Annotated in this window: 46 protein-coding genes (1 of these 46 running past the window's edge); 15 read left to right on the forward strand and 31 right to left on the reverse strand. The window is 62.2% G+C overall.

Going from position 1 to position 57,671, the window contains the following annotated elements; genetic code table 11:
• The 4 genes from GTP27_RS19600 to rpsL form a co-directional block, all read right to left on the reverse strand.
• A partial coding sequence (locus tag GTP27_RS19600) for a GTP-binding protein (protein ID WP_229634247.1) occupies nucleotides 1–229 on the reverse strand: 229 nt, incomplete at its 3' end.
• Nucleotides 230–300: 71 nt separating this feature from the next.
• Nucleotides 301–2,406 (reverse strand): elongation factor G, encoded by a 2,106-nt coding sequence (gene fusA, locus GTP27_RS19605; RefSeq protein ID WP_161040829.1) that lies wholly within the window; start codon nucleotides 2,404–2,406, stop codon nucleotides 301–303.
• A 111-nt stretch (nucleotides 2,407–2,517) separates the two neighbouring features.
• Nucleotides 2,518–2,988: a 30S ribosomal protein S7 gene (gene rpsG / locus GTP27_RS19610; RefSeq protein ID WP_155436655.1), complete on the reverse strand. Its 471-nt coding sequence runs from the start codon at nucleotides 2,986–2,988 to the stop codon at nucleotides 2,518–2,520.
• Nucleotides 2,989–3,142: 154 nt separating this feature from the next.
• The gene (rpsL, locus tag GTP27_RS19615) at nucleotides 3,143–3,526 is read right to left on the reverse strand and encodes a 30S ribosomal protein S12 (RefSeq protein WP_008444270.1); all 384 of its coding nucleotides are present in this window, start codon (nucleotides 3,524–3,526) and stop codon (nucleotides 3,143–3,145) included.
• A 270-nt stretch (nucleotides 3,527–3,796) separates the two neighbouring features.
• Here rpsL and GTP27_RS19620 point away from each other — a divergent pair, with 270 nt between their 5' ends.
• Nucleotides 3,797–5,755: a phosphoethanolamine transferase gene (locus tag GTP27_RS19620; RefSeq protein WP_161040830.1), complete on the forward strand. Its 1,959-nt coding sequence runs from the start codon at nucleotides 3,797–3,799 to the stop codon at nucleotides 5,753–5,755.
• Here the strand turns inward: GTP27_RS19620 and GTP27_RS19625 are convergent.
• Nucleotides 5,738–7,288: a MutS-related protein gene (locus GTP27_RS19625; protein WP_161040831.1), complete on the reverse strand. Its 1,551-nt coding sequence runs from the start codon at nucleotides 7,286–7,288 to the stop codon at nucleotides 5,738–5,740. The genes GTP27_RS19620 and GTP27_RS19625 overlap by 18 nt on opposite strands.
• A gap of 224 nt (nucleotides 7,289–7,512) precedes the next feature.
• Between GTP27_RS19625 and GTP27_RS19630 the strand changes: the two genes are divergently transcribed.
• The 9 genes from GTP27_RS19630 (at nucleotide 7,513) to GTP27_RS19670 (ending at nucleotide 19,121) form a co-directional block, all read left to right on the forward strand.
• On the forward strand, nucleotides 7,513–8,781 hold the full coding sequence (locus GTP27_RS19630; RefSeq protein ID WP_161040832.1) for an efflux RND transporter periplasmic adaptor subunit: 1,269 nt from the start codon (nucleotides 7,513–7,515) through the stop codon (nucleotides 8,779–8,781).
• A 16-nt stretch (nucleotides 8,782–8,797) separates the two neighbouring features.
• Nucleotides 8,798–9,508 carry an ABC transporter ATP-binding protein gene (locus GTP27_RS19635; RefSeq protein WP_161040833.1) on the forward strand — a complete coding sequence of 237 codons (711 nt, stop codon included), beginning with the start codon at nucleotides 8,798–8,800 and terminating at the stop codon, nucleotides 9,506–9,508.
• A gap of 10 nt (nucleotides 9,509–9,518) precedes the next feature.
• Nucleotides 9,519–10,835 carry an ABC transporter permease gene (locus GTP27_RS19640; RefSeq protein ID WP_161040834.1) on the forward strand — a complete coding sequence of 439 codons (1,317 nt, stop codon included), beginning with the start codon at nucleotides 9,519–9,521 and terminating at the stop codon, nucleotides 10,833–10,835.
• A gap of 45 nt (nucleotides 10,836–10,880) precedes the next feature.
• Nucleotides 10,881–12,116: an ABC transporter permease gene (locus GTP27_RS19645; protein ID WP_161040835.1), complete on the forward strand. Its 1,236-nt coding sequence runs from the start codon at nucleotides 10,881–10,883 to the stop codon at nucleotides 12,114–12,116.
• 87 nt (nucleotides 12,117–12,203) lie between these two features.
• Entirely contained in the window at nucleotides 12,204–13,538 is a 1,335-nt protein-coding gene (locus tag GTP27_RS19650; RefSeq protein WP_161040836.1) for a sigma-54-dependent transcriptional regulator, read from the forward strand.
• Nucleotides 13,538–14,905: a sensor histidine kinase gene (locus GTP27_RS19655; RefSeq protein ID WP_161040837.1), complete on the forward strand. Its 1,368-nt coding sequence runs from the start codon at nucleotides 13,538–13,540 to the stop codon at nucleotides 14,903–14,905. Before GTP27_RS19650 ends, GTP27_RS19655 begins: the two co-directional genes overlap by 1 nt.
• A gap of 218 nt (nucleotides 14,906–15,123) precedes the next feature.
• Entirely contained in the window at nucleotides 15,124–15,618 is a 495-nt protein-coding gene (locus GTP27_RS19660; protein WP_161040838.1) for an FxDxF family PEP-CTERM protein, read from the forward strand.
• A gap of 65 nt (nucleotides 15,619–15,683) precedes the next feature.
• Nucleotides 15,684–16,451, forward strand: coding sequence for a spermine/spermidine synthase domain-containing protein (locus tag GTP27_RS19665; RefSeq protein WP_161040839.1), 768 nt, complete (start codon nucleotides 15,684–15,686; stop codon nucleotides 16,449–16,451).
• Between the two features lie 249 nt (nucleotides 16,452–16,700).
• Nucleotides 16,701–19,121 carry a TonB-dependent receptor plug domain-containing protein gene (locus GTP27_RS19670; protein ID WP_161040840.1) on the forward strand — a complete coding sequence of 807 codons (2,421 nt, stop codon included), beginning with the start codon at nucleotides 16,701–16,703 and terminating at the stop codon, nucleotides 19,119–19,121.
• On the opposite strand, the gene pdxR is transcribed toward GTP27_RS19670, so the two are convergent.
• A complete protein-coding gene (gene pdxR, locus GTP27_RS19675) occupies nucleotides 19,118–20,590 on the reverse strand; it encodes a MocR-like pyridoxine biosynthesis transcription factor PdxR (RefSeq protein ID WP_161040841.1) in 1,473 nt (490 codons plus the stop codon). The two genes, GTP27_RS19670 and pdxR, sit on opposite strands and share 4 nt — an antisense overlap.
• 89 nt (nucleotides 20,591–20,679) lie before the next feature.
• On the opposite strand from pdxR, the gene GTP27_RS19680 reads away from it, so the two are divergent.
• The gene (locus GTP27_RS19680) at nucleotides 20,680–21,336 is read left to right on the forward strand and encodes a pyridoxamine 5'-phosphate oxidase family protein (RefSeq protein WP_161040842.1); all 657 of its coding nucleotides are present in this window, start codon (nucleotides 20,680–20,682) and stop codon (nucleotides 21,334–21,336) included.
• On the opposite strand, the gene GTP27_RS19685 is transcribed toward GTP27_RS19680, so the two are convergent.
• The 10 genes from GTP27_RS19685 to GTP27_RS19730 all read right to left on the reverse strand — a co-directional run bounded on the left by GTP27_RS19685 (nucleotide 21,293) and on the right by GTP27_RS19730 (nucleotide 34,769).
• Entirely contained in the window at nucleotides 21,293–23,029 is a 1,737-nt protein-coding gene (locus GTP27_RS19685) for a hypothetical protein (protein ID WP_371865955.1), read from the reverse strand. The genes GTP27_RS19680 and GTP27_RS19685 overlap by 44 nt on opposite strands.
• A gap of 8 nt (nucleotides 23,030–23,037) precedes the next feature.
• Nucleotides 23,038–25,080 (reverse strand): DUF4175 family protein, encoded by a 2,043-nt coding sequence (locus tag GTP27_RS19690; protein WP_161040844.1) that lies wholly within the window; start codon nucleotides 25,078–25,080, stop codon nucleotides 23,038–23,040.
• Complete coding sequence (locus GTP27_RS19695) at nucleotides 25,064–26,128, reverse strand: BatA domain-containing protein (protein ID WP_202416954.1); 1,065 nt, start codon at nucleotides 26,126–26,128, stop codon at nucleotides 25,064–25,066. The genes GTP27_RS19690 and GTP27_RS19695 overlap by 17 nt, the downstream gene beginning before the upstream one ends.
• The gene (locus tag GTP27_RS19700; RefSeq protein WP_229634248.1) at nucleotides 26,125–27,027 is read right to left on the reverse strand and encodes a DUF58 domain-containing protein; all 903 of its coding nucleotides are present in this window, start codon (nucleotides 27,025–27,027) and stop codon (nucleotides 26,125–26,127) included. The genes GTP27_RS19695 and GTP27_RS19700 overlap by 4 nt, the downstream gene beginning before the upstream one ends.
• 51 nt (nucleotides 27,028–27,078) lie before the next feature.
• Nucleotides 27,079–28,095 (reverse strand): AAA family ATPase, encoded by a 1,017-nt coding sequence (locus tag GTP27_RS19705; protein WP_443093193.1) that lies wholly within the window; start codon nucleotides 28,093–28,095, stop codon nucleotides 27,079–27,081.
• A gap of 2 nt (nucleotides 28,096–28,097) precedes the next feature.
• Entirely contained in the window at nucleotides 28,098–28,718 is a 621-nt protein-coding gene (locus tag GTP27_RS19710) for a DUF4159 domain-containing protein (RefSeq protein WP_161040845.1), read from the reverse strand.
• Nucleotides 28,719–28,736: 18 nt separating this feature from the next.
• Nucleotides 28,737–30,074, reverse strand: coding sequence for a TldD/PmbA family protein (locus tag GTP27_RS19715; protein WP_161040846.1), 1,338 nt, complete (start codon nucleotides 30,072–30,074; stop codon nucleotides 28,737–28,739).
• A gap of 3 nt (nucleotides 30,075–30,077) precedes the next feature.
• On the reverse strand, nucleotides 30,078–31,715 hold the full coding sequence (locus GTP27_RS19720) for a TldD/PmbA family protein (RefSeq protein ID WP_161040847.1): 1,638 nt from the start codon (nucleotides 31,713–31,715) through the stop codon (nucleotides 30,078–30,080).
• A 61-nt stretch (nucleotides 31,716–31,776) separates the two neighbouring features.
• Nucleotides 31,777–33,114, reverse strand: coding sequence for a TldD/PmbA family protein (locus GTP27_RS19725; RefSeq protein WP_161040848.1), 1,338 nt, complete (start codon nucleotides 33,112–33,114; stop codon nucleotides 31,777–31,779).
• A gap of 17 nt (nucleotides 33,115–33,131) precedes the next feature.
• The gene (locus GTP27_RS19730) at nucleotides 33,132–34,769 is read right to left on the reverse strand and encodes a TldD/PmbA family protein (protein WP_161040849.1); all 1,638 of its coding nucleotides are present in this window, start codon (nucleotides 34,767–34,769) and stop codon (nucleotides 33,132–33,134) included.
• A 379-nt stretch (nucleotides 34,770–35,148) separates the two neighbouring features.
• Here GTP27_RS19730 and GTP27_RS19735 point away from each other — a divergent pair, with 379 nt between their 5' ends.
• A complete protein-coding gene (locus tag GTP27_RS19735; RefSeq protein ID WP_161040850.1) occupies nucleotides 35,149–35,970 on the forward strand; it encodes a class I SAM-dependent methyltransferase in 822 nt (273 codons plus the stop codon).
• Nucleotides 35,971–35,978: 8 nt separating this feature from the next.
• On the opposite strand, the gene GTP27_RS19740 is transcribed toward GTP27_RS19735, so the two are convergent.
• From GTP27_RS19740 to GTP27_RS19790, 11 genes are read right to left on the reverse strand one after another with little or no spacing between them, the layout of a single operon-like run.
• Nucleotides 35,979–36,497, reverse strand: coding sequence for a chemotaxis protein CheW (locus GTP27_RS19740; protein ID WP_161040851.1), 519 nt, complete (start codon nucleotides 36,495–36,497; stop codon nucleotides 35,979–35,981).
• Nucleotides 36,498–36,508: 11 nt separating this feature from the next.
• Nucleotides 36,509–38,191, reverse strand: coding sequence for a methyl-accepting chemotaxis protein (locus tag GTP27_RS19745; RefSeq protein ID WP_161040852.1), 1,683 nt, complete (start codon nucleotides 38,189–38,191; stop codon nucleotides 36,509–36,511).
• Nucleotides 38,192–38,226: 35 nt separating this feature from the next.
• Entirely contained in the window at nucleotides 38,227–39,501 is a 1,275-nt protein-coding gene (locus tag GTP27_RS19750) for an EAL domain-containing response regulator (RefSeq protein ID WP_229634249.1), read from the reverse strand.
• A gap of 11 nt (nucleotides 39,502–39,512) precedes the next feature.
• A complete protein-coding gene (locus tag GTP27_RS19755; protein WP_161040853.1) occupies nucleotides 39,513–40,586 on the reverse strand; it encodes a protein-glutamate methylesterase/protein-glutamine glutaminase in 1,074 nt (357 codons plus the stop codon).
• Nucleotides 40,583–41,110, reverse strand: coding sequence for a chemotaxis protein CheD (locus GTP27_RS19760; protein WP_202416957.1), 528 nt, complete (start codon nucleotides 41,108–41,110; stop codon nucleotides 40,583–40,585). Before GTP27_RS19760 ends, GTP27_RS19755 begins: the two co-directional genes overlap by 4 nt.
• Nucleotides 41,107–41,913: a CheR family methyltransferase gene (locus tag GTP27_RS19765; protein WP_161040854.1), complete on the reverse strand. Its 807-nt coding sequence runs from the start codon at nucleotides 41,911–41,913 to the stop codon at nucleotides 41,107–41,109. The genes GTP27_RS19760 and GTP27_RS19765 overlap by 4 nt, the downstream gene beginning before the upstream one ends.
• Nucleotides 41,914–41,925: 12 nt before the next feature.
• The gene (locus GTP27_RS19770; protein ID WP_161040855.1) at nucleotides 41,926–42,507 is read right to left on the reverse strand and encodes a chemotaxis protein CheW; all 582 of its coding nucleotides are present in this window, start codon (nucleotides 42,505–42,507) and stop codon (nucleotides 41,926–41,928) included.
• Nucleotides 42,508–42,516: 9 nt separating this feature from the next.
• Complete coding sequence (locus GTP27_RS19775) at nucleotides 42,517–44,676, reverse strand: chemotaxis protein CheA (protein WP_161040856.1); 2,160 nt, start codon at nucleotides 44,674–44,676, stop codon at nucleotides 42,517–42,519.
• Nucleotides 44,677–44,721: 45 nt separating this feature from the next.
• Nucleotides 44,722–45,036 carry an STAS domain-containing protein gene (locus tag GTP27_RS19780; protein WP_161040857.1) on the reverse strand — a complete coding sequence of 105 codons (315 nt, stop codon included), beginning with the start codon at nucleotides 45,034–45,036 and terminating at the stop codon, nucleotides 44,722–44,724.
• A 15-nt stretch (nucleotides 45,037–45,051) separates the two neighbouring features.
• The gene (locus GTP27_RS19785; RefSeq protein WP_161040858.1) at nucleotides 45,052–45,420 is read right to left on the reverse strand and encodes a response regulator; all 369 of its coding nucleotides are present in this window, start codon (nucleotides 45,418–45,420) and stop codon (nucleotides 45,052–45,054) included.
• Nucleotides 45,421–45,443: 23 nt separating this feature from the next.
• Complete coding sequence (locus GTP27_RS19790; protein WP_161040859.1) at nucleotides 45,444–46,610, reverse strand: methyl-accepting chemotaxis protein; 1,167 nt, start codon at nucleotides 46,608–46,610, stop codon at nucleotides 45,444–45,446.
• A 442-nt stretch (nucleotides 46,611–47,052) separates the two neighbouring features.
• Here GTP27_RS19790 and GTP27_RS19795 point away from each other — a divergent pair, with 442 nt between their 5' ends.
• Nucleotides 47,053–47,673: a Crp/Fnr family transcriptional regulator gene (locus tag GTP27_RS19795; protein WP_229634250.1), complete on the forward strand. Its 621-nt coding sequence runs from the start codon at nucleotides 47,053–47,055 to the stop codon at nucleotides 47,671–47,673.
• An 88-nt stretch (nucleotides 47,674–47,761) separates the two neighbouring features.
• Here GTP27_RS19795 and panD read toward each other — a convergent pair whose 3' ends face one another.
• Entirely contained in the window at nucleotides 47,762–48,121 is a 360-nt protein-coding gene (gene panD, locus GTP27_RS19800) for an aspartate 1-decarboxylase (protein WP_161040860.1), read from the reverse strand.
• A 264-nt stretch (nucleotides 48,122–48,385) separates the two neighbouring features.
• Between panD and GTP27_RS19805 the strand changes: the two genes are divergently transcribed.
• Nucleotides 48,386–50,104 (forward strand): GGDEF domain-containing protein, encoded by a 1,719-nt coding sequence (locus GTP27_RS19805; protein WP_161040861.1) that lies wholly within the window; start codon nucleotides 48,386–48,388, stop codon nucleotides 50,102–50,104.
• Between the two features lie 71 nt (nucleotides 50,105–50,175).
• Here GTP27_RS19805 and GTP27_RS19810 read toward each other — a convergent pair whose 3' ends face one another.
• A complete protein-coding gene (locus GTP27_RS19810) occupies nucleotides 50,176–51,813 on the reverse strand; it encodes a serine hydrolase (protein ID WP_161040862.1) in 1,638 nt (545 codons plus the stop codon).
• Complete coding sequence (locus GTP27_RS19815) at nucleotides 51,813–53,660, reverse strand: M1 family metallopeptidase (protein ID WP_161040863.1); 1,848 nt, start codon at nucleotides 53,658–53,660, stop codon at nucleotides 51,813–51,815. The genes GTP27_RS19810 and GTP27_RS19815 overlap by 1 nt, the downstream gene beginning before the upstream one ends.
• Before the next feature lie 172 nt (nucleotides 53,661–53,832).
• On the opposite strand from GTP27_RS19815, the gene GTP27_RS19820 reads away from it, so the two are divergent.
• Nucleotides 53,833–54,408 (forward strand): TMEM165/GDT1 family protein, encoded by a 576-nt coding sequence (locus GTP27_RS19820; RefSeq protein WP_161040864.1) that lies wholly within the window; start codon nucleotides 53,833–53,835, stop codon nucleotides 54,406–54,408.
• Here the strand turns inward: GTP27_RS19820 and GTP27_RS19825 are convergent.
• Nucleotides 54,397–57,671 carry the final stretch of a glycoside hydrolase family 94 protein gene (locus GTP27_RS19825; protein ID WP_161040865.1) on the reverse strand. It continues 5,386 nt past the right edge of the window, so only the last 3,275 of its 8,661 coding nucleotides appear in the window; the start codon falls outside the window, past its right edge; its stop codon occupies nucleotides 54,397–54,399. The genes GTP27_RS19820 and GTP27_RS19825 overlap by 12 nt on opposite strands.

Genomic DNA, 57,671 nt, shown 5'->3' on the forward strand with positions numbered 1-57,671 from the left:
AGTGACGGCCAGCGGTTTCGTATTCAACGTGTGCGGTGTTGATGGTAATACCACGTGCTTTCTCTTCTGGAGCAGCATCGATCTGGTCGTATGCTTTAGCTTCGCCGCCGAATTTTTTCGACAGAACGGTAGCGATAGCAGCGGTCAGGGTGGTTTTGCCGTGGTCAACGTGACCGATGGTACCGACGTTGACGTGCGGCTTGGTCCGTTCGAATTTCTCTTTTGCCATTTCAATCTTCCTTAGATCAAAGTTTTAAAGTTGCAGGCGGGGATCATCCCGCCCGCAAAAAATATAAAAAATTACTTGGCTTTCGCGGTAACGATAGCGTCGATAACGTGCTTAGGCGCTTCCGAATAGTGCTTGAATTCCATCGTGTAGGTTGCACGGCCTTGCGTTGCGGAACGCAGGGTGGTCGAGTAACCGAACATTTCCGACAGAGGCACTTCCGCTTTGATGATCTTGCCACCGCCGCCTGGGATCTCGTCCATACCTTGCACCATACCACGGCGGGACGACAGGTCGCCCATCACGGTACCGGCGTAATCTTCCGGCGTTTCCACTTCCACAGCCATCATCGGCTCCAGAATAACCGGGTTGGCTTTGCGGCAGCCGTCTTTGAAGGCCATCGAAGCAGCCATCTGGAACGCGTTTTCGTTCGAGTCCACATCGTGGTACGAACCGAAGAACAGCGTTACTTTAACGTCAACCACTGGGTAGCCAGCCAGAACACCGGTGTTCAGCGTGCCACGTACACCCTTCTCAACTGCAGGGATGTATTCACGTGGAACGGTACCACCTTTGATCGCGTCGACGAATTCGAAGCCCTTACCTGGTTCTTGCGGTTCGATCTTCAGAACCACGTGACCGTACTGACCACGACCACCGGACTGCTTGACGAACTTACCTTCGGACTCTTCGCAAGTCTTACGGATGGTTTCGCGGTAAGCAACCTGTGGCTTGCCGACGGTCGCTTCCACGCCGAATTCGCGCTTCATACGGTCAACGATAATTTCCAGGTGCAGCTCGCCCATACCACCGATAATGGTCTGGCCCGATTCTTCATCGGTCTTCACGCGGAACGAAGGATCTTCCTGAGCCAGACGGTTCAGTGCCAGACCCATTTTTTCCTGGTCAGCCTTGGTTTTTGGTTCCACAGCCTGTTGAATCACTGGCTCTGGGAAGACCATTTTTTCCAGGGTGATGATCGATTGCGGATCGCACAGGGTTTCACCGGTGGTCACGTCTTTCAGACCCACTGCAGCAGCGATGTCGCCGGCGCGCACTTCTTTGATCTCTTCGCGCTGGTTAGCGTGCATCTGCAGAATACGGCCCAGACGTTCTTTACGGCCTTTCACCGAGTTGTACACGGTATCGCCAGCATTGATCACGCCCGAGTACACGCGGAAGAAGGCCAGCTGGCCCACGAACGGGTCGGTCATGATCTTGAAGGCCAGTGCCGAGAATTTCTCGTCGTCAGCTGCTTTACGGCTGGCTGGCTCTTCGTGCTCGTCGGTACCGGTCACAGCAGCGATGTCCACTGGCGATGGCAGGTATTCGATCACAGCGTCCAGCATAGCCTGTACGCCCTTGTTTTTGAACGCGGTACCGCACATCATCGGCACGATTTCCGACGCGATAGTACGATCGCGCAGTGCTTTCTTGATTTCGGCTTCGGACAGGTCGCCCTCTTCCAGGTACTTGTTCATCAGGTCTTCGTTGGCTTCAGCAGCCGCTTCAACCATCTTCTCGCGCCATTCAGCGGCCGAATCAGCCAACTCGGCAGGAATATCGACGTAGTCGAACTTCATACCCTGGCTTGCGTCGTCCCAGATGATGGCTTTCATCTTGACCAGGTCGATCACGCCTTTGAAGTTTTCTTCAGCGCCGATAGGGATCTGGATCAGAACCGGGTTAGCTTTCAGACGCGCGCGCATCTGATCGTACACTTTGAAGAAGTTGGCGCCGGTACGGTCCATCTTGTTCACGAAGGCCAGACGTGGCACTTTGTACTTGTTAGCCTGACGCCATACGGTTTCCGACTGAGGCTGTACGCCACCGACTGCGCAGTAAACCATGCATGCGCCGTCCAGAACACGCATCGAACGTTCCACCTCGATGGTGAAGTCCACGTGGCCTGGGGTGTCGATGATGTTGATGTGGTGCTCAGGGAAGTTGTTAGCCATACCTTTCCAGAAGCAGGTGGTTGCTGCCGAGGTAATGGTAATGCCGCGCTCTTGCTCCTGCTCCATCCAGTCCATGGTGGCGGCGCCATCGTGAACTTCACCGATCTTGTGGTTCACGCCCGTGTAGAACAGAACGCGCTCGGTGGTGGTGGTCTTACCTGCATCGATGTGAGCGGAGATACCGATGTTGCGGTAGCGCTCGATGGGGGTCTTGCGGGCCATAATTATTCCTAAATCTTTGAATGGACAAAACCGAGCCACTTCAAACGACAAAGTGTGCCCGGCCTCGAACAACAGATAACAGCCAGTTTCCGAAAAAACTGGCCGATTTGATTAGAAGCGGAAGTGCGAGAACGCCTTGTTCGCTTCTGCCATACGGTGCACTTCATCACGCTTTTTCATCGCACCGCCGCGGCCTTCAGCCGCTTCCATCAGCTCACCGCCGAGGCGTTGTGGCATGGATTTTTCGCTACGCTTGTTAGCGGCTTCACGCAGCCAGCGCATGGACAGAGCCATACGACGTACTGGGCGCACTTCGACCGGCACTTGGTAGTTAGCACCACCAACGCGACGGGATTTAACTTCAACCAGTGGCTTGGCGTTGTTCAGCGCGGTAGCGAACACTTCCAGTGGATCTTTACCGGTTTTTGCTGCGATGTGCTCGAAGGCACCGTAGATGATGTTTTCTGCGACCGATTTTTTACCGGACAGCATCAGAACGTTCACGAATTTCGCGACATCCGTGTTGCCGAATTTTGGATCCGGCAGAATTTCGCGCTTGGGTACTTCACGACGACGTGGCATATCAATTCCTTTCAATCTTCAGTTGAGGTGCGCAGATATGGGATTCGCACTCTCGCGGAGAGCCATCATAGCTTTCCACTTACTCGACCAATTGCGGTCGATTACATTCACTAAGTGAGCTGCCACTAAGCGAAAACTTTCTACTACTGAGCGATTACTTCTTCGCTTGTTTAGCGCGCTTGGTTCCGTATTTCGAGCGAGCTTGTTTACGGTCTTTAACGCCCTGGGTATCCAGTGCACCGCGAACCATGTGGTAACGCACACCTGGCAAGTCTTTTACACGACCGCCGCGCAGCAGAACAACACTGTGCTCTTGCAGGTTGTGGCCTTCACCGCCGATGTACGAAATCACTTCGAAACCGTTGGTCAGACGCACTTTAGCGACTTTACGCAAAGCCGAGTTAGGCTTCTTAGGAGTGGTGGTGTACACACGGGTGCAAACACCACGTTTTTGCGGGCTGTTTTCCAGCGCCGGCGATTTGCTTTTCACGGTCAGAGCGACGCGTGGATTGCGAATCAGTTGATTGATGGTTGGCATCGTTTAAACCCAACAAAATTACAACAGTTGAAAACCCGGACCGGAGTCCGGCGACTAAAACTTCGTCCCGATCTACTGCCACAGCGGAGGCGCCAAAAGCCACTCACGGAGAGCAGCCAAAAATAGCGTATACGATGCGCAGACTAAATTGAGAACTCGCGAGTATAGACCTGACCGGTGGCGCAGTCAATCAATTTCGCGGCAGAATGCGGGCTGGCGGGCCATGGCCAGACTAGCAAGAAGGGGCTTAAACACCGGATAATACCGGCCATGATACCGCTTTCCGCCCCACGCTCGCTGCTGCGCCCCGCCCCTCTGTTCGTCCTGACCAGCTATGCCCTGCTGACGCTGGTGCCCTTGCTGCCACTGGTACTGGGAGGCACGACCACCGAACTGCCCCAGACCATGGCCGTGGCCGGCCTGCTCTGGCTTGCCGTCTGGGCAATATTGCAACGTCCCGCATGGTTCCACTGGCTACTGCTGCCCGCGTTTCTGGCCCTGCCCACGGAAATTTACTTGTTCAAATACTATGGTCAGGGCATTTCTACGCACCACCTAGGCATCATTGCCGAAACCAGCCCCAAGGAAGCCATGGAGTTCCTGGGCAATAAAGTCTGGCTGATGGGCGGACTGATGCTAGCCGTGCTGGGCTGGTGGCTGGCCGTACAGCTGGCGGCACGGCGCTGCCCGCAGCTGGCATGGCGCGGCCTGAGCCGCTGGATCGTACTGGCGCTGCTGGCATTGCTGGCCGGCTGGCAGTGGTATGGCTGGGAGTTCGGCATCAGGGGCAAGCCGGTGCAGCGCAGTGTGCCTCCGGCGGGCGCCTACCGGCCGCTGGCCGGTAGCACTTCCGGCTCCGGTTCTGCTTCCGCGGCCAGTTCGGCTTCGGCTTCGCTGTCGGCCTCGGCCTTGGCCTCCTCCAGCGATAGCGAGGAAGACGATGACGACGACGACGCCAGCGCCGCCCAGACTGGCGCCCATCAGACCCGCCTGCGTCTGGCGGTCCTGCCATGGTGGCTGGGCTCGCCCTTCAATCTGAGCCATGTCGCTGCTTCGTGGCCGTTCGGCCTCAGCGTACGCGGCGTCGATTTCTACAAGGAGCGCAGCTATCTGGCCGATCTGGGCCAGCGCAGCCGCAATTTCCGCTTCGGTGCGCACCAGCGCCTGGCCGATGGCGCGCCAGAAGTCGTCATCATGGTCATCGGCGAATCGTCACGCTACGACCGCTGGGGCATCAACGGCTACCAGCGCGACACCACGCCACTGCTGAACAAGGAAACCAATCTGGTCACGCTGGCTGACGTGATCACCGCCGTCTCGGCCACCCGTCTGTCCGTGCCCATCATGATTTCGCGTAAGCCGGCCACCCAGAGTCTGCGCGAAGGCTTCTCGGAGAAATCCTTTATCACGGCCTACCGCGAAGCAGGGTTCAAGACCTGGTGGCTGTCCAACCAGATCGCTTTCGGCAAATTCGATACGCCCGTCTCGGTGTTTGCCAAAGAAGCGGACGTGGTGCAGTTCATGAATCTGGGCGGCTACACCAAGCACTCGAATTTCGATCAGGTGCTGCTGGAACCGTTGCAGCACGCCATGGCCGACCCATCGCCGAAAAAACTGATCGTACTGCACACGCTGGGCAACCACTGGAACTACAGCCAGCGCTACCCGCAGCAATACGACCGCTGGCAGCCCTCGCTGTTCGGCGTGGACAATCCGGTGTACACCGATCTGAAAATCAAGACGCGCCTGAATAACAGCTACGACAACTCCATCCTCTACACCGACTGGTTCCTGGCGCAGGTGATAGGCCAGCTGAAAGGCAGCCCGCAACGCAGCGCCATGCTGTACGTAGCCGATCACGGCCAGACTCTGTACGACGACCGCTGCAATCTGGCCTTCCACGGCCATAACACCCAGTACGAATTCCATGTACCGGCCATGCTGTGGTACTCGGACCAGTACCGCGCCCACTATCCGGACAAGGTGGCGCAGCTGCTGGCGCACCGCAAGGACAGGCTGGCCACGGAAAACGTGTTCCATACCCTGCTCGATCTGGCCGACATCGGCTATCCCGACGAAAAACTGGAATGGAGCTTCCTCAGCCCGCAGCTGAAAGCGCACAAGCGCTATGTCGACAGCTACGGCTGGAGCAATTACGACAATGCCAGCTTGCGCGGCGACTGCCGCGAAGTGATCGACAAGGGCAAGCCGCTAAAGCAGGAGAAGTAGTTCCTGCTCGTCGGGATGGGCCATATACCGACTGAGCCAGTCATAGACCTTGCGCGCACGCGCGCCTATCGCGTCATCGAAGCCCTCCGAGTCGAGTAGCGCGATGCCGTTGGTCTGCACCAGCACACCCGGTGTGAGCTGCAACTGCTGCTGGTGGCGCCGCACGCACCACGGCGCCAGCTCGCGCTGCAGCAGGGGCGCCAGCACCAGATTGTGCGAAGAGACGATCACCAGCGCCTGCGCGGACAGGCGCTGCAGCACGGCCGCCGCAGCCGATATCGATTCCAGATGATTGGTGCCGCGGAAAATCTCGTCGATGATGAACACCGCCCGCCCCTGCCCGGCTAGCGCCAGCAATTCGCCTGCGCGGCGCAGTTCGGCCAGATACAGGCTTACACCCTGATCGAGCGCATCCTCGCTCTGCATGCTGGCATAGACGGGCAGCCGGGGCACGCCGGCCTGCGCCGCATAGCAGAAGCCGAAGGCACGCGCCGTCAGCAGATTCAGCCCCACCGTGCGCAGCAGAGTGCTTTTGCCGATGCCGTTCTGGCCCGAGATGAAAGCGCCCCGCCCCGCCAGTTGCAGATCGAGCGACAGCGGCTGTTCCAGCAGCGGGTGCACCACCTGCCCGAACGCCAGCCCGTCGCCCGGCTCTGCCCAGCAGTAGCGCGGCTGCTGGGATAGATGGCGCGCCAGTGCCAGATCCGCCTCCAGCGCCGCCATGCGGGCAAAACTATCGCGCAGCCAGAGCCGGTGCGCTCTGACTACGGCGCGGCTCTTGAAATAATGCCGCACATTCGCCAGCCACAACCAGTCCTGATACTCGGCCACGCCGGGCAGACTGCCCAGCGGCGAGGTCGCCAGCAGGCGGTTGAGGCGAGCCGCTTCGGCCGCGTCGGCCTGCCACTCCTGTGCCAGCGGCTGCGCCAGTGCGCCTAGCAGCGCATGGCTGCGCAGCAGCTGCTGCAACGCTGAACGCTGGCGGGCCCACACCTGCATGGCCTCGTGATGGCGCATCTGCACGCCGAGTAAAACCGCCCAGCAGCCTAGCACCAGCAACCACACGGCAGGCCATGCGCTGGCCAGCGCCAGCACGACGGAAGCCAGCAGAGCTATCGGCAGCCATGGCAGCCAGCGGGTCCAGCGCGGCGGCGCGGTTATTTCGTGCTGCCACAGGGTGGCGCTGACCTCGCAATCAGCATGGCGCAACCCGCTACAGGCCTGCTGCAAGGCTTGTGCCTGAGCCGGATCGGCCAGCAGGGCACGCACGCGCGCCATGCTGGCGGCATCGGCCCCGGCGCGGCTATGCAGACGCCGCTGCAGCTCCTGCTGGCCGAAGATACTGGTCTCCTGCGCCAGCACGCCGCTGTACTGCGCCAGCAGCAGATCATTCCAGGTCTGACTATCGAGCACACTATCGTCCGCATGGGCAAGCAGCCGGTATTGCGCGACATCGCTGGCGGCAAAAGGATAGTCGTATGGCGCTTGCGGCGCTGGCAATAACAGACGGGAGAGTTTTTCAAACAGGCTCATGTAGCGTTCCTCGGCTAGGACTAGCCCGACAATTTGTGATGCTTGCCAATATATCAAGCACCGTTGCGCAAATATTCCTCACCCACGCACTAAGGGCCGGCGCCTGCGGACAGGCCGGACGCGCGCGGACAGCGGACAAGTGCAGCAATAGCCAAACAAATCAAACACTTAGTACGTGGCACGGTTTCTGCATAAGGAGTAGCAACTCTTACTCAGACGCCGCCATGATCCGCGATACCTCACAACAGGACACCGTACTCACCGCACCGGCCGGCCAGCGCCGGCGCCGTCTTCTGCTGCTCGCTGCCGCTACCGTGCTGCTGGCAGGCGCCGCCTATGGCGTGCTGCATAGCTGGCGCAACAGCAGCCATTCCGTCAGCATGGCGCGCCTGCGCATCGCCGAGGTGGGACGCGGTACGCTGGTGCGCGACGCGGCCGTGAATGGCCGCATCGTCGCCGCCGTCAGCCCTACCCTGTATGCGGCGGCACCCGCCACCGTCACGCTCAAAGTGGCCGCTGGCGACACGGTGAAAAAAGGCGATGTGCTGGCCCTGCTGGAATCGCCCGACCTGAGCGATGCGCTCAAGCGCGAACAATCGAGCTATCTGCAGCTGGAAGCGGAGGTGGCGCGCCAGCAAATCCTGGCCCGCCAGCAGAAACTGCTGGCGCGACGCGATGCCGATACGGCTGAAATCGAGCGGCTGTCGGCCCAGCGCACGCTGGAGCGCTACAACGCCGTCTCCAACGAAGGCATCATCGCCAAGATCGAATACCAGAAAGCCAAGGATGCGCTGAACTCGGCCGAAATCCGCGCCCGCCATGCCGCCCAGGCAGCCGAACTGGAAAGCGATAACGTGGCGCTGTCGCTGCAGACCAAACGCAATGAGCTGGACCGCCAGCGCCTGTCGCTGGCCAATGCCCAGCGCCGCGTCGACGAGCTGACCGTGCGCGCTCCCGTCGACGGTTTCATCGGCACCCTGTCGGTAGCCAACCGCAGCGTGGTGCCGGCCAACGCGCCTTTGATGACGCTGGTCGATCTGTCGCGCCTCGAAGTAGAACTGGAAATACCGGAAACCTATGTCGCCGATCTGGGGCTGGGCATGCATGCCGAAGTCGATTTCGGCGCGGGCCGCGCCACCGGCAAGCTGTCGGCGCTGTCGCCCGAAGTGGTGAAGAATCAGGTGCTGGCGCGGGTGCGCTTCGAGAAAGAGCAACCGGCCGGCCTGCGCCAGAACCAGCGCGTCAGCGCCCGTCTGCTGATCGACGAACGCGCTAACACGCTGATGCTGGCACGCGGACCTTTCGTCGAATCGGAAGGCGGCCGCTATGCCTACGTGGTGCGCGACGGCGTCGCCGTGCGTACCGCCATCAAGCTAGGTGCCACCAGCATCAGCAACGTCGAAATCCAGAGCGGCCTGCAAGCAGGCGACAAAGTCGTCATTGCCGGTACCGAATCCTTCGAGAACGCCGCCCGCGTCTCGATCAATCCATAACCTCACGAGGCCTGCCATGCTGCGCATGAAAAACCTGAGCAAAGTCCACCGCACCCACATGATAGAAACCCACGCCCTGCGCGGCTTCGAAATCAACGTCCAGCAGGGCGAGTTCGTCACCGTGACCGGGCCCTCCGGCTCCGGCAAGACCAGCTTCCTCAACATCGCCGGCCTGCTGGAAGAATTCACCGATGGCGAATACATCCTCGATGGCATCAACGTCAAAGGCATGAACGACAACGCCCGCTCGCGCCTGCGCAACGAAAAACTGGGTTTCATCTTCCAGGGCTTCAACCTGATTCCCGACCTGTCGCTGTTCGATAACGTCGATGTGCCGCTGCGCTACCGCGGCTTCAATGCAGCCGAACGTAAGGAACGCATCGAGGACGCACTGGCCAAAGTAGGCCTGGGCTCGCGCATGAAGCACTATCCGGCCGAACTGTCCGGCGGCCAGCAACAGCGCGTGGCCATTGCCCGCGCGCTGGCCGGCTCGCCCAAGCTGCTGCTGGCCGACGAACCGACCGGCAATCTCGATACCCAGATGGCGCGCGGGGTGATGGAACTGCTGGAAGAAATCAATGCGCAGGGCACCACCATCCTGATGGTGACGCACGATCCGGAACTGGCCGTGCGCTCGCAGCGCAATGTGCACATCATCGACGGACAGGTGGCCGATCTGGTGCGCAAAGCGCCTACGCTGGTCCAGCCTCACAGCCACACGGCGTAAGGAGCGCAGCATGTTCCAGTACTACTTCATGCTCGGCCTGCGCAGCCTGCGCCGCAATCCGGCCCTGACAGCGCTGATGGTGCTGACGCTGGCCGTGGGCGTAGCGGCCAGCATCGCTACGCTGACCATACTGCACGTGATGTCGGGCGACCCGATACCGCACAAGAGCGACCGCCTGCTGGTGCCGGTGATCGACAACGGTCCGCTGGCCGGCTACACGGCGGGCGAGGAGCCCAACGACCGCCAGCTCAGCTACCGCGACGCTAGCAACCTGCTGGCCAATAAAGTGGCCGAGCGCAGCACCGCCCTTTACGGCATCAGCGTGGCGGTGGAACCGGCACGTAAGGATCTGGCGCTGTTCAATGCCCGCGGGCTGGCGCCCACCAGCGACTTCTTCAACATGTTCGAAGTACCGTTCCGCTACGGTCAGGGCTGGAGTCCGGCCGAGGATAAATCTGCCGCCGATGTGGTGGTACTGAGCCGCAAACTGGCCGAGAAACTGTATGGCGACAGCGATCCTACCGGCCAGCGCCTGCGCATCAACGGCCAGCAGTATCAGGTGACCGGTGTGCTCGACACATGGAACGTGGTGCCGCGCTTCCACCGCATCATCGGCACGCCAGACGGCGCCTTCAGCGACGAAGATGAACTGTATCTACCGTTTGCCACCAGCGTGCGGCACGAAATGCAGCGCAACGGTAACTCCAGCTGCAGCGGCGATATCGCCCCCGGCTATCAGGCCTACCTCGATTCGGAATGCACCTGGATACAGTTCTGGTTCGAGCTGCGCAGCGCGCGCGAACGGGGCACCCTGCAGGACTATCTGAACAGCTACGCCACCGAGCAGCGCAAGCTGGGACGCATGCAGCGCCAGGCGCCCAACAAGCTGTACGACGTGCGCGAATGGCTAGACTATATGAAAGTAGTAGGCAACGACAACAAGCTGTCGGCCTGGCTGGCCTTCGGTTTCCTGATCCTGTGTCTGGTCAATACCATCGGCCTGCTGCTGGCCAAATTCTCCGTGCGCGCCGCCGAAGTGGGCATACGCCGCGCACTGGGCGCCTCGCGGCGCGAAATTTTCCAGCAGTTTCTGATCGAGACTACCGTGATCGGGCTAGCTGGCGGCCTGCTTGGCCTGCTGCTGGCTTTCGGTGCGCTGGCACTGATCGCCATGCAGTCGAAAGCGCTGACGGTGGTGGCGCATATGGACTGGCTGATGCTGCTGCTGACCTTTGCCCTGTCCGTGCTGGCGGCGGTACTGGCCGGGCTGCTGCCGACGTGGCGCGCCTGCCAGACCACCCCCGCCCTGCAACTGAAATCCCAGTAGCGCACCGCTGCGCTGTTACGTACCCGACTTAAGGAACACTGCACCATGCAACTGCACCCCATACTGTCTGCGCTGATGCGCAACAAGACCGGACCGCTACTGGTTGCCGTACAGGTTGCGCTCAGCCTGGCCATCCTCGCCAATGCACTGCACATCGTGCAGGTGCGGCAGGCCGTGGCCAGCCGTCCCAGCGGCATCGAACACGAAGCCGATGTGTACTCGCTGCGGATACGCCATCTCGACCACCGCGACCATCAGGCCCAGCTCAACGAGCAGCGGCGCGAAACCGCCATCCTGCGCGCGGTGAGCGGCGTACAGTCGGTGTCCTATACCACCCAGATGCCGCTGTCACGCTCGGGCAATTACTCGGGCCTGTCGCTGGACCGCAAGCAGCTCACTTCCAGCGTCTCGGCCACTACCTACTACTCGCCCGATTCGCTGATCCACACCTGGGGCCTGCAGCTGCATGAAGGGCGCGATTTCCAGCCCGGCGAAGTGCCCGAGATCGACACCAATACCAGCCAGGACTACCCGCACAGCGTGATCATCACGCGCCAGCTGGGAGCGAAGCTATGGCCCGATAGCAGCAGCTATCTGGGCAAGACGGTGTACTACGGCACAGGTGCCAGCGCCAAGGAACTGCGCGTGGTGGGCGTGGTGGCGCGCCTGCAGACGCCGGGGGCACAGATCACCGAACAGGCCGATTTCTCCATACTGCTACCGGCCCGCCTGACTGGCGACGATCTCTCCACCTACACCATCCGCACCGAACCGGGCCAGCTGGACCGGGTGATGAAGGAAACCGAAACGGCCATCCGCAACGCCTCGGCCAGCCCGGTCATCACGCGCCTGCAAGCGGTCAGCGAAATGCGACGCGACCGCTATCGCGCCGATCAGGCGCTGGCGTGGATGCTGGTTACTGTCAGCGTGCTGCTGTTGCTGATCACGGCCAGCGGCATTGTCGGCATGGCCAGCCTGTGGGTGACCCAGCGACGCAAGCAGATCGGCGTGCGGCGCGCGCTCGGTGCGCGCCGCAGCGATATTCTGCGCTACTTCATCGCCGAAAATCTGCTAATCACCAGCGCCGGCGTGGTCGCCGGCGTGCTGCTGGCACTGGCACTGAACCAGCTGCTGGTGAGCCAGCTGGAGCTGCCACGCCTGCCCGCCGGCTACCTGCTGGCCGGCGCCGGCCTGCTGTGGGCGCTGGGCGTGGCGGCCGTGTACGGACCGGCGTGGCGTGCTGCCAGCATTTCGCCGGCCACCGCCACGCGCAGTACCTGAACCAGTATCTGACGCCGCATCCGGCGCAGTCGCTGAACCCTGCTGCGGGGATCCCCGCCCGCAGCATGACAATGATATGCTTGCAACATGCCTACCGTTTTAATCATCGACGACAACGCTGCCGTCGCCATCGCACTGGAAGTGCTGTTCTCGCTACACGAGATCGATGCGCTGCGCGCTGCCACGCCGGAAGAAGGGCTGGCCCTGCTGGCGCGCCACCCGGTCGATCTGGTGATACAGGACATGAACTTCAGCGCCGACACCACCTCGGGCGAGGAAGGTACGGCGCTGTTCCGCGCCATCCGCGCAGGCTATCCCGATCTGCCGGTCATCCTGCTGACGGCATGGACCCATCTCGATGCGGCGGTGGAGCTGGTCAAGGCCGGCGCGGCCGACTATCTGGCCAAGCCGTGGGATGACCCGCGCCTGATCGCCAGCGTCAACAACCTGATCGACCTGGGCCGCACCAAACGCGCCCTGCAGCAGCGCCTGCAGAGCGAGCAGCGCCAGCGCCACGCGCTGGAAAGCGAATACGATCTGCGCGGCATGGTGTGGCAGGACCCGGCGACGGAGCGGGTCATCCATCTGGCCTGTCAGGTGGCGCGGGCCGACGTGCCGGTGCTGATCAACGGCCCCAATGGCACCGGCAAGGAAGGCATCGCCGCCATCATCCAGGCCAATTCCAGCGTGCGCAACGGCCCCTTCGTGGTGCTCAACTGCGGCGCCCTGCCGTCCGAGCTGATCGAAGCGGAACTGTTCGGCGCCGAAGCCGGTGCCTACACGGGCGCCTCGCGTGCGCGCGAAGGCAAGTTCGAAGCAGCCGACGGCGGCACCCTGTTCCTCGATGAAATCGGTAACCTGCCGCTGGCCGGCCAGATGAAGCTGCTGCGGGTGCTGGAAACGGGACGCTTCGAGCGGCTCGGTTCCAACCGCGAGCGGCAGGTGAAAGTGCGCGTGATCAGCGCCACCAATGCCGATCTGCCCGCCATGATCCGGGCCGGCAGCTTCCGCGAAGACCTGTTCTACCGCCTCAACGTGATCGAACTCAGGCTGCCGCCACTGGCGGCGCGTCCGGCCGACATACTGCCGCTGGCGCGCCACTTCCTGGGTACCCAGGCGCGGCCGCTGCATCCGTCGGCACAGGCGGCACTGCTGGCGCATAACTGGCCCGGCAATGTACGCGAACTGAAAAACGTCATGGCGCGCGCCGCCCTGCTGGCCAGCGGCGACGCCATCAGGGTGGCCGATCTGGGCCTGCCGGCCGCGGGCAATGAGGACGCCGTGCGCGAGCCGGACCGCGATGCCATCGGGCTGGCACTGAGCCGCGCCGGCGGCGTGGTAGCGCAGGCCGCCGCCGAACTGGGGCTATCACGTCAGGCGCTGTACCGCCGCATGGAGCGGCTGGGCATCGCCCGTCCCTGATGCAGCGCCCTGCCTCGCGCCGTGCGCCCATGCGGCTCTCGCTGCTGACGCGCTGGACGGCCATGATCGCCACCCTGCTCACGCTGGGCATGCTGATCGCACTGGCCCTGCTGCACTACCTGCCGGACCAGCCATGGCTGGTGCTGGCGATCTGCCTGCTGTGCGTGCTCCCTATCGGCATCATCACCATCCGTGCCCAGCTGGAGACCATGCTGTCGCTGTTCCGTGCCCTGAGCGGCACCGTCACCAGCTACCGCGACGGCGACTTTTCCTTCAGCCTGCACTGGCCGCAGAACGATGAGCTGAGCGATCTGGTCGCCGCCCACAACGCGCTGGGCGACGTACTGCGCCAGCAGCGGCTCGATCTGGTACAGCGCGAACTGCTGCTCGATACCATGGTACAGAACACACCTGTCGCCATGCTGCTGCATAACGATAGCGGCACCATCGTGTATGCCAATATCGCGGCACGCCAGCTGCTGCATCAGGGCCACAAGCTGGAGGGCCACAAGCTCGACGCCATCCTTGCGCAAGCCACCCCGGCGCTGCGCGAAGCGCTGGACCGGGGCGGCGACGGGCTGTTCACCGGCAGTGGCGCCGATCCGGCCGCCGAGGCAGAAGACGAGGAAGTGTTCCACCTGGCGCGCCGGCGCTTCCACCTGAATGGCCGCCAGCACGAATTGCTGCTCTTGCGCCAGCTGACCATGGAACTGCGCCGGCAGGAAGTGCAGACCTGGAAGAAGGTCATACGGGTGATCAGCCATGAACTGAATAACTCGCTGGCGCCGCTCACCTCGCTTGCCCATTCGGGTGCCGAGCTGGTCAGGCGCGGCCAGACCGAAAGGCTGCCGCAGATACTGGCCACCATCGAAGAACGCACGCGCCATCTGGAGAGTTTCATTCTCGGCTATGCGCGCTTTGCCAAGCTGCCGGCGCCGCATGCAACGCCGCAGAACTGGAACGAGTTTCTGGCGCAGCTGGGCGAGCTGGCGACCTTCAGGCTGCTCGGCAAACCACCGGCCGAAGCGGCCAGTTTCGATCCGGCCCAGTTGCAGCAGGCCCTGCTCAACCTGCTCAAGAATGCGCACGAATCGGGCTCGCCAGCCGATGCCGTGGCACTCGAAGTCAGGCCGCTGCCCGGCGCTGTGCGCATCGACGTACATGACCGCGGCCCCGGCATGAGCGAAACGGTGCTGGCCAATGCGCTGGTGCCGTTCTATTCCACCAAGCGCAGCGGCACCGGACTGGGTCTGGCACTGGCGCGCGAAATCGCCGAAGCCCATGGCGGCCGCATCCTGCTGGCCAACCGCCCCGGCGGCGGTCTGAGCGTCACTCTATTCCTGCCAGTGTCTGCAGCGCACCACTAAACAGGCTGATAGCAGCATGATCGCCAGATGATATTTTGCACAACAGAAATTGTATTTAGGAAAACATTCCCCATTTAGCCCCTGAGTTAGCCGCGCGCTATCAGCACCCTCATTTTCATAAAAAAATAGCGAATTGACATGTAAAAACCACAGGCGTACTTTGACTCCGCAGTCAATGTTTTCGGGTTTTTTCTAAAATCTCACTTCGCGGGGATCACATGAAATTAACTTCACTTCTAGCAGCCGGCTTACTGGCTGCCGCTACCGGTAGCGTCAGCGCTAACGACTACACCGCCCCCGTCATCGCCATGGTCGGCGGTCCAACTAACTGGACCATCTCCTTCGGTACCTCCCACAACGATGGCCTGGCCTTCACCGACACTTACACCTTCACTTACTCCGGACTGCCGGGAACAGCCACCGGTTATTTCCTCAACGTTGCATCCATGGCTGGTGATCTGGACTTCAGTTCCGCCAAACTGAACGGCGCTGAACTGGGCCCCGTCAATGCTGGCCCCATGTCCGGCATCGTCACCTTCACCCAGTCGGTTTCCGGCGTCATTTCATTGGTCATCAAAGGCACGGATCATGGCACCGGCAGCTATGCCGGCACGCTCGATATTTCCGCTCCCGTACCTGAACCTGCCACCTACGGCATGATGCTGGGCGGTCTGGCCCTGCTGGGCGTGGTCGCCCGACGCCGCAAAGGCTAAGCCCCCCACAAGACGCTACGGCGTCTTTTTTTTCGTCTGCGCCAGCCGGCTGCTAAACTGCCGGCATGAAACTCACCGCACAAACCCGCTACGACGCACCCGGCCACCCGCCGGCCACCATCACCGAATTCCAGGGCGTACGCAGCCTGCACCTGGGCACCTCCTGGGTGCAGGGCGCCATGCGCATCGCCAAGCCCGACCAGATCGAACTCGAATATGTCCAGATGATGATGATGTGGCTGCTGTTCAATCCGCAGCCGCGTCAGGTGGTGCAACTGGGGCTGGGCAGCGCCGCCCTCACCAAGTTCTGCTACCGCCGCCTGCCCGATACCCGTGTCACCGCCATCGAACTCAACCCGAACGTGATCGCCATGTGCGAAGCCCAGTTCGCCCTGCCGCCGAACGACGAACGGCTGCAGGTGCGGGAAATGAATGCCATGGATTTCGTGCTCGATCCGGCCAACCACGGCAAGGTCGATATCCTGCAGGTCGACCTGTACGACGAGGAGGCGCGCGGCCCCGTACTCGACTCGCCGGAGTTCTATCAGGCCTGCTACGACTGCCTGAGCGCAGACGGCATGATGACGACCAATGTGTTCGGCGACTTTTCCAACTATGACAAGAATCTGCAGGCCATGGAGCAGGTATTCGATGCCGTGGTCTGGTTACCGGAAGTACATGACGCCAACATCATCGTGATCGCCTTCAAACGCGCGCCCGTGCTCGATTTCAGCGTGCTGTACGAACGGGCCGGGGCCATCAAGAAAGCCTATAACCTGCCTGCCAAATCGTGGGTGAACGGGCTCAAAGGCTGGATGCTAGATCAACATTGAGGCGCGCACTATTGCAGCGCACTGCGGGCTGATATGTGGTGGATTTGCACCATTTTTCAGCAAAAAATGGTGCATGCATCGAACATAATACGGCACGCACCAATTTAAAGCACGAAAAATTGCCGAATGTGCAGAATCTGCAACAAATAGGGGCAGCCACAATTGCGGCACTGCAAAAACTACCGTTAGTATTTTTCTCCGGCCTGCGCCAGTCACCTCGCCGCAGGTTCCAACTAGAAAGAGAAAACGATGAAAAGAGCACCGCAATTCCAACGCACGCTGCTGGCAGCCGCCGTTCTGGCCCTGTCCACCAGCTACGCCAGCGCCGAAGGCAATGACGCCCCGGCCGAACAAACCGTGGTGGTACTGGGCTCGCGCTCGGTGGCCAAAACCGCGCTCGATACGGCCGCCCCGGTAGGCCTGATCAGCCTGAAAGACATGCAGACCGCCGGTCCGCTGGAACTGGGCAAGCTGCTGCAGACGCTGGACCCGTCCTTCAACTTCTCCAGCACCTTCATCAGCGACGGTACCGATTCGATCCGTCCGGCCACCCTGCGTTCGCTGGGGCCGGATCAGGTGCTGGTACTGGTGAACGGCAAGCGCCGCCACCAGCAGGCCCTGCTCAATGTGCAGCAGACCATAGGCCGCGGTTCGGCCGGTACCGACATCAACGCCATTCCGCTGGGCGCCATCCACCACATCGAAGTACTGCGCGACGGCGCTGCCGCCCAGTACGGCTCGGACGCGATTGCCGGCGTGATCAACATCGTGCTCAAATCGCAAGTCAATGAAACCCAAGTCAGCGGCAGCGTCGGCACCACCTCGGAAGGCGACGGCGACCTGTACTCGGCCAGCGCCAACACCGGCTTCGCACTGGGCCAGGACGGCGGTTTCCTCAACCTGACGGCCGAAGCGCGCAAACGCGGCGAAACCAACCGCGCCGGCGTCGATTCGCTGCGGGTCAATCCGCCCCGCGTGACCCAGCACATCGGCGACAGCAATACCAAGGACGGCTATCTGTGGTGGAACGGCGCCCTGCCGATCGACAAGGCCAGCGAGTTCTACGCCTTCGGTGGCGTCTCCCAGCGCAAGAGCGATTCCTTCGGCTTCTTCCGTTCGGCCGGCGACGACCGCACGGTGGCTGCGGTTTCGCCTAACGGCTACCTGCCAGCGATCCACACCACCATCAAGGATGCCTCGTTCGCCTTCGGCTACCGGCGCGATCTGGCCAACGACTGGAAAGCCGACATCAGCATCAACTACGGCGCCAGCGAACTGGCCTTCCACGAGTCGGACAGCCTGAACGTCAGCTACTGGTACGAGAAAAAAGCCGATGGCAGCATCTACGGCGAATCGCCGCGCGAAGCCGATACCGGCACGCTGAAATTCAACCAGACCACCTTCAACGCCGACATCAAAGGTCCGCTGCAACTGGGCGGCGCCAGCATCTTCCTCGCCACCGGCTTTGAATACCGTGCCGACAACTACCAGATCGTCGCCGGCGATCCGGTGTCCTACCAGTATGGCCGCAGCAACAACCCGGCCATCGTCATCAAAACCCCTAGCGGCGCTACCGCAGCTTCGGGCATCCAGGGCTTCCCCGGCTATACGCCTGCTACCGCCGTTGATTCGGGCCGCCACAACATCGCCCTGTTCCTCGACGCCGAGCACAAGCCCGTCAACGAGCTGACGCTGGGCGGCGCGGTGCGCTACGAAAAATACTCGGACTTCGGCAGCACCGTCACCGGCAAGCTGAGCGCCCGCTTCGACCCGACCAAGCAGTTTGGCCTGCGCGGCAGCCTGTCCACCGGCTTCCGTGCACCGAGCGTGCAGCAGGAGTTCTACAGCTCGGTCTCGACCAATCTGAATAACGGCGTGCTGACCGAAACGCTGACTGCGCGTCAGGGCAGCGCCGTGACCAAGGCCTTCGGCATCGCTCCGCTGAAAGAAGAAACCTCGACCAACGGCAGCATCGGCATGGTGCTGCGCCCGGCCAGCAATATGTCGCTGACGGCTGACCTGTACGAAATCAAGATCAAGGACCGTATCGTGTTCTCGAGCGAGATCGCACCGGAAGCCAATGGCGGCCCGATTGCCAACATCCTCAAGCCACTGGGCGTAGGTCAGGCACAGTTCTTCACCAACGCGGTCGATACCCGTACCCGTGGTCTGGACATCGTGGCCGAGCACACTTCCAAGTTTGCTGCTTCCACGCTGGTGCTGTCCGGCCAGCTGGGCTTCAACAAGACCGAAGTCACCAAGCGTCACTCCACTTCCAGCGTGCTGACCGGCGCGCAGCTGTTCGACCAGTCGCAAGTCACCCTGATCGAACATGGCCAGCCACGCAAGCACCACGTGGTCGCCGCCGACTACACGGCCGGTCAGTGGAACCTGAACGCGCGCGCCAACTACTACGGCGAAGTGGAAGCAGAAAACTTCAGCCCGCTGCAGAAATGGGATGCGCGCTGGCTGGTCGACACTTCGGTGCGTTATGCCTACACCAAGCGTACCTTCTTCAGCGTAGGCGTGAACAATCTGTTCAACCAGACGCCGTCGAACTGGACCAATGGCGGCGTGTTCCCGCAACTGGGCTTCACCAAGTGCTGGGAAACCTGCCCTATCGGCGTGAATGGCCGCTCGCTCTACGTGCGTGCCGATACCGCCTTCTAAGCAGCCTTCGTAGTGCTCACAGCTGGCAGCGCTGCTGCCAGCTGCAGCACCAACGCTTCCATCTGCTCGGCTGGCACCTGTGCATAGCCGAGCATCAGTCCCTGCAGGGCCAGACTGCCCTGCGTCGCCTTGGTACTCAGCGCTTCCGCCACCATGCCCTGCTCCAGCAGACGCTGGCTGATGGCCACATCGCTCCAGCTCTGATCCCTGAAACACAGTACCAGATGCATACCGGCGCTAACCCCGTGCAGCGTGACGCAACCACCGAGATGGCGCTCCAGCGCGGCCACCAGTGCATCGCGCCGCTGGCGATACAGCCGCCGCATGCGCCGCACATGGCGCGCAAACTGTCCGCTCTGCAGGAACTCGGCCAGCGCCAGCTGTTCGGCCACACGTCCGCGTGCCGACGACTGTGCGCGCATCTGCGCAAACGCCGGCGCCAGCGTGGCCGGCACCACCACAAAGCCTATGCGCAAAGCGGGAAACATGGTCTTGCTGAAGGTACCCAGATACACCACAGGCGCATCATCGGCCAGCCCCTGCATGGCCGACAGCGGCCCCGCATCGTGGCGGAATTCGCTGTCGTAATCATCCTCGATAATCAGCGCGCCGGCATTGCGGGCGGCCTCGATCAGCGCGATGCGCCGGCTCAGGCTCAGCACACTGCCCAGCGGGTACTGGTGCGATGGCGTGGTGTAGATCAGCCGCGGCGGGCGCAATAGCCAGTCGTCCGGCTGCGGCGCGATGCCCTCCGCATCCACCTCGATACCGGCCACATTCAGGCTGGCACCACGGGCCGCCGCCAGCGCACCGGCATAGCCGGGATGCTCGATCCAGATGGTATCGCCCACATCGGCCAGCGCACGCAAACACATATCGAGGCTGCTCTGGGTGCCATCCGTAATAAACACCTGCGCTGCATCGCACACCACGCCGCGCGCCGCACGCAAGTGCTCCGCCACGGCCACCCGCAGCGGCCACTCGCCGGCAGCATCACCGTAATTGAGCTGGGCCGGCGTCAGGCTGCGCCACGCCTTATCCAGCAGGCGGCGCCAAAGCGCCAGCGGAAAGTGGTCTAGCGCGGGCACGCCCGGTACGAAGGCTCCGGCCAGATGCGCCGCCGTGGGCGGTGTGCGCAGATTGCGTACCCGCTGCGCCAGCCCCGCCTGCACGGCTGCCGGGATGACTTGCGCACTGGCAGCTTGCAAGGGCACCGAAGCCACCACCGTGCCACGCCGGTCGCTCTGCACATAGCCTTCGCTGGCCAGCTGCTCATACGCGTACAGCACGGTATTGCGCGCCACCTGCAACTCCTCGGCCAGTGCGCGCGAGGGCGCCAGCGCCGTACCTGCCGCCAGCGTGCCCTGCCGGATGGCGCTGCGCAGACATTCGTGCAACAGCCGCTGGCGCGACCAGCCGTGCTGCCCGTGGCGGGCAAGATAGGCGCTGAAAAGCAGGGAATAATCCATTCTGGCTCCAAAAAATAACATGGTTCTGGATCTTTTTAAGGAACCATCACTTCATTATAGTGGCACTTCAATTCAACCGGATGGAGCTTATGACCACACCAGAAACTGCCGCAGCGCCCAGCGAGCGTACCCGTATCCGCCGCATTCCTACCAACGCCGCCTATGACACGGCCACCCTGCATGCGATCGTCGATGCGGCCTATCTGTGCCACATCGCCTTTGCCGACGACAAGGGCGCGCACTGCATCCCCACGGCTTGCTGGCGCGAGGACGATCACCTGTACATCCACGGTTCCAACGGCAGCCGCATGCTCAAACGACTGACGGACAGCGAGTGCTGTGTGACGATTACCCATCTCGATGGACTGGTGCTGGCACGTTCGGCCTTCAACCACTCGATGAACTACCGTTCGGCCATGGTCTACGGCCGCTTCGAAGTGGTTAGCGATGAGGCGCAGCGCCGTCATGCGCTGGAAAACTTTATGGAACATCTGGCGCCGGGCCGGCAGGCGGAAATCCGCCCCGGCTCGGACAAGGAATATGCAGCCACCACCATCCTGCGCATCAGCCTTGCGGAAGCTGCCTGCAAAATCCGTAGCGGCGGACCGAATGAGGACGAGGAAGATATGCAGCAGCCTGCGTGGGCGGGCGTGCTGCCGCTGGCGTTGAAACCGCTGGCGCCAGTCATGGATGCGGGCTGCCTTACACCGGCTCCGCCTTATGTGAACCAGTGGCGGCAGGACTGAACTGCTCGCGCCACCAGAGCACCAGCATGCAGGCGATGCACAGCAGGCCGGCTGGCGCAACCGGTAACAGCGCTGCTACTGGTACTGGTGCTGGTGCGCCGGTAGCACCACCTTCCATCGACGCTTGCGCCTGCGCAGGGGTGTAGCGCGCGGCGTAGCGCGCCGTGGCGTCGCGCCGCAATGCGCGCTGCCATGCCGGCCAGTCGCTGCTGGCAAATACGTACAGGCGCTCCTGCTCCGGCGCCTGCGTAGCACTCAGGGTCATGGGCAGCCACCCTGCCTGCGCAGGCCACAACGCAGCACAGGCCGCATCGGCCTTATCCCGCCGGTACTGCAGGGGCAGTTGCGCCTGCCCTTGCACCTGCAGCATGGCGCCGGCCGCAGCTCCCTGCACACAGGCCTCGGTGCGCAATCCTGCCAGTGGCATAGGATCATCGAGCTGCCATGCCAGTTTGCCCGCACTGGGCAAAGCCATCTCGTCTAGCGCTAGCTGCCACCACGCTGCCAGTGCCTGTGGCGCGCTGATAGCGTAACGGTGCCAGTCAGTGACGCCCAGCCAGAGCATGCGGCCGCGCTGCATTGCGTGCTGCCATAGCCATGGCTGCTTCCTGTCATCGCGCGCCAGCACGCTCCAGCCCCCCGCTGATTGCGCCGGATTCCATGGTGCCGGTGCCAATGCCAGCTGCGTGCCTGCCAGCGCGAACTGGCGCATATCTTCCTTTTCCGTAGTGGCAGACTGCGCTTGCAGGGGCAAGCCGAACTCGCGCTGCCACAGCGCTGCGTCGGCCGCATTCCCGCCCAGTATCACCAGCGGCACGCCCTGCCGCACCTGTGCCAGCAAGGCACTGCGTGCTGCCGGTGCCAGATGTTCGATATAGGCTGCATCGGCAAACAGCAGATTCGGCGCGCTCAGCGGCTCGCGCGCCACCTCGTTGCGGCTGACCGCTTTGCCCAGCGTGACATTCCACTCCACCAGCGCGCCACCATCGACCAGCAACTGGTTCAGGCTGCGCGCATCGAACGAAGCAGCATCGAACAGCCCGCGCACCTGCAACGGCAGCGCATCCTTTACCTGCAAGGGCACCGGCCCCTGAGCGATCACCTTGCCCGCCTGATCAAGCAGGCGTGCCTGCAGTACCATCGCCTCTGCTACCGGCGGCAACCACTGCACACGTTGGGTTGTGCTGACCGCTGTCGCTACGCCGGAATCGGCCAGTATCTGATGATTCTCGGCCAGCAGCTGCAACCGCCAGCCAGCCTGCGCTGCGCCGCGCCGCACCGTCAGCGTGAACTGCCGCCCCAGCGCCAGCGTGCGCGGGAAATCCAGCCAGAGCAGATCGGCTGCCTTCGGTGCCCATTGCAGCGGACGGGCTGGCACATCGCGCCACTCTGCGTCGCGCAAGCCATCGCCGCGCAGATCGATCTCGCTGGCAGCGGCCACGCGCGATAACTGCGCAGCCGTCACCGCAGTTGCCGCATCGCTCTGGATGGTCAGTGGCGCTGCCGCTCCGGCAGGTAGACGCAGGCCAGCCAGTGTCAGTGCTAGTGCCAGACCAGCCACCAGCACCAGCGCGGCATTGATCTGCTGGCGCTTGCGCAGGTACAGCGCAGCGCTTACCAGTCCGCTCAGGGCAACCGCCAGCGGCAGCAGCCATTCCACCGGCGCGATCGAATTGAATACGGCGGTTATCACGGCACTATTCATTGCGCAGACTCTTTGCCATTCCACGCGCGGCGGAACGGCGTATCACTGACGCTGCGCGACTGCAGCAACACGGGCGCTTGCGTCAGCGTGCCGCGCAGCCATGCGCGCAACTCGCCACGGCAAGGGATGCAGCCATCCTGCACATCCTGCACGGAGCGCTGTGCCGCCAGTTTCTGTTCGGGATCACTGATGCGCTGGCTGATAGCGTCTCGCGCAGCCTTGCTCCATAGCGCAGGCAGCGCGCCATCCTGCGCCAGCGCCTGCACCAGTTCGCGTACTTCCGCAGGCACGCTGGAACTGGCCGTGCCTTGCGCACGCTGGTAACCCAGCACGCCGACGATGTCGCCACTCATGCGCTTCTCCTCTTTTAGTGCGGGCGGCACAAAAGCGGTGCGGTGCAGGTAGACACGCTCGGCAGCCTGCAACTCCTTGATCGCTTCCAGTGCCTTGTATTCCGGCGGCAGTGCCGTCTTCGGCGTGATCGCGCGCAGCGACTTTTCGGCATCCCACATGGCGGCCAGCGCGCGTTTCAGTATCGCCTTGGTCTTGGGATCGAAGATGGTGGCATTGTCTTCCTGATCGTGCGCATGGCCGAACTCCTTGAGCATGGAACTGTCGCGGCCAAAGCCGCCCGCTGGCGGCGCTGCGCCTTCATGGCCATGCTCACCCTCATGCTCATCGCCGAACAGGCTGGATTCTTCGCCGAGGAACTGGCCGTAGCGCAGACGCAGCTTGGCCTGATCATTGGCGATAGCCTCGCTACGGCTGCGCACCGTGGCGGCCGGCATAGCGGGCGGCGCCTGCATGTCGGCCAGCAGCTGTTCCGTATCGATGATGATCTGGCGCTGACTGCGCAGCGTCTCCGGCTTGGCCAGGCTGGGCAGCGCCGTCGAATCGAGACTCTCGGCTTCGGGCGCGGGCAGACGCAGCGTATAGGTAGGTGACTGGGTGGTATGCGGATGGTCAGGCGCATTGTCGGTCGCCCGCACGAAGAAATACAGCTCGTCGCCCGCTTCCATGCCTAGCTCGCTCAGGCTCCATTGCTTCTTCCAGTTGCGCTCCCTGGGGTTGGCCGACTGCGGCAGCGGCACTTCACGGTCGCTGAACCGGATATTCTCGCCGCTGCCGCGCGCCAGCGTCATGTGCAGGCTGGCACGGCTGATGGCGTAATCATCTCTGGCGCTGACCGCGATCTGCACGCTGCGCGCGTCGCGCGCCAGCACATGTATCAGTTCGGCCGGTTCGGCGATCGTCACCTCCGGTGCCTGATCGGCAATCACGCGGATGTTATAGCGGGTGGCGCCCGCCTGACGCAGCCGCCAGAACAGCGATTCTTCCACCCGCTGCTTCACACAGTCCGCCGTCACTTCGAGCTTACTGCCGTCGCCCAGTTCCACCACAGGCCGCGCACTGCCTGCATTTTTTGCGCACCAGTACACCTCGGAATACTGCGGTATCTGCACATCGCGCGCGGCCGTCTCGAAGCCCGGCCTGCCGGTGTAGGCAGGAGGCTGGACACGCAGATACACTTCGCCGCCACCCGCCACAAAGGCGGCACGCTGCGCCACCATGGGGGCAGCACCGGCCTGCTGGCGGCTCTGGCACACACTGCCGCCAGCGATCCACAGCAGCGCAGCCAGCAAAGGCAGCAGCGGCCAGCGCACGCGGCTGCGCGCAATGGCGGCATATTCCGTCTCGCCCAATACGGCATGCAGGCGGGCCAGCAAGCGTTGCTGCTGCAGTCGGCCTATCGACGAAATGGCGTCCATCGCCAGCAGATCCGCACTGTCTTCCAGTGCAGGCACGGCCGCGTTCAGCCAGCCGGTCCATTCGCTATGGATGCGCCGGCGCCAGCGCCGCAAATCCGCTACCACCCACAGCAGGGCCATAGCCAGACCAGCCAGCATGGCAGCACGCGCCGCGGGCAGCAGCCATGCCGCCAGCAGAAACGGTAGCAGCAGCGCCAGCCAGACCGGCAGGCGGCGCAGCAGCACGGCACGCTGCAGGCGCTGGCGTAGCAGATCAGTTTCGGCGTGCATGGCAGAGTATCCGTTCGATCATGAATAGCGCCAGCAGCAAATAGGCTAGCCAGCGTGCAGGCTGGGCTTCAGCTGCACTGCCAGGCGCCGGCACTGCACTGGCCCAGTGTTGCGAGGCCAGCCCGTATGGCTGCGCAGCAGCGGCTTGCAACTGCTGCCAGCTCTCGTACAGCGCATGGGCAGCTTCTGTATCGCGCGGCGGAAATGCAGCCGAGGTCCATACGCGGCCGCGCGCCGTATCGGCATATTGCAAGCTGATTCCGTTAAAGCTGAGTACACCTGCGGCGCCCTGCCCGCCCGCTGCCGGCACCTGTGCTCCCTGCCACCAGTGCAGCGCTTTCCAGTTTGCCGGTGCAGCTTCCGGCCGGTCCCAGATAATCAGGCTGGTTGCGGGGCCCGGCGTTTCCACCACGCGCAGCGGCTGAACACTCTGGCCGGGGGCAGTGCCAGCACTGGCGAAGGCTGCAAGCAAAGCGCGCCAGAGCGCAGCGCGTTCCGGCGTGGTCGCCAGCACGATCTCCTGCGGCAGCGACGCTGCCGGCGCAGCAGCACCTGCAGCGGAAGCCACCTTCAATGTCACGGCATGGGCAAACTGGGGCGGGTGCGCCGGCATGGCGATGCGCTCGGCGCGGCTGACGATCAGCACATGCGCCGTAGCACGCCATTCGCGTTCGTGCGCCGCCAGCCAGCGCAGGGGCTGCTCAGGCAGGTCCAGCCGCTGCGCCTGCGCCATACCGGCAGCATCGATCTGCTGCTGCGCCCACGCCGGATCGGCGCCCTGATCGAGCAGCACCGTATCGCCCCGCCACGGCAGGATGGTGGCCGCCAGCCATGCCAGCAAAGCCAGCAGCAACAGGCAACGCGCCGCCAGCAGCAGACGGTCGCGCCACTGCCAGATACGCAGTTGCTGCGGCTCTGCTGCGGGCAGAAATCTGGCCGTCGCCAGCGGTTCCGCTTTCAGGCGCTGGCGCTTCTGCCGGTGCCACCACCACGGCAGCAACAGCAGCGGCAGGGCCAGCCACCAGTAGGGATAGGAACTGACGATCATCGGCCACTGCCTCCGGCGGCGCGCAGCCAGCAGCGCAGTACTTCCACCACGGGCTGCTCGATGCAGGCTTCACGCTGCACAATATCGCTCTGGCGGCAGGCCCGTACCACGCCATCGAAGTGGGCGCGGCTCTGTGCGCGATAACTGGCGCGGTCTACGCCGGTGAGCCTATGCAGACCCGTGCTGCGTTCGGGATCACGGTAGGCGCTTCCGGTGCGGAAACTGGCATCCATCTCCGCCTGCGTGCGCAGTGTCAGCAGGCGCACATCGTGGTGCATGCGGCGCAGACGCTGCAACGCTTCACTGAGCGGCGAAGGCCAGTCGAGAAAATCGCTGGCCGCAAATATCACGCTAGGGCTGCGGGCAAAATGCAGATGGGCTTTCAGCACTTCGCTGGCAGGCAGTCCGCCCAGCGGCTGCGCCTTGTTCAGTTGCGCCAGCACCCGCTGCAGCTGGCGGGGGCCACGGGTGGCAGGGGTGAACTCTACCTTGCCGTCGCTACAGATAACCAGGCCGAAAGCATCGCCCTGCCGCTGCGCAATCGCCGCCACGCAGGCCAGCACGGTGCGCGCGAACCACAACTTATCGATGCCGTTTATGTCGCGGCTAGGCTCGGCCATCGAAGCCGTGGCATCAAGCCACAGCCAGACCGCCACGTGACTATCGCGCTCGGCCTCCCGGATAAAGTAGCGGTCGGCGCGGGCCAGCAACTTCCAGTCCACGCGGCGCCATTCATCGCCGGGTGCATAGGCACGGTACTCGGAAAACTCCACACCGGCGCCGCGCTCGCGGCCTGCATGGATACCATGTCCGAGTCCAGCCAGCACGTGACGGATCACCAGATCCAGATCACGGGTCTGCGCCATCATGGCCGAGGTGGGCGCCATCGTCTGCATCATCGCTGCTGTGCTCTTGCCATTCGCCGGTATGCCATCGCTCCGCTTACCGCCTTATTCGGGACGGATATGTTCGCGCAAGGCCAGCAGAATTTCGGCAATTTCGATGCCGTCCGCTTCCGCTTCGAAATTGCGCAGCACACGGTGCGCCAGCACCGGCAGCAGCATCTCGGCGATGTCTTCGCGTGTGACCGCCAGCCGCTGGTGCATCAAAGCGCGCGCCTTGGCTGCCAGCACCAGTGCCTGTCCGGCGCGCGGGCCAGCGCCCCAGCCCACATGCTTCTGCACGGCCGGCACGCTGCTCAGCGCCGGACGGGTAGCGCGGATCAGCCGCGTGGCATAGGCCAGCAGGTGGTCGCCGATTTCGATATCGCGCACCAGCTGCTGCAGACGCAGCAGCGTGGCCACATCCATCACCGGCTCGGCATCGCGCAGCCCCGTATGGGTGGTGGCCGACACCATGGCAATCTCCTCTGCCTCGGTGGGGTAGCCCACATCGATGCGCAGCAGGAAGCGGTCCAGCTGCGCTTCCGGCAGCGGATAGGTGCCCGCCTGCTCGATCGGATTCTGGGTAGCCAGCACGAAGAATGGCTTGGGCAGCCGGTGGGTGCGGCCGGCAAAGGTCACGCTGCGCTCCTGCATGGCTTCCAGCAGCGCCGACTGGGTTTTGGGTGGCGCGCGGTTGATCTCGTCGGCCAGCAGCACCTGGGTGAAGACAGGGCCCTGCTGGAAGCGGAACTCGCGCTTGCCGGTGGCATGGTCTTCTTCCAGTATCTCGGTGCCGACGATATCGGACGGCATCAGGTCAGGGGTGAACTGCACGCGGTGAAAATCCATATCGGTGGCTTGCGACAGCGATTTCACCAGCAGGGTCTTACCCAGCCCCGGCACGCCTTCCACCAGCGCATGGCCGCCGGCCAGCAGGCAGATGATCAGCGAATCGATCACGTTTTCCTGACCGATGATCACGCGCGCCATACTGGCCTTGAGCGCCGAGACCTTGCTGCTCAGCGCAGCGATTTCATTCTCGCTCCAGGCGATGGCACCTTCGGCCTGCATCAATGTAGACAAAATCAAGCTCCCAACGCGTATTGAATGATATTGACGGCAAAGCGGGTGTTATCGACCGCCAGCCAGCGCTTGTTGCGGAAGTCGTAATCCCACTCGCAACCATAGTCCTTGTTACTGTACAAAAGCCGCACGCGGCCGCCGAATTCCACTGCCTTCAGATAATCGTGCACCAGATCGTCGCCCCAGCCGTTCAGCTCCACGCTGGTATTCGGCGGTCCGTCAAAATGGAAGAAGCTCGAATACACGGGGTGGTTATTCGGTATCTTGTGCAGCGCCCTGGGCCCGAAGATGCGGGCAATCTCGGCCTCGAACGATTTGGCGAACAGACCGTCGATATCGTGGTTGCAGTCGTCCACGAACAGGAAGCCGCCGCCGCGGATGTAGCGCTCCAGATTGCGCCGCTCGGCCGGCGTGAACTGCACCAGCTTGTGGCCGGCAAAGTAGCAGAATGGCGCTTCCAGCATCTTGGGGTCGGATAGCGCAACGATGCGTTCAACGGGATCGACCCGCAAGGTCGTATATTCGACCAGCGAGTTGAGCACATTGCTCGGCATGCGGATATCCACATCCCAGTCGCCCGACTCGTAGGTCAGGCGGGTGAAATAGAAATCGTAACTGGCCACGCTGCCTACCTTGCCGCCTCAGACTGCGTCCGACAGCGACGTGAAGTTAAAGTCGCGCAGCTTCATCGGCGGAATCAGCATCTGGAAGCGCACTTCGTCACCGCCTATCACCACCGGTTTGCCCAGTTCGTCGATATTATTCAGCATCGATACGGGGCTTTCGTTAAAGCGGAAGTTCTTGATCGGGTGCTTGATCTTGCCGTTCTCGATATAGAACGTGCCGTCGCGGGTCAGCCCCGTCAGCAGCAGCGACTGCGGATCGACCATGCGGATGTACCACGTGCGGGTCACCAGCACGCCTTTCTTGGTACTGGCGATCAGTTCTTCGGTGGACTTGCCGCCGCCAGCCATGATCATATTGCCATGGCGGCCAAAGGCCTGCTGGCCCTGTTTCGCAGCCCAGAAGCGCGTGTAGTCGAGCGAGGCGATCTGGCCACCCTTGATCACATCGGCGCGACGGCGCGCCAGCATGGACGCGCTGTCCCACGGCAGTACCGGCACATCCGTATTCCACGGATCGGCCCAGACATGGACCTGCTCGTCGAACAGCTTTTCACCAAGGCGGTTGCCGCCGCCCTTCTTCGACAGGAAGCTGCGGCCCTCGTCGGCCTGACGCGCATCGAAGGCGCCGAACATGCGGCCGATGATTTCCGACGTCGCCGCCGGTTCCAGTATCACCGTGTAGCGGCCCGGTTCCAGCGCCCTGGCGTCGACCGAATTGAGCGCCTTTTCGATAGCGATTTCGGAAGCCTCGCGTGCATTGAACAGACGCGCATCGCTGGCAGCACGGGTGGCCCAGCCGGAACCGCGGCCATCTTCGGTACGGGTGGTGACGGTGAAATCCAGATTGCTGAAGGCCTGATGGCCGAACACGCCGTTCGAGTTGGCGATGGTTTCGAAGCCCGTATTATCGACAAAGAAGCCCGCGGCGATCAGCCCCTTCTTGCGGCAGGCAAGAATGCTGGCAGCGGCCACTTCGGCGCGGTATTCGGGATCGATGGCAGCCGTCGCTGCGCTGAAGGTGGGCGTAGGCTGGTAGTCCTGCGCTTTAATGGCGGGCATGAACTCGGGATTTTCCGGTGCCAGCCGCGCCACATCTTCGGCACGGCGCACAGCTTTTTCCAGCGACTGGTCATCGAATTCGTTAATCGACGCCGTGCCCTGACGCTTGCCGAATGCCACGCTGACGCTCAGCTGGGCATTCTCCACCAGCCCCGCCGTCGAAACGCTGTTACGGGCATAACGGATGTTGCCCTGACGGTTGCCGCTGATCTGCACGCGGCATTCGTCAGCGTGCGAATAGCCTATCACCTTGTCGCATATCCGTTTGGCTTCTTCCTGACTGAGCATCTTCATGGTTTATCCGATCTTGCGGGCAGTGTTGATCACATTGATACCGTTGAAGCGGGTGGTGGACGAGCCGTGCGAAACGGCGCTCACCTGACTAGGCTGGCCTTTGCCATCGAAGAAAGAGCCGCCCATGCGCCAGTCGCGTTCGTCGCACAGGGCCGAGCAGGCATTCCAGAATTCCTGCGTATTCGACTGGTAGGCCACATCCTCGATAGGATTGGTGATCTTGCCATTCCTGATTTCGTAATACAGCTGGCCGCCGAACTGGAAGTTGTAGCGCTGCTGATCGATCGAGTACGAACCGCGGCCGAGAATGTAGATGCCCTTTTTGACATCCTTGACCATCTCGTCCGGCGTGAGTTTTTTCTTGCCCGCTTCCAGCGACACATTGGGCATGCGCTGGAACTGCACGCTGCTCCAGCTGTCGGCATACGAGCAGCCGTGCGACTCCTTCTCGCCGATGATGTGGGCCTGATCGCGTGTGGCCTGATAGTTGACGAGGATGCCGTTGCGGATCAGATCCCAGCGCTTGGATGCCACGCCTTCATCGTCATAGCCTACGCAACCGAGCGAACCCGGGGTGGTTTTATCGGCCACGAAGTTGACGATATCGGAGCCGTACTTGAAGTTTTTAGTCCGCCATTTATCCAGCGTGGCGAAGCTGGTGCCGGCATAATTGGCTTCGTAGCCCAGCACGCGATCCAGCTCGGTGGCGTGGCCGACCGATTCGTGGATAGTCAGGAACAGGTGTTCCGGCGACAGCACCAGATCGTACTTGCCCGGCTCCACCGACTTGGCCGTCAGCTTTTCGCGTGCCTGACGCCCGGCGGCGCGGGCATCCTCGATCAGATCATAGGCGCCGTTGTACAGCGTGGTGACGCCGCCAGCCGCCGCGATCTTGTTGGCCGCTTTGACGTCGAAGAATTCATAGCCCATGCTGGCCGGCGAGGACAGGCCGGCGCGGGTGCGGAAGCGGTTGGTGGCTTGGTCGACCGCCGTTGCCGTCAGTGGCGACCACAGACGGTGGATATCCTGATCGATGTAGGAGCCGTCCGTCGAAGCGAAATACTTCTGCTGGTTGACCTGGAAAAGATTCGAGGCCATGAAGCTGGCGCCGGCCTCCAGACCGGCCTTGTTGGCGGCAATCAGCAGCTCGGCTTTTTCCTTGATGGGCACCAGCCGCCAGTCTTTCTTGCATGGCGTGGCCCATGCCACTTCGCCCACGCCTTTGACCGGCGCCAGTTGTACCGGCTCGGTCTGCAGCTTGGCATTGGCACGGGCTATCGCTACCGCCTGCCGTGCTGCAGCGACCACCGAATCGGCCGTCATCACATTGGTGGCGCAAAAGCCGTAAGCGCCGTCGGCGATCACGCGCACGCCCACGCCGGAAGACTCGGTGTTAACGATGTTTTCCACGTTCAGATCGCGCGTGGTCAGAAACTGGTTCAGGTAGCGGCCTATGCGCACATCGCAATAACTGGCACCGGCCTGGGTGGCCGCGTTCATGGCCGCATCGGCCAGCGCTTTCTTGAATGAGCGTGCCATCGGGTTGAGCAGCTCATCGGCGGCGATGGCATGGCCGAACACCGGAATCAGCAGGCTGCCGCCAGCGGCTGCGCTTATCTTGAGAAATGAACGTCGTTCCACAATAACTCCCTGAAATGAAAACAGGGCCGGAATGGCTTCCGGCCCCGGAGACTACACTAGCTTAGACCGCATCCGACAGCGAGGTGAAGTTGAAGTCGCGTACCTTCATGGCCGGAATCAGCAGCTGGAACTGCGATTCGTCGCCCGACAGGATTTCCGGCCGGCCCAGCTCCTCGATGTTGTTGAGCATCGTGACGGGGCTTTCGTTGAAGCGGAAGTTCTTGATCGGGTGCTTGATCTTGCCGTTCTCGATGTAGAACGTACCGTCGCGGGTCAGGCCCGTCAGCAGCACCGACTGCGGATCGACCATGCGGATGTACCAGGTACGGGTGACCAGCACGCCCTTCTTGGTATTGGCGATCAGCTCTTCGGTCGACTTGCTGGTGCCGGCCATGATGATGTTGCCGGGCGAGCCTACGGCGCGCTTGCCCTGTTTCTTAGCCCAGTAGGTCGAGTAGTCGAGGTTCGCCACTTTGCCGCCCTTGATGATGTCCTGACGTTCGCGCGCCAGCAGGCTGCGGCCATCCCACGGCAGAACGGCCACGTCCTTATCCCATGGATCGGTCCAGACGTTGACCTGCTCGTCGAACAGCTTCTCGCCCAGACGGTTGCCGCCGCCTTTTTTGGACAGGAAGCTGCGCCCTTCATCGGCCTGCCGCGCATCGAAGCCGGAGAACATAAAGCCCAGCAGGTCCGAGGTAGCCGCCGGTTCCAGAATTACCGTATAGCGGCCCGGTTCCAGTGCCTTGGCATCGACCGAACGCAGCGCTTTTTCGATCGCCACATTGGAGGCTTCGCGCGCATCGAACTTGTTGACGTCACCCACGCTGCGCTTGGCCCAGCCGGAACCGCGGCCGTCCTCCGTGCGCACGGTGACGGTGAAATCGAGCCCGGTATCGCGCTGGAAGCCGAACACGCCTTTCGAATTGGCTACCGCATTGAAGGTGGCGTTATCGCTGAAGAAACCGGCTGCAACCAGCTTGTTCTTCTTGCTGTTCTCGATGCTGTAGGCCGCTACCTGCGCGCGGAACTCGGGATCGATATCGGCCGTCTTCTGGAAGTAGGTATCGCTGGCGGTAAATACCTGCTTGTCCGGGGTCGGCATGAACTCCGGATTTTCCGGTGCCAGCTTGGCCAGATCTTCGGCGCGGCGCACGGCTTTTTCCAGCGACTTGTCGTCGAATTCGTTGATGGTGGCCGTGCCCTGCTTCTTGCCGAAAGCAACCGACACCACTAGCTGGGTGTCCTCGATCAGGCCAGCGGTGGAAACGGCGTTGCGCGCATAACGGATATTGCCCTTGCGGCTACCAGCGATATTCACTTCGCACTGGTCAGCGGTGGAATAGGACAGCACTTTGTCGCAAATCTGTTTTGCTTCTTCTTGACTCAAATTCTTCATCTCGTGATCTCCGGGGCTTAGCCGATTTTGCGGGCGGTGTTAATGACGTTGATGCCGTTGAAGCGCGTCGTACTTGCGCCATGCGACACCACCGAAACCTGCGATGGCTGCCCCTTGCCGTCAAAGAAGGAGCCGCCCATGCGCCAGTCGCGCTCGTCGCAGATGCCCACACAGGCATTCCAGAACTCCTGGGTATTCGACTGGTAGGCCACGTCTTCCAGCATCTGGCCGATCTTGCCGTCCTTGATTTCGTAGAACAGTTGGCCGCCGAACTGGAAGTTGTAGCGCTGCTGGTCGATCGAGAAGGAACCGTCGCCAACAATGTAGATACCCTTCTTGACGTCTTTGACCATCTCGTCCGGAGTCAGTTTCTTCTTGCCGGCGGACAGGGAGACGTTAGGCATGCGCTGGAACTGCACACTGCTCCAGTTATCGGCATACGAGCAGCCATGCGATTCTTTTTCGCCGATGATGTGGGCCTGATCGCGCGTGGCCTGATAGTTGACCAGAATGCCGTCCTTGATGATGTCCCAGCGCTTGCACTTGACGCCTTCGTCGTCGTAGCCGACCATGCCGAGCGAACCCGGGGTGGTCTTGTCGGCCACGATGTTGACGTGCTCCGAACCGTATTTGAACTTCTTGCTCTGCCATTTATCCAGCGTGGCAAAGCTGGTACCGGCATAATTGGCTTCGTAGCCCAGCACGCGATCGAGCTCGGTGGGGTGGCCGACCGACTCGTGGATGGTCAGCCACAGATGTTCCGGCGACAGCACCAGATCGTATTTGCCCGGTTCGACCGATTTGGCGGTCAGCTTGGCCTTGGCCTGCTTGCCGGCGGCGCGCGCATCCTCGATCAGATCGTAGGACTTGGTGTATAGCGTAGTGACACCACCTGCAGCCTTGATCTTGTGCTCGGGACGGGCGTCGAGGTATTCGTAGCCCATGCCCACCGGCGCCGACAGACCCTGACGGGAGCGGAATTTATTGGTCTTCTGGTCGACAGCGGTGGCGAATACGGGCATCCACAGACGGTGCATATCCTGATCGATGTAGGAGCCGTCGGTCGATGCGAAGTACTTCTGCTGGTTCACCTGGAACAGCAAGGACTGCATGAAGTTGGCGCCGCCTTCCATGCCGGCCTTGTTGGCGGCGATCAGCAGTTCAGCCTTCTCCTTGATAGGCACCGTGCGCCAGTCCTTGACGATAGGCGTGGCCCATGCCACTTCGCCCACGCCTTTGACGGGCGCCAGTATCAGCGGCTCGGTCTGCAGTTTGGCATTAGCCTTGGCGATGGCGACAGCCTGGCGGGCCGCAGCGGCTACGCCGTCCGCCGTCATGTCGTTGGTCGCCGCAAAGCCGTAAGCACCACCGGCAATCACGCGGATACCGACACCGGCCGATTCCGTGTTGACCACGTTTTCCACGTTCAGGTCGCGGGTAGTGATGAACTGGTTCAGATAGCGCCCTACCCGCACATCGCAGTAGGAAGCACCGGCCTGGGTGGCCGCCGTCATGGCGGTATCGGCCAGCATCTTCTTGAATTGCAGGGCGACTGGCTTGAGCAGATCTTCTGCCGCGATCGCGCGGCCGAAGGCGGGCAACAGCATGGTGCCCAGCGCCAGACTACTTAAATTGAGGAATGCACGTCGTTCCATCGTATCTCCAGAGTGTCACAACTAGGTTGGGAAGACTGGCCTGCTGGCCGCGGCTGGAGTTTTGCTCCGCCGTTTTCTACGTTCTACTGCACCTGACCTATCCGCCGCTGTAATGGCCGGTAATGCAATCTTAGCGCCAGATTAAGCTACGGTACAGGCAAAATATGTGCCATCGATTGCAGGACGCAATCCGCCCGCGCCAGCGTGATTTCCGCCTTGCCGGTGTCCGCAAACTGTCCGCTCAGTGTCCGCACGGTGTCCGCCCGCATACCCGTTACGCCCACGTGGAGAATGCTTGACCTTACGACAAGCTTGGCCGATCATCGCGCAGATGCGCAACGGCGCATCCCCCTATTTTTGCAACCCGAGGAGATTTCGCATGAAACGTTCCATCCTGTCAGCACTGGCAACGACCCTGCTGTTGTGCGCCAGCGCCGGCGCCAGCGCCGCGGAAGACGCAGCGCTCAAGGCGGCCATTGCCGCACCGTCGCGCACACCGGAAAATGTGGCACGCGATGGGTACCGTCATCCGTATGAAACCCTGAGCTTCTTCGGCATCCAGCCCGGCATGACGGTGGTGGAACTGGCGCCCGGCGGCGGCTGGTACACCGAAATCCTGGCGCCCTATCTGCGCGAACACGGCAAGCTGATTGCCGCCGGCCCCGATCTGGCAGCGCCGGGCGAAGGCGAACGCAAATCGGCCGAGCGTTTTCTGGCCCGCCTGAACACCAAACCCGAGGTCTATAACAAGGTGGCGCTGGGCGTGTTTGCGCCAGCGCGCGGCGCCTATGCTTTTGCGCCGGCCGGCAGCGTGGACCTGGTGCTGACCTTCCGTAACATCCACAACTGGATGCCGACCGGCCCCGATAATCTGAAAGCGCTGTTCGGTAGTGTCTACACCAGCCTGAAGAAGGGCGGCGTGTTCGGCATCGTCGAGCACCGTCTGCCCGACAGCAAGGTGCAGGATGCCTCGGCCAGCAGCGGCTATATGCACGAGAAGTATGTGATCGGGCTGGCCGAAGCGGCCGGCTTCAAGCTGCTGGCCAAGTCGGAAGTCAACGCCAACCCGAAAGATACGGCCGACCATAAAGGCGGCGTGTGGGCGCTGCCGCCGACCTATGCCAACAAGGATGAGGACCGCGCCAAGTATCAGGCGATCGGCGAAAGCGACCGCATGACGCTGAAGTTCATCAAGCCTTAATTCCGCCGCTAGGCGGCGCTGGCAGCAGCCGCTGCAAGTGCCGCCAGATCGGCACCCGATACCACATTCTGCACATTCAGCAGCAGTACGAAACGGCCCTGCACCTTGCCTATCCCCTGCAGCATTTCGGCGCGCAACTGCGCACCGAAAGTGGGCGGCGCTTCGATATCGGCCGCGCCAATATCGAGCACGGCATTGACGGCGTCAACCAGTATGCCGATCACGTACGGCCCCTCATCGCTGGCGACCTCCACCACGATGATGCAGGTGCGTTTGCTGATCACGCCCGGCTGGCGCTCCAGCCGGCGTGCCAGATCCAGCACCGGCACGGCAGTGCCGCGCAGATTGATCACGCCGCTGATACAGGACGGCATCTGCGGCACCGGCGTCACGCCCAGATATTCGAGTATCTCGCGCACCGCCAGTATGCCGATGGCAAACATCTCCTGTCCCAGCATAAAGCTCAGATACTGCGCCGAGCCGGCAGCCGCTACGGGCTGCGCTGGCGCCAGCGTAAGGCTGCTCATGGCGGCCCCGCTCAGAATTTGACGAAGTGGGATTCGTCAGGCTCGCTCATTTCCGCCATGCGCCGGTTGCTGCCCATGCCGCCACCACCGCGCGCGGAAGATCTGCCGGGACGGTGCACCACGGCCGGCCGTACGCTGCGCGTGCCGCCAGCGAGCTTGAAGAAGGACATGGTCTGCTGCAGCTGCTCGGCCTGCGAGCTCATTTCCTCGGCCGTAGCAGCCAGTTCTTCCGAGCTCGAAGCATTTTGCTGGGTGGTCTGGCTAAGCTGGGTCACGGCCGAATTAATCTGCCCCACGCCAGCCGACTGCTCTTCCGACGCAGCCGTAATTTCCTGCACCAGATTGGAAGTGCGGCGGATATTCGGCACCATTTCATCGAGCAGGCGGCCGGCTTTCTCGGCCAGTTCCACGCTGCTGGACGCCACCTGTTCGATTTCCTGTGCGGCCACCTGACTGCGCTCGGCCAGCTTGCGCACCTCGGCAGCCACCACGGCAAAGCCCTTGCCATGTTCACCCGCGCGGGCCGCCTCGATGGCGGCGTTCAGCGCCAGCAGATTGGTCTGGTAGGCGATATCGTCGATGATGCTGATTTTCTTGGCGATCTGCTGCATGGCGGCCACGGTGGATTTCACTGCTTCGCCGCCCTCGGCCGCTTCCACCGCCGCCTTGCTGGCGATGCCGTCGGTGACGCGGGCGTTTTCCGTGTTCTGCGAAATCGAGGCCGTCATCTGTTCGACCGAAGCGCTGGTTTCCTCGGTGCCGGCAGCCTGCTCGCTGGCCGCCTGCGACAGCGACTGGGCCGTGGCGCTGACTTCCTCGGAAGCGCTGGCCAGCGCTTCGGCGCCGTTGTTGACTTCATTGACCACGTGCGACAGTTTTTCTATCATGCCTTTCATGGCGGCCAGCAGGCTGCTGGTGTCGCCGTTTTTCAGTTCCACATCGGCGCTCAGATCACCATCGGCCACCTGCCGCACAATGTCGGCCGCATACGAAGGATCGCCGCCCAGCTGCTTCATAATGCCGTTCAAGATCAGCATCCCGACTGTCATCAGCAGCGCCAGCGCAATCGCCGCAGCGGTATACATCAGGTTACGCGCGCGCTCCGACGCAATTTCGGCATTCTTGACTGCATCCTCGCCATAACCCACGTTCAGCGTCACCAGTTTGTCCAGACTCTCGGCGGCGTCATGGAAGGCGGGGCGGTTTTCCTGTAGTGTCTTATGCATCAATTCATAGAGTTCCTTGCGCTTGGCGGGTTCCGCCCGCACAATCTGGGCTGCAGTATCGTTGATGACGGCGTCGCGCGTTTTCCAGACATCCCACTGCTTGATGAAGATAGCCCATACTTTGGCTTCTTCCGGCTCCTGAGGCAAGGCATCATAATCCTTCCAGGCCTTATCGATTGCTGCAAAAATTTCCTGCTTGCGCTTCAGTTCATGGGACAGGCTCGCAACCTCTTCAGGATAGAGCGCGGTCGCATCCATTGCCCGGCTGGCGGAGCGCAATGCCGTCTGTCCTTCATTAATCTTTTGCAGCGCGTTTACCGAAGGCATACGGTTTTTGCCTATGTCATCGAGCATCAGGGCATCCTGCTTGAGTCCGTTGAATGCCAGTGCAACGACCACCACCAGTGCCAGTACGGCGATCGTCAGCAGCGCGATCAATTTCGTCCGAACCGTTAAAGTCGAAAACATAGTGATTCCCCTCAGAGTTGAAACTGATTGAATTGTTACGTCTGTTCTGCCAGCGCTTTCAAACGACGCCGGTCATGCTTGATCCAGCCCACCAGATCCTGCGCCGGCATGGGTTTGGCCAGTAGATATCCCTGCGCCATATCGCATCCCAGCTTGCCCAACAACTGCCAGTCCTCCATTAACTCCACCCCTTCGGCCACGGTGGCCACATTCAGGCTGCGCGCCAGATCCAGCGCACTTTTCAGCACACCCAGCCGGTTGGGCCACTGCGCCGCACCGTTGACAAAGGCGCGGTCGATTTTCAGCTCGGTGAACGGGCAGCGGGCAAACTGCTGCATCGACGAATAGCCGATGCCGAAATCGTCCATCGCCAGCCCGTAACCCATCAGGCGCAAACGCCCCATATTGGTCAGCGCCTGCGATAACTGACGCATCACCGCCGTTTCCGTCACCTCCCACACCAGCGCGGAGGTGGGCACACCGGAGGCTTCCACCAGATCCGTCAAACGGTCGATAAAGCTGCGCTCGGCCAGATTCTCCGCCGACAGGTTGATCGACACCGTCAACGGCGGCAGCCCTGCGTGCCGCCATTCCGTCAGCCGTTCCAGCACCTGCTGCACGATCAGCAGGGTAAACCCGGCCATCAGCGGCGTCCCCTCCAGTGCATCGATGAAGTGGATAGGTGCCAGCAGACCACGCTGCGGATGCTGCCAGCGCGCCAGCGCTTCCAGTCCGCGCAAATGGCCGTTGGCGATGGCTATCTTGGGCTGGAAATACGGTATAAACTGTTTCATTTCGATGGCCTGCTTCAGCACATCGGCAGTGGGCCGTTCCGGCTGGACGCAGGCCGTTCTGGGCACGGCCTTGCTGCCGGCACGCGCCAGCAGCATGCCCAGCGCATCGAGCTGCACCGGCTTGAGCAGGGTGCCCAGCAGGTCGATATGACCGTCGTCGAAGTTCATGCCTTCGACAATTTCCAGCAACCGCGGATCGCGCGCGCTCACCACGATCAGATAGCGTGCCAGACAGCGTTCGCGCAGCTGGCAGGTCAGTTCTATGCCATCCATGCCCGGCATTTCCAGATCAGTCAGTACCAGAAACGTACCGAACTCGCCAAAGCGCTCCAGTACCTGCAAGGCTTCGTTGCCGTCACCAGCCTGCAGAATTTCACCAAACGCCAGCTGGCGCAGCAAGCCGGCCAGATAGCCGCGCTGTACCGTGCTGTCCTCCACCACCAGCACGCGCTGGCCCGTCCACGGCCGCGCCGGTGGCAGGTGATCCAGTTGCGCAGTGCTAGTCGGCTCGCTCATCGGCATCCCCATCAATACGATAGCTGCTGCAGAATTTCACGGTAGATCAGATTCAGCGGCATCGACTTTTCCACCGCGCCGCGCTTGACGGCCTCCTTGGGCATGCCGTACACCACGCAGCTGGCTTCATCCTGCGCCACCGTGCGTGCGCCGGCCTTGAGCATTTCCAGCAGCCCGGCCGCGCCATCATCGCCCATGCCCGTCATGATCACACCCAGCGCATTGGCGCCGGCCGCCCGCGCCGCAGAGCGGAACAGCACGTCGACCGAAGGCCGGTGGCGGTTCACCAGCGGCCCGTCCACCACCTCGACAAAATACTGCGCGCCGGTACGGCGCAGCAGCATGTGCTTGCCGCCCGGTGCGATCAGCACCTGTCCCTGCAGCACGCGGTCGTTATTGGCGGCTTCCTTGACGCGCACCTGACACACGCTATCCAGCCGCGCGGCAAACGCCGCGGTAAATTTTTCCGGCATATGCTGCACTACCACGATGCCGGGCGATACTCTGGGCAGTGCCGTCAGCACTTCCTCCAGCGCCTGCGTGCCGCCCGTCGAGGTGCCGATCGCCACTACCCGTTCGGTGGTCGCCGTCATGGGGCGGCTATCGAGCGGCGGCAGCACGGCATCGGCATTGAGCTTGGCCGTCACCGGCGGCGGTGGCGGGCGGTTGGCCAGCTTGACCACACGCGCTCCCGCGGCCGCGCGCACGGCCGAAATCAGTTCATCGGCGCTATCGTGCAGAAACTGCTTGAGATCGAGCCGTGGCTTGGTGATGATGGCCACCGCACCGGCGCTAAGCGCCTCCATCGAGGTCTGGGCGCCCTTCTCCGTCAGGGTGGAACAGATCACCACCGGCGTGGGGCGCTCCGCCATGATCTTGCGCAGGAAGGTAATGCCGTCCATCTTGGGCATTTCCACGTCCAGCACGATCACGTCCGGCCACTGCACTTTCATGCGGTCCATGGCCAGTAGCGGATTGGCCACGGCATAGCTGACGCTGATGCCGGGGGCGTCGTTGAGCAGGCCACTCAGCACCTGCCGCACGACGGCCGAATCATCCACGATCATCACATTGATTCCACTCATAACCGTCCTTTTTTCATCAGCTTGCCATCGACCAGCACCAGCTCCGGCGCCACTTGGCGGCTCAGAACCTCGCCCGTACGGATGGTAAATATGAGTTGCCGGTGGCCGGCGCCGAACAGGCTTTCCGACACCAGCGGTATGCCGTGCTGGCGCAGGCTGTCGCGCGCGAAATCGCCATTCTGGGCACCGATATCCGGCACCTTGCTATTCGCCGGAAACATGGCGCCGCCGCCGAATATCTTGCCCTGACACTGGATCAGCGGAACGCCATGCTGGGCCAGTCCGTCGCACATCAGCTCCATCGCATCGGCGCCGTAGATGCCGGGCTGGCTATGCGGGCGCCGGCGGCCATGGCCGGGTAGCTGGAAATGCGACATGGCGCCTATGCGCAGCAGCGGGTGCCACAGCGTGACCGAAACGCAGGAGCCCAGCAAAGTGCGCACACGATACTGTTCATCGCCGACGAACACATCGCCCGGCATCAGAAAAATATCGATCACTTTGTTGGCGGTCATGGTGTTCATGGCTTGCGATAGATGGACGGGGCTACCGCCTGCAGCGCATCGTTGATATCGTTGAGCGTTTCGGAATGGCCAATCAGCAGATAGCCGCCCGGCCGCAGATGGGTCATCAGGCGCGCTACCAGCTGGCGTTTGGTCTCCAGATTAAAATAGATCATCACGTTGCGCAGAAAGATCACGTCGAAGCTGCCCAGTTTCGGCAAGGGCTGGTTCAGATTCAGATGCATGAACTGCACACGCTGGCGCAAGGCTTTTTCCACCAGCATGGTGCCGGCCTCCTTGCCCTGCCCTTTCAGACAGAAGCGCCGCAGCAGATCGAGCGGAATGCCGCTGGCGCGCTCCATCGGATAATGGCCGCGCCGGGCCCGTTCCAGCACCCGCGTGCTGATATCGGTGCCCAGCACTTCCCAGGCGCCCTCGCCCAGCACATCGGCCAGTACCATGGCAATGCTGTACGGCTCCTCGCCGGTAGAGCTGGCCGCACTCCAGACGCGCATGCCGCGCCGCGCCGCGCGCGCCTGTTCGGCCAGTTCGCGCAGCAGGGCAAAGTGTTTGGGCTCGCGGAAGAAATAAGTTTCATTCGTGGTGAGCAGATCGACTGCGATCTGCAGTTCGCCGCTATGGTCGCGGTTCTCCAGCATGCGCAAATAGTCGCCATAGCTGCTGAGCTGGTGGTGCGCCAGCCGCTTGGCCAGGCGGCCACTGACCAGCGCCTGTTTGCCATCGGCCATGGAGATGCCCGCCGCATCGTAGATGAAGCGCTGGAACTGCGAGAATTCCTTGTTGGTCAGGGCTACCACTGCCATGTGCGCCGCTCCTCAGGCCAGATGCGTGGCCACGCTGCCGCGCGCCAGTTCGATGATTTCTTCGCTCGACAGCACATGTTCGATATCGAGCAGAATCACGAACTTGCCGTTGAACTTGCCGATGCCGGCGATGAAGTCGGGCCGGATGCGGGTACCGAAAGTGGGCGCCGCTTCGATATCATCCGCAGCGATCTCCACCACGGCGTTGACGGCATCGACCAGCATACCCAGCACCTGCTTTTCGTCATCCCCGCTGCCCCCCACTTCGACAATAACGATGCAACTGCGTTTGCCGATCACGCTGGGGGCACGGCCAAAGCGGGCCGACAGGTCGAGCACCGGCACCACGGCGCCGCGCAGGTTGATGACGCCGCGCACGCAGGGCGGCATCATGGGCACAGTAGCCAGACTACCGTATTCGATGATCTCCTTGATGTGCAGTATGCCGATGGCATACTGCTCGTCGCTCAGCAGGAAAGTCAGGAACTGGCTGGGCAAATCCGCACCGGCTTGCAGAGCCACAATGGCGCTGCTGCCATAGGTAACCGCCTGCGCAGCAAGTTCGGAAGCAGCGGGAATCGCAACGGTATTCATGATGTCCTTTCAGGCCGCCAGTACGGCCGTCCCCTTGCCGCTGACGGAATGCATCAGCGCCGCCACATCGAGTATCAGCGCCACTTCGCCGCTGCCCAGTATGGTCGAGCCGCTGATGCAGCGCACTTCGCTGAACAGTGGGCTGAGCGGCTTGATCACGGTCTGGAATTCGCCCAGCAGGGTGTCGACCACCAGACCGGCACGCTGATTGCCCAGTTTGAGCACCACGATGCTTTCACGCCGCGTGGCGGCGCCGTCCAGCCGGAACAGCTCGCGCAGGCGCACGAAAGGCAGCACCTGCCCGCGCAGATTGCAGTAATCCTGACCGGGCTCGGTGGCGTACTCGATGCACTCTTCTATCATGTCGAGCGGGATGACAAATACCGAACTGCCGACCTGCACGAGGAAGCCGTCGATGATGGCCAGCGTCAGCGGCAAACGCACTGTCACGGTGGTGCCCTTGCCTTCGTCGCTGCTGATATCGACGCTGCCGCGCAGGGCCTGGATATTGCGTTTGACCACATCCATCCCCACCCCGCGGCCTGACAGGTTGGTGATTTTTTCTGCCGTCGAAAAACCCGCCTCGAAAATCAGGTTGTAGATTTCGCTGTCGCTCAGCTTGCGTTCGGGATCGATCAGGCCCCGTTCTATGGCTTTGGCCAGTATCCTGTCCTTGCGCAGGCCGCCGCCATCATCGCTGACCTGGATTACGATGCTGCCCGATTCATGGAAAGCATTGAGCTTGATCATGCCCTTGGCCGGCTTGCCGTTAGCCAGCCGCTGGCCAGCCGCTTCGATGCCGTGATCCATCGCATTGCGCACCAGATGCAGCAGCGGATCGCCGATCTTTTCCACCACTGTCTTATCGAGTTCGGTATCTTCGCCATCGACGATCAGACCGATATCCTTGCCCAGCTCGCGCGCCACATCGTGCACCACGCGCTGGAAGCGGTTGAAGGTGGCGCCGATTTTCACCATGCGCAGTTCCAGCGCGGCATCGCGCACCTCTTCCACCAGCCCGGACAGGGCCGAGGTACATTCCTGCAGCTCGCTGTTCTGCAGATGCTGGCCCACCATGCTGGTGCGGGCACCGGCGATGATCAGCTCCCCCACCAGATCGATCAGCCTGTCGAGCTTGTCGGAATCGACGCGGATGGAACGGCTTTCCTGCGCTTTCTGCTCGCTCACCTGCTTCTGTTTGGCCAGTGCCGCCTCCACCACGACTGGCGGCACATTGCCGCCATCAACCAGTATGCTGCCTAGCTGCTGCGGCGCCTCCGCTACACTGCATTCCGATTGCTGCTGCAGGGCGCCGGCCAGCTCGTGGGCGGTCACGCTGCCGCAGCGCACCAGAATTTCGCCCAGCCTTGCGCCCTGCTCGGGCAAGGCGCGGATCAGATCGACGTAGTGCGACACCTTGCTGTGCGGCGGGATGATGCGGATCTCGGCATCGTCCTGCACGAACTCGAATACACCGGCGATGGCATCGCGGTCGGCGTTGCTATCGAAGGCGATTTCGAAACCCAGGTAGCACAGCTCGGCGTCCATTTCATCGGCTGGCGGCATGGCATCGGGCACGGTAGCGATGCCGACGATGCGGCCCAGTTTCGTCAGATAGCGCAGGAAGGCGATAGGGTCCATACCGTTCTGCAGTATTTCGCGGCCGAAGCGCAGCGAGATATGCCAGTAGTCGCTATGGCCCGGCTCCTGATCGATGCGCTCCACGCCCGGCTCGGCAGGGAGTACCAGCGCCGCTTCGCTGCTTTCCGGCTCGCCGCCCTCCATGTGGCGGCGCAGTTGGGCCAGCAGCATTTCGCCTTGCGGCGCCATGTCGGGATCGGCGTCGAGACGGCCTGCCGCCAGCGCATCGGTCAGCTCGGACAGGTAGTCGCAGCAGGACAGCAGCAGCACGATCATTTCGTCGTTAAGCGACACGGTGCCATCGCGCACGCCGTCGAGCAGGCTTTCTACCACGTGGGTAAAAGCGACGATATGGTCCAGACTGAACAGCCCGGCCGAACCCTTGATAGTATGGGCGGCGCGAAAGATCGCATTAATCGCTTCGCTCTGATCGCCGGCCAGATCGACGTTGAGCAACGCGTTCTCCATTTCCTCCAGCAGCTCGCGGCTCTCGGTGATAAACGTCTGTAGTGCTTCATCCAGATTCATGGCATGCCCTCAGAACAGATGGAATGTCGGATCAGTGGTATTGCATCAAGCGTGGATCAGTAGTGCGTCACCAAAAAATGCGCCCAGATCGAGCATCTGGAATATCTCCACCACGGCCGGACTATGCTGCACCAGCCGCAGTTCGCGCTGTTCGGCCTGCGCGGTCTGCTTGGCCAGCATCAGCACCTGCAGGCCGGCCGTATCGAGTTCCGTCACGCCGGACAGGTCGAGCTCCAGCACGGGGCCGGCACGCAAGGCGGCCAGCACCTGCTGCTTCACTTCGGCGGCGTGGTAGATCGTCAGTTCGCCGCACAGCGCCAGCTGGCCTGCGCCTCCCTGCTCGGCTTGAGTTTCGGACATGGCAGCCTCCGTGGCTTAAGGTAGGACCAGTTTGGCCACAGCACCGAGCAGCACTTCCGGCTTGAATGGCTTCACCACCCATGCCTTGGCGCCAGCGGCCTTGCCTTCTTCCTTCTTGCTTTCCTGCGATTCGGTGGTCAGCATGATCACCGGCGTAAAGCGGTAGTTGGGCAAAGCCTTGAACTCGCGCACAAAGGTGATGCCATCCATATTCGGCATATTCACATCGCATACCACCAGATGGATTTTCTGCCCCGTGCACTTGGACAGCGCATCGGCGCCATCGCGTCCTTCGATCACGTCGTAGCCCGCGCCTTTGAGAGCGATACCCACCACTTGCCGCAGGGAGGCGGAATCATCCACCACCATAATTGTTTTTGCCATAGTCTTTCTACTCCGGTTACGAATCAGAAGAAGGTGATTTCATCGGCGGCAGCGGCGGCCGGGTTGGCTCGGCTGGAGCCGCCATGCACGGCGTGTTCTTCGGCCATGGCATAGGTTTTCTGTAATTCGCGCAGCAGCGGCTGGGCATCCATAGGTTCGAGTATCTGCGCCGCGTGGTAGCGGTCGCTATGCTCGCGCAGCAGGGCCGGCAGACGTTCGATATTCTGCTGCACGTGGGCCAGCACCTGGCTGACGCGGTCCTGGAACTGCAGCTGCACCAGCGCTTCGCCCACTTCGCCCTGGATGCCCACACTCTCCTGCTTGAGTTGTTCGGAGGAGGCCACCAGCGCATCGGTCATACTGCGGAAATCATCGAGCACGCTGTGTATCATGACTTCGGCCGACTGCATGGAACTATTTTCCTGCGCGGCCGTGCGGTCGGCGGCTTCGCTGGCAGCGAGGATGGCACTGCTGATCAGGCCTACCCGGTTAGCGATGTTTTTGCCGGTCTCGGCCGAACGGCTGGACAGGTGACGCACCTCCTGTGCCACGACGGCAAAACCGCGTCCAGCCGGCCCGGCACGTGCCGCTTCGATCGCGGCGTTCAGCGCCAGCAGATTGGTCTGGGCTGCAATGCTGGCCACGCCTTCTGCCATGTCGCGCAATTCGCGCGTGAAGCGCTCCAGATCCTTAATCTGCGCCAGCATGGCCTGCTTCGATTCGAATGCCGACTTCATCGAGCCGACCACGGAACCCAGCTGGGTCTCGCTGCGGGAAAAAATCTCGGTCATGCCCTGCCCGTCACGGGCATTGTCATGACTGGACACATGCACGGCCGAGTCGAGCCGGTCCACAATATTGGAGAAGCGTCCGGCCAGATCAGACACAGCTTCTTCCATCTGGCTGCGCGAATTTTCGATATGCCGGCACCAGACCGGCAGCACGGCGTCGCTGAAGTCTTGACGCGATTGCAGATAGGTTTCCACACTGGCAGCAGCGCCACCGCCGCTTGCAGTGCCAGACTGTACACGCAGCACGCTCCACATGGCCAGCGCCAGCAAAGCTGCGCCCCAAAACACGGTGTACCAGCCCCAGCGCGACCAGCCTGCGGCAATGGTGCCTGCAGCGCCTGCAGCAGCCAGCGCCAGCGGAATCACAACCCTGCTATCGAAACCAGACTTGGTGCTCATTGCTCGTGTCCCCGAGGTTAGCCACAGCTGCTGCTGACTGCGTGTTGGTTTAGGATACCTGTGGGACAAATGTATCTCAGAAACTATTTCCGCGCCACAAAGTGGCTGGCAAAAGAATCGTCACTGACTGTTAAACAACAGGCGCTATTTAGTGTATAACTTACAAAATTCTGTAATTCGAGTACAAATTGACCAGCATACAGATCGCGAGTTCCTGAATTGCAACTGTTTTTGACAAGCTCCGGCTATCTAGTCCGTTCTAGCCCGGTTTTACCTATGAAAATGAAGCGTACTGGCGTCATTCAACTAGTTTAAATCTGAAGTATCTCTCTAATTTTAATTCCGAAATACAATTAAAATTGCGCTAAAGACCGTAAAAAAGGTTTACACTTTCGGCTTTCCTTCAAGGCCGCCTCGCGCGCCGGAAATCAACGATACCAACATGAGCCAGGCATTCATCGATCACCGCGCGAAATACCGAGACGTCACGTCGCAGCGTTATAAAGTTACACCCGCTATGTACGATGAGGTCACCGCTTTGCTGGCCCCGCTGGCGACACCCGTTAGTTTCCGCAAAGGCGAGTATCTGCAGCGCATAGGCACCATCGCCCAGAATCTGTACTGGCTGCACAGCGGCGTGGCCCGTACGGGCTTCATCACGGAAGCGGGCGCCGAAGTCACGCTGCACTTCGTGACCGATGGCGAGCCCGCTGCTTCGCACGATGATCTGCTGCGCGCGCGCGACGGCCTGCCGGCCCAGCACTTCGTGATTGCCGAAACCGCCGTGCATGGCTTCAAACTGGACTGGGCAGCCTACACGGCCATGCGTGAAAGCAACAGCATGCTGCGCGACTATTATCTGAAAGTCTCCGAGTGCAGCATCATGGAGCAGGCCCGCCGCATGTGCATCAACGCTGCGCCGGCGCAGGGCCGTCTGGCCGCCTTCCGGCGCGAGTATCCGGGTCTGGAGCAACGCATCTCGCAGAAGGTCGTGGCTTCCTTCCTCGGCATTACCCCGCAATACATGTCGCAGCTGCTGCGCAGCGACGGCATCGACAAATAAACGCCACAGATCAAAAACACACGGGGCAGGCGGCGATTTCTCGGGAAATCGCGGCCTGCCCCGTGGCTTTTGGGCGACAGACTGGCTATTAAGCCTTCATGCCCTTGATCTTGTTCTTGTCATCGACGAACACGACTTTCGGTTTGTAGTCCTTGGCCTGCTCTTCCGTCATCGGCGCGTAGGTGCAGATGATCAGCAGGTCGCCGAGCTGGGCGCGGCGTGCCGCAGCGCCGTTAAGCGAAATTTCGCCCGTGCCGCGCAGGCCCGGAATCGCGTAGGTGGAGAAGCGTTCACCGTTATTAACGTTGTACAGTTCGATTTTCTCGTTCACCCAGATATCGGCCGCATCCAGCAGGTCCTGATCGATACCGCAAGAACCTTCGTAGTGCAGGTCAGCCTGGGTTACCGTCACGCGGTGCAGCTTGGAGCGCAGCATAACTCGTTGCATAGACATCTTCTTCATCCTTCAATTAATAAACTGACAAGCTTTACATTGTCTACGGCTGCGCCGGACAACGTGAGGCCGACATCCTACCATTAGCCGCGCTTGGCCGCCCGCTTTCGGCCAGCTTGCGCCCTCTTTACCGGCCCAAGCGCCGCAATTTGCGCACAATTACCGCACAAATAGACCCTGTAGACACAAGGATTACCCCTGAGCGGAGGAGTTTGTGGCATATTGCTAACTAGCAAAAAGACATTCATATAAGCCACAATGCGACTCACCCGACTTTTCACCCTGATCAGCGCCATTCTGGCGCTGCTGGTGTGTGGCGTGCAGGGCCGTTCGCTGTGGAGTGAATGGCGCCAGTATCAGTCCGCCGAGCGGGGCTTGCAGGCGCTGCAGCTGGTGGAAGCGTCCATGCGGGCTGCGGAAAAACTCTCGTTCGAACGGGGCCCCAGCAATGCCGTCATGGGCGATGGCTATCCCGCGGCAGCGGCCAAACAGGAACGGCTGCGCAGCGCGCGCAACGATACCAATAACGCGCTGCGTCAGTTACAACAGCAACTGGACCAGCGCGACGCCACGGCGGCACTCGATCAGGCTCTGCGCGAAGCCCGCCGCAATGTCGATCAGCTGGCAGCCCAGCCGCCGGATGGCCGCACGCCAGCCCAGCTCAATAGCGCCGTCGAACGCATGTATGCGCTGGTGCCGCTGGCGCTCGATACCGTCACCGCAGCCACGCACGCGTCGGAACAGGCCTATCCGCGCATTACCCGCCTGCTGGTCAAGAGCCGCCTCGCCGTGGAGCTGCGTGAATACGCGGGCCGGCTGGGCTCCACCCTGACCGTACCGCTGGCGACGGCGCAGCCGCTCACCCGCGAGCAGCAGGAGCGCCTGCAGTTTCTGCGCGGCCGCCTCGAACAGTTACGCCAGCTGATCCGGATGAACAGCAGCGAAGCCGATCAGGCGCAGGCCGTGCAGGCTGCGCTGGCCCGGATGGATAGCGACTATTTCGCCCGAGGCCAGCAGATCATCAGCGCAGTGGAACAGGCCAGCAGCAGCCCGCGCGCCAGTGGCGCGCAGCGCTACGGCATGGACACCGCGCAGTTCGCCCAGCGCTATGTGCCCACCATGGCGCCGATACTGGCTGTACGCGATGCCCTGCTGCAGGAAGCCCAGTTGCAGGCGCACAGAGAATTCCAGCAGGCCCGCCACGAACTGGGCTGGGCCATGCTCAATGGCGCTGCCATACTGATGGTGCTGGTCGCGCTGCTGATCATCGTACGGGTACGCGTGGTAGCGCCCCTGCTGCGTGCCACCCGCGCCGTGGTGCGGCTGGGCAATGGCGATTTCACCGCGCCTTCGCGCATCAGCCGGCGCAAGGATGAAATCGGCGACATGCTGCGCGCGCTGGCTACCCTGCGCGAAAACAGCATGGAGCGCCAGCGGCTGGAACAGGAGCGCGCCCACCTGATCGAAGAGCTCAAGACCCGCGCCGACACCGACTACCTGACTGGCATCCTTAACCGCCGCGCCTTTGCTACGGCGGGCAATCTGCGCCTGCGCGGAGCGCGCGAAAAGGATGAATCGCTGGCCGTGATCCTGTTCGATATCGACCACTTCAAATCCGTCAACGACTGCTATGGCCACGACGCCGGCGATCAGGTGCTGATCCGCATTGCCGAAGTCGTGCGCGCCACTTTGCGCGATGGCGAAATTCTGGCCCGCTACGGTGGCGAGGAGTTCGTCGTCATGCCGAGTTACTGCGGACTGGAAGCAGCGCGCGCACTGGCCGAACGGCTGCGCGTGGCCATCGAGCAGGAGCCGCTCACGCTTAGCGACGGCTACATACTGCGCGTAACGGCGAGCTTCGGCGTCGCCGTGGCGCACGGCCCCCACGCCGCGCTCGATGATCTGTTCCACTCGGCCGATCTGGCGCTGTACCGCGCCAAGAGCCAGGGCCGCAATCGCGTCGAAACCCAGCTCTGAAACGACAGCGGCGCTACTGCCTCATGACAGTAGCGCCGCCGGGGCTGGCCCTTCTCTGGCCTTATGCCGGCTTACTTCGCCTTAGGTGCCGCAAGCGGCGTGAAATTCAGATCGCGGAAATCGAAGCTGAAATCCGTCTCGGTGGAGACAGGCGCCATTTTCATGCGTTCGATGGTGGCATCCGGATTGAGTGCAAAACTGACGTAGGCATCGGCATTGAAGTTGCGCTCCTTCCAGCGCACGATGAAGGTGTCGTGCTGGAAGTGTTCCAGCTCGCCTTCCAGATCGGGCGTGCGGCTAAAGCGCATGATCTGCTTACGGCCTTCGCGGCGGATAGTCACTTTGCCATACCACGCATCCTCATACTCGCCTTCGTAGGCGGCCAGCGGCAGCGAAGGGCTGGACCTGGCAGCCCGCGCCGAGCTTTCCTTGCTCTGGCGTTCCAGTTCTTCCTGATGCGCTGCCGCTTCCTGCTCGGCGTACAGGGTAATCCAGTCGCTGGCCGGCACGTTCAGATACTGGTCCAGTATGCGCCAGTACAGCGCCGCCATGGCCGGGCTGTTTTCTGCATTGGTCAGAATCGCAATACCCAGTTTTTCTTCCGGCACCATCAGCACGGTCGAATAGAAGCCCTGCAGCGCCCCGCCATGCATGGCGATTTTGCGGCCCTTGTAGTCGCGCAGGCTCAAGCCCAGACCATAGGCGGCAAAATTCGGCTTGGTGGCGGCCAGCGGCGGCTTGGGCGTGCGGATGCGCATAGGCGTCTGCTCGCTCCACATTTCGTTCAGCTGTTTGGCGCTAATGAGCTGGCGGCCATCTTCCAGCTTGCCTTCATTGAGCAACATATTCATCCAGCGGGCGATATCGCTGGCACTGGTGTTGATGCCGACGGCGCCAATGGCGTTCTCCACCTGCATAGGCTTGACCACGCTGATCTTCTCGTTGATCTTGCTATGCGGTGCCGAGTAATTGCTGCCCGTGCGCATGGCTTCCACACTGGTGGTGGTTTCCTGCATGCCCAGCGGCGCGAGGATACGCTCGCGCACCGCGGCGCCCCAAGGCTTGCCGCTCTTCTGCGCGATAATTTTCCCGGCCACGATGTAGAGCAGATTATCGTAGGCGTAGTTGTTACGGAAGCTGGTCGCCGGCTTCACGTAGCGCAGGCGCGCAATGATCTCGTCGGTGCTGAAACTGGTGGTCGGCCACCACAGCAGATCGCCTGCCCCCAGACCCAGCCCGCTGCGGTGGGTGAGCAGATCGCGCACCGTCATCACGCCGGTGACATACGAGTCGTACATCTGGAAATCCGGCAGATGTCTGGTGACGGGGTCATCCCACGCCAGCTTGCCATCATCGACCAGCTGCGCCAGTGCCGCTGCCGTAAAGGCTTTGGAGTTGGAAGCAATTTCGAACAGCGTGTGGCCATCCACCGGCGTGGCCTCGCCCAGCTTGCGCACGCCGTAGCCATTAGCTGCCACTACCTTGCCATCCTTGACGATGGCCACGGCCATACCCGGCACATCGAAAGTTTTCAGCACGCGCTGCACATCCGCAGCAAGGTCGAATGGCGGCACGGGTGCCGCTGTCACGGAAGTTGCAGCGCTGGTGGCTGCAGGCGTATCGGCCGCTGCCTGAGAGTGGGCCAGCGCGTTGCCGCCCAGCGCCAGCATCACCAGCACGGCGCCCAGAGTAGGAGTAAGTTTCAGCATTATGGTTTTTTGAATTGTTTATCGACCGCGCTTTGCGTGACAGGATGATAGTGCGGGCGCGCCTGCACGTACAGCGTTCTGGCCCACTCGCGCTCGGCCGGATTTTTCAGCAGCGCCGTGTAGAGTGGCACTACGAACTTCTGCCGCCCTACACTGAGCAGAAAAGCCTGCAGCGGCGCGCGCACGTTGTAGCCTGCCTTGATCGACGACAGATAGAAACGGTAGGCGATTTCGTTGTTGCTGCTGCTGGCCAGCGCGAAGCGCTGATCGAGCTCCTGCAACTGGCTGGCCGTGGCCTTGCCGTCGATATCATTCAGGAAGTGCATCCATTCGAGTGCGATCCAGCCCTGTGCTGGCAGATCAGCCGTTGCCAGCGTACCTTGCAGCCACGCGCTGCGCTGGGCATCGAGCGCGGCCAGCCGCGGCGACGCTTCATGGCGCGCGCTGGCCGGTATGCCGGAGCCGTACAGCCATTCGTCGAGTTCTGCTGCGCTCATCACTTCGGGATGGGCTGCCAGCAGATTCTGTTTCAGGTAGCTGACAAATTCTTCCGTGCGCACCGACTGGAAGGCATGCTGGTCGAACCAGCCGCGCAGGAAGGCATCGAACACGCTGCGCCCGGCGCGCTGCTCCAGCGTGCGCAGCAGCCATGCGCCTTTCGGGTACACCAGTTCGGTGTCTGTATAGGTGGACGAAGCCGTATCGGCATCACGCGTCACCAGCGCCTGTTTGGCGGGCGGAATGGATGGCAGCGAGGCCATGGCTTCTTCCTGCTCCACCTGCAGATTCATCTGCGCCACTTCTGCACCGTAAAGCTTTTCCACGACCCGCGTGGTGACGTAGTTGGTAAAGCCCTCGTTGAGCCAGAAGTGCTTCCACGTGGCGTTGGTCACCAGATTGCCCGACCACGAATGCGCCAGCTCGTGCGCGATCAGGTCTACCAGACTGCGGTCGCCCGCGATCATGGTGGGCGTAACGAAGGTCAGACGCGGATTCTCCATGCCGCCGATAGGGAAGGACGGCGGCAGCACCAGCATGTCGTAACGCTCCCAGCGATACGGGCCATACAGTTCTTCCGCAGCGCTGATCATCTTCTCTGTATCGGCCATCTCGTAGGCCGCAGCTTCGATGCGGGCCGGTTCGGCATACACGGCGGAACGCGGGCCCAGATTACGCACTTCGATTTCGCCGATGGCGATAGCCAGCAGATAGGAGGGAATCGGCTGCGCCATGCTGAACTTCCAGCCGCCGGCACCGTGCGATTGCTGGTCATTGGAGGCGCTCATTACCACGCGCAATCCTTCCGGTGCGGCGATGCGGGCGCTGTAGGTAAAGCGCACGGCCGGCGTATCCTGCAGCGGCACCCACGAACGCGCATTGATGGATTCGGACTGGCTGAACATGAACGGACGCTTGCCGGACATGGTCTGCTGCGGCGCCATCCACTGCAACGCGGTGGCCGACGGCGCCGTGCGGTAATAGATGCGCACTTTCTGTGGCTGGAACGGCACGGCGATGCGCAGGGCCCGGCCCTTTTCGGCATCGGGCTTATCGAGCATATACGAGGCAGCCTGCCAGCGGCCCGACGGCTGCAGCAACTGCACCCGGGCGATATTCAGTTCGCTGGTATCGAGCACCAGCGTGCGGGCCGATTTATCGAGCCAGTTCAGCGTCAATTCGGCGTAGCCCGCAAGCGTGTGGCTGGCAAAATCGGCTTTCAGGTCCAGATGCAGGTCGCTGGTGCGCACCTGATCGTAGCGTGCATAGCTGAGCGGATCGGCATGCGCCAGACCGAGCGCGGAACCGGCTGCCAGCAGCAGCGCGGCGAGGGTTTTCTTGAGTTGCATGGGTTTCATCCTAAGTGACCTGAGCGCGGCAGAATAGCACAGCCCTGCGCTATTTTAGGCAGGCCGGAACAGCCCTGCCGGGAGTTCATATGTATCGCACTTGTAACAGAAGCCTGCGACAGCCCATGTTAAGATGCGCCCCGTCTCACCTTACCATTCAAGCAGATATATCATGGAAGCCTTCCTCATCTCCAGCGGCATCGTCGCCCTTGCCGAAATCGGTGACAAGACCCAGTTACTGGCCTTCTGTCTGGCCGCGAAATTCCGCCGCCCGCTGCCCATCGTGGCGGCCATCCTGGTCGCCACCATCGCCAACCATGCGTTTGCAGCCGCCATCGGCAGCTGGATTACCAGCCTACTGGGACCGGACATCCTGCGCTGGGTGCTGGGCGTATCCTTTATCGCCATGGCAGTATGGACGCTGATCCCCGATAAGATCGACGAGGATGATATGCCGCTGGCGAAATACGGCGTGTTCCTCACTACGCTGATCGCCTTCTTCGTTGCCGAGATGGGCGACAAGACGCAGGTGGCAACGGTGGCACTGGCAGCGCGCTATCACAGTCTGGTAGCGGTGGTGTGCGGCACCACCTTGGGTATGATGCTGGCCAACGTGCCAGCCGTGTATCTGGGCGATAAGATCGCCCACCGCGTTTCGCTGAAGCTGGTGCATGGTATTGCCGCGCTGGTGTTCGCCATCCTCGGCGTCGCCACGCTGACCGGTGCAGGCGCGGCACTAGGCGCCTGACGCCGCCCTTGGCATATACACATCGACTGTATGTGTAGCCGGCTGGTCCTGCAATGCAATCTGCAGGCCGGCCAGCCGCTCCCCATCCTGCACCAGCAGCCAGTCGTCCGACTGGCTGCGCTGCACGCGAATCACATAGCGCGCCGCACCATAGCAGTAATCCAGCTCGAAATGGGGCCATGCGGCCGGCATGCGCGGCGACAGCTCCAGCAGATTACCGGTGCGCCGCAGCCCCAGCAGCGATTCCACCAGCAGGCGGTACATCCAGCCGGACGACCCCGTGTACCAGCTCCAGCCTCCGCGCCCCACATGGGGCGCCACGGCATACACATCCGCCGTCACCACATACGGCTCCACGCGGTAGCGCTGCATGGCCTGCGGTGTAGCCGTATGCTGCAGCGGATTGATCATGCGCGCCAGTTCCCACGCCAGCTCCGTTTCACCTAGCCGGGCAAAGGCCATGGCGGTCCAGATGGCGGCATGGGTGTACTGGCCGCCGTTTTCGCGCACGCCCGGCACATAGCCGCGGATATAGCCGGGGTTAGGCCCCGCCTTATCGAACGGCGGCTGCAGCAGCTGGATAATGCCATCCTCGCGCCGGACCAGCCGCTGGTTCACCTGCGTCATGGCCTCGCGTGCGCGGGCAGCGTCGGCGGCGCCGGACAGCACGCCCCAGCTCTGCGAAATCGAATCGATCTGGCATTCTTCATTGAGGTGGGAGCCGAGCGGCGAGCCATCGTCGAAATAGGCGCGCCGGTACCATCTACCATCCCAGCCATGCTGCTCCACGGCGGCGGCCAGCGCACGCGCGTGGGTGCGGCATTCGGCAGCGCAGATGGCATCCTGCCGCTGCTCGGCTACTTCGGCAAAGCGCTGCAGCACTTCACACTGGAAGAAAGCCAGCCAGATGCTCTCGCCGCGGCCCTGCTCGCCCACCTTGTCCATGCCGTCGTTCCAGTCGCAGGAACCGATCAGGGGCAGATCATGCTCGCCCAGCCGCCAGCCATGGCGGATGGCGCGCTGGCAGTGTTCGTACAGCGTGCCTTGCTGCGCCGAGCGCAGGGGCAGGTCGTAATAGGAATCCTCTTCCGGCTTGACGGCACGTCCCTCCAGATAGGGCTGCAATTCATCCAGCACGGCATAGTCGCCAGTGGCCTGCACATAGCGCGCTGCCGCCAGCGGGAGCCACAGATAGTCGTCCGAACAGTGGGTGCGCACGCCACGGTCGGAAGGCGGGTGCCACCAGTGCTGCACATCGCCTTCGAGGAACTGGTGCGCCGCGCACAGCAGCAGCTGCTCGCGCAGCAAAGCAGGACGGGTGTGGATGGTTGCCATCGCATCCTGCAGCTGGTCGCGGAAGCCGAACGCCCCGCCCGATTGGTAATAGCCGCTGCGCGCCCACATGCGGCAGGCGATGGTCTGGTACATCAGCCAGCCGTTGACCAGCACGTCGAGCTCCGCTTCCGGTGTGCGGATCTGCACCGCACCCAGCGTGGTCTGCCAGTAGGCCTGCACGGCCGCCAGGGCCTCGTATGCGGCTTCGGCGCTGCGGTGCTTCTGTACCAGCGTACTGGCATCGGCATTGCGCCGCCCTGCCACGCCGAGCACGAAGACCACTACACGCTCCTGCCCCGGCAGCAGTTCGACCGGCACCATCAGCGCTGCACAGGCATCAAGCCCCGCCCCCGTCTTGCCGGACAGGCGCAAGCGGCGCATCGCTGCTGGTGCGGCCAGCGTGCCGTTGCGGCCTATGAATTCGCTCCGGTCCGCCGTATGGCTACGCAGCGCTGCGTCGCAATTGAAGAAAGCTACCCGCCCCGTGAACTCGGTGTTGTAAGGGTTGCGAGCGAACAGTGCGCCACTGGGGCCGTCCACTTCCGTCAGCAGATGCATGCCGGACTTGGCGCGCATATCGCCCAGCACCCATTCCACATAGGCCGTCAGCGACAGGCGGCGGCTGGTGGCCGACAGGTTTTTGACTCTGAGCAGGGTATAGCGTATCGGCGCATCGATAGCGACGAAGGTAGTCAGCGTGCTGGCGATGCCGGCCATGTGGTGTTCGAAACTGCTGTAGCCAAAACCGTGGCGGGTGACATAGCGCTCTGCCGACGGCGCCGGCAGCGGCGTGGGCGACCAGAACTGCCCGCTCTGTTCGTCGCGGATGTAGAACGCTTCGCCGCTGCTGTCGCTGACCGGATCGTTATGCCATGGTGTGAGGCGGAATTCGTGCGCATTCTCATGCCAGCTATACGCCTGCCCGCTTTCCGAAATCACGCTGCCGAACTGCGGATTGGCCAGCACATTCGACCACGGCGCGGGGGTGCGTTCGCTGGCACTGCTGACGATCACGTATTCGCGCCCATCGGCGCTGAAGCCGCCCATGCCGTTGGCCAGCAGCAGGCCTTGCGGCAGCGGGGTTGCTTCATATGTGGGCGCCGCGCCTGCATAGCTTGCAGCGTCTTCCGGCTGCAGCAGCGGCATGCGCAGCCCTGCGGGCACGGCCCGCTTGATCTGTTCGGCCAGCGTGCCGCGCTGGTCGCTCAGTATGGCGCGCGCCACGGACTGCAGCAGGACGCGGTCCTCGTTGGCGATCTGGTCTACCAGCCGCACGAAGATGCCGCCGGGCCGGTCGATGGCCTGCGCGTCGATGCCGGAAGCGATCAGCCCCATGATCTGGTCATGCAGCAGCTGACGGTAGCCGCTCTGGTCTTCGTACCAGATCACCAGATCCACCACCAGTCCCTTGAGCCGCCAGTAGGCATGGGCCTGCACCATCTGGCGCGCCAGTTCGATATTGGCAGGGTCGCGGATCTGTAGCAGCACGATGGGCAGGTCGCCCGAAATCGCATAAGCCCACAGGCCGGACTGGCCGCGCTGGTTGCGCATCAGGATGGCGGCGTCGGCACGCAGCGAGGCATGCGGATAGATCACCGCATTGGCCAGCCGCGCATACAGCTGCGCATCGGCCTCGCTGGCGTTAAGCTGGCGCAGCACGACCTGGCTGTGGGTCCATGCCAGTTCGAACACCCGGTCGGCCAGATGGCGGTCCTGATACTTGTCGATCAGGTGCAGCGCCGCTTCGCGCTGCTCGCACATGCCGGTGACGATATCGACCACCACCGTCTGCTCAGGCTGCAGGGTAATGATCTGGCGGATCGCTACCGCAGGATCGAGCACGGATCCTTCGGCGCCGCTCAGCGTGGCGCTGCCGGACATGGCGGCAGGAGAGGCCGCGCTGCGGCCACGCCCGAGAAAGCGCGAGC

Origin of the sequence: Duganella qianjiadongensis (genome assembly GCF_009857915.1) — a bacterium.
In the GTDB taxonomy this organism is placed as follows: Bacteria; Pseudomonadota; Gammaproteobacteria; order Burkholderiales; family Burkholderiaceae_D; genus Rugamonas; species Rugamonas qianjiadongensis.

What these genes read in the sequence shown, in the direction of transcription:
- GTP27_RS19690 (WP_161040844.1), bottom strand. Translation starts at nt 25,080, where the DNA reads ATGCACGCCGAAACTGATCTGCTACGCCAGCGCCTGCAGCGTGCCGTG.
- GTP27_RS19780 (WP_161040857.1), bottom strand. Translation starts at nt 45,036, where the DNA reads ATGTCCGAAACTCAAGCCGAGCAGGGAGGCGCAGGCCAGCTGGCGCTG.
- GTP27_RS19635 (WP_161040833.1), top strand. Translation starts at nt 8,798, where the DNA reads ATGCTGCGCATGAAAAACCTGAGCAAAGTCCACCGCACCCACATGATA.
- GTP27_RS19740 (WP_161040851.1), bottom strand. Translation starts at nt 36,497, where the DNA reads ATGAGCAGCCTTACGCTGGCGCCAGCGCAGCCCGTAGCGGCTGCCGGC.
- GTP27_RS19715 (WP_161040846.1), bottom strand. Translation starts at nt 30,074, where the DNA reads ATGAAGATGCTCAGTCAGGAAGAAGCCAAACGGATATGCGACAAGGTG.
- GTP27_RS19785 (WP_161040858.1), bottom strand. Translation starts at nt 45,420, where the DNA reads ATGGCAAAAACAATTATGGTGGTGGATGATTCCGCCTCCCTGCGGCAA.
- GTP27_RS19620 (WP_161040830.1), top strand. Translation starts at nt 3,797, where the DNA reads ATGATACCGCTTTCCGCCCCACGCTCGCTGCTGCGCCCCGCCCCTCTG.
- GTP27_RS19645 (WP_161040835.1), top strand. Translation starts at nt 10,881, where the DNA reads ATGCAACTGCACCCCATACTGTCTGCGCTGATGCGCAACAAGACCGGA.
- GTP27_RS19650 (WP_161040836.1), top strand. Translation starts at nt 12,204, where the DNA reads ATGCCTACCGTTTTAATCATCGACGACAACGCTGCCGTCGCCATCGCA.
- panD (WP_161040860.1), bottom strand. Translation starts at nt 48,121, where the DNA reads ATGCAACGAGTTATGCTGCGCTCCAAGCTGCACCGCGTGACGGTAACC.
- GTP27_RS19630 (WP_161040832.1), top strand. Translation starts at nt 7,513, where the DNA reads ATGATCCGCGATACCTCACAACAGGACACCGTACTCACCGCACCGGCC.
- fusA (WP_161040829.1), bottom strand. Translation starts at nt 2,406, where the DNA reads ATGGCCCGCAAGACCCCCATCGAGCGCTACCGCAACATCGGTATCTCC.
- GTP27_RS19660 (WP_161040838.1), top strand. Translation starts at nt 15,124, where the DNA reads ATGAAATTAACTTCACTTCTAGCAGCCGGCTTACTGGCTGCCGCTACC.
- GTP27_RS19665 (WP_161040839.1), top strand. Translation starts at nt 15,684, where the DNA reads ATGAAACTCACCGCACAAACCCGCTACGACGCACCCGGCCACCCGCCG.
- pdxR (WP_161040841.1), bottom strand. Translation starts at nt 20,590, where the DNA reads ATGGATTATTCCCTGCTTTTCAGCGCCTATCTTGCCCGCCACGGGCAG.
- GTP27_RS19655 (WP_161040837.1), top strand. Translation starts at nt 13,538, where the DNA reads ATGCAGCGCCCTGCCTCGCGCCGTGCGCCCATGCGGCTCTCGCTGCTG.
- GTP27_RS19745 (WP_161040852.1), bottom strand. Translation starts at nt 38,191, where the DNA reads ATGTTTTCGACTTTAACGGTTCGGACGAAATTGATCGCGCTGCTGACG.
- GTP27_RS19750 (WP_229634249.1), bottom strand. Translation starts at nt 39,501, where the DNA reads ATGAGCGAGCCGACTAGCACTGCGCAACTGGATCACCTGCCACCGGCG.
- GTP27_RS19770 (WP_161040855.1), bottom strand. Translation starts at nt 42,507, where the DNA reads ATGAATACCGTTGCGATTCCCGCTGCTTCCGAACTTGCTGCGCAGGCG.
- GTP27_RS19625 (WP_161040831.1), bottom strand. Translation starts at nt 7,288, where the DNA reads ATGAGCCTGTTTGAAAAACTCTCCCGTCTGTTATTGCCAGCGCCGCAA.
- rpsG (WP_155436655.1), bottom strand. Translation starts at nt 2,988, where the DNA reads ATGCCACGTCGTCGTGAAGTACCCAAGCGCGAAATTCTGCCGGATCCA.
- GTP27_RS19790 (WP_161040859.1), bottom strand. Translation starts at nt 46,610, where the DNA reads ATGAGCACCAAGTCTGGTTTCGATAGCAGGGTTGTGATTCCGCTGGCG.
- GTP27_RS19680 (WP_161040842.1), top strand. Translation starts at nt 20,680, where the DNA reads ATGACCACACCAGAAACTGCCGCAGCGCCCAGCGAGCGTACCCGTATC.
- GTP27_RS19700 (WP_229634248.1), bottom strand. Translation starts at nt 27,027, where the DNA reads ATGATGCAGACGATGGCGCCCACCTCGGCCATGATGGCGCAGACCCGT.
- GTP27_RS19775 (WP_161040856.1), bottom strand. Translation starts at nt 44,676, where the DNA reads ATGAATCTGGATGAAGCACTACAGACGTTTATCACCGAGAGCCGCGAG.
- GTP27_RS19725 (WP_161040848.1), bottom strand. Translation starts at nt 33,114, where the DNA reads ATGAAGAATTTGAGTCAAGAAGAAGCAAAACAGATTTGCGACAAAGTG.
- rpsL (WP_008444270.1), bottom strand. Translation starts at nt 3,526, where the DNA reads ATGCCAACCATCAATCAACTGATTCGCAATCCACGCGTCGCTCTGACC.
- GTP27_RS19730 (WP_161040849.1), bottom strand. Translation starts at nt 34,769, where the DNA reads ATGGAACGACGTGCATTCCTCAATTTAAGTAGTCTGGCGCTGGGCACC.
- GTP27_RS19695 (WP_202416954.1), bottom strand. Translation starts at nt 26,128, where the DNA reads ATGATCGTCAGTTCCTATCCCTACTGGTGGCTGGCCCTGCCGCTGCTG.
- GTP27_RS19810 (WP_161040862.1), bottom strand. Translation starts at nt 51,813, where the DNA reads ATGCTGAAACTTACTCCTACTCTGGGCGCCGTGCTGGTGATGCTGGCG.
- GTP27_RS19735 (WP_161040850.1), top strand. Translation starts at nt 35,149, where the DNA reads ATGAAACGTTCCATCCTGTCAGCACTGGCAACGACCCTGCTGTTGTGC.
- GTP27_RS19820 (WP_161040864.1), top strand. Translation starts at nt 53,833, where the DNA reads ATGGAAGCCTTCCTCATCTCCAGCGGCATCGTCGCCCTTGCCGAAATC.
- GTP27_RS19815 (WP_161040863.1), bottom strand. Translation starts at nt 53,660, where the DNA reads ATGCAACTCAAGAAAACCCTCGCCGCGCTGCTGCTGGCAGCCGGTTCC.
- GTP27_RS19805 (WP_161040861.1), top strand. Translation starts at nt 48,386, where the DNA reads ATGCGACTCACCCGACTTTTCACCCTGATCAGCGCCATTCTGGCGCTG.
- GTP27_RS19765 (WP_161040854.1), bottom strand. Translation starts at nt 41,913, where the DNA reads ATGGCAGTGGTAGCCCTGACCAACAAGGAATTCTCGCAGTTCCAGCGC.
- GTP27_RS19670 (WP_161040840.1), top strand. Translation starts at nt 16,701, where the DNA reads ATGAAAAGAGCACCGCAATTCCAACGCACGCTGCTGGCAGCCGCCGTT.
- GTP27_RS19755 (WP_161040853.1), bottom strand. Translation starts at nt 40,586, where the DNA reads ATGAGTGGAATCAATGTGATGATCGTGGATGATTCGGCCGTCGTGCGG.
- GTP27_RS19795 (WP_229634250.1), top strand. Translation starts at nt 47,053, where the DNA reads ATGAGCCAGGCATTCATCGATCACCGCGCGAAATACCGAGACGTCACG.
- GTP27_RS19760 (WP_202416957.1), bottom strand. Translation starts at nt 41,110, where the DNA reads ATGAACACCATGACCGCCAACAAAGTGATCGATATTTTTCTGATGCCG.
- GTP27_RS19640 (WP_161040834.1), top strand. Translation starts at nt 9,519, where the DNA reads ATGTTCCAGTACTACTTCATGCTCGGCCTGCGCAGCCTGCGCCGCAAT.